Genomic DNA, 54,027 nt, shown 5'->3' with positions numbered 1-54,027 from the left:
CCGGTTGCAGTCATCTGCAGGTTCCGCCCCAAAGCAGACTGTCGAAGGCGTGTTCAGGCCCCGAACACAGTGCTTTCAATCCAAACCCGCACGCCGGGGTGATGCTCCTCGATAGTCGCAAGTGCCCCGTGAATCGTCGTCTGGTCGGCATCCGTGAGGGAGTAAGTGAAACGAGTGACATTGCCGCGCTCAAGCTTCTCAAATTCTGCTTCTGACAATGCATCCGCGCTGCACCATACAGGAGTCTTGGTCGCCTCTGAGTAGTCCAAAATTTCTCGCAAACCTCGTGGAGTTAGTGCTAGGTACACCATGTCGTCCTTGGTTTTGGGTCCATAAAAGCATAGCTGCCACAAGGTCTGCTTCTGGCCGGTTGCAGTCATCTGCAGGTTCCGCCCCGTTGCAGACATTGATCCCTATCGTCAAAAGTCGGCAAATTTTGCCCACATCATGCCTAAATACCCAAGCACAGCACCAATAAGGCTTGCGAGCGCAACGCCTTCAAGCGGCCAGCGCCACAAAGCGGACAATATTAACGAAGCTATGACTCCGAATGACATCCGACCGATTGCACTGGACTTGATCTTCAAGTCGGAATTCGGATCGAAAGCGTATATCCCCCCGAGTAAGAATCCGAGACAACCGAAGGAACCTGTCCAAAGCAACGCGTGCCGCCACGATATGTCCGTCCACGGTGCTGCATATGACATCGCTGCGCAAGCGCCTATCATCGCAAAAAAGATTGCCAAGATAATTGCTTTACGCAATGTGGTCATGATCGGACTGTGCGAAAAACTGATTTGAGGAGCTGGTCAATGTATGGAGTTGGCCGCCTGCGGCCTATGAGCATAACGAATTACCAAGCGAGAAAAGTCACGCATTGTCACATCAACGTGAACGTCTGCTTCTGGCCGACAGCTGCCGTTGCGGGTTGATTGTCTGCATTTTGCCAGCAAAACCTTCAAGATGCCTAAAAAATCTAAGTTTACGGTAGGTTCGATTCCCGCCGTCTCCACCACCGAACAAATAAAAAGGGCTTCCCCGTTTCGACGGGGAGGCCCTTTTTATTTGTTCCATGCATGCAGAACGCGGGCAGCGAATCCGCGTCCGGCACGGACGCGGGGGGGACGAGCACTGCTCGTCCGATAGCCGCAAAACCGGGTTGCGCTTGCAAGCGCAACCCCCTCCGATTCCTCTGACTAGGTTTTGCGCCGCAGGCGGTTTTTCCGAACGACAAGATCAGCCGTTCAGGCAGTGTCCGAATGGCAGACCTGGCCCTCGCTAGCTCGCCCGGCTGACTGCAACATTAGGACCCAATGATATAGTGGCGGAATGTATACACTGAAGAAAACTGCCATGAAAAACGACACAACCGCTCGCCCGCAAACCACCCAGGCACCTGCAAGACTCAGCAAAGGGGACTTCGTCACCGCACTGCGCAAGCTGCTGCAAGAAGAAGAAAAGGCGGGCAAGACCAGCGTGGACGTACGCGCTGCGGCCCTGCACACCGACGTAGGCATTTATCCCGCGCGCGGCCACTCGATGCCGACTTGTTGCACGGTGATGTATGAGGAAATGAAGCCGGGTGACGAGATACTGCTGACTCCCCCAGGCGGCAAAGGACCTTCGTTGCTGGTACGGTATAAATTCCCGCGCTGAGAATCCCGGTCTCAAGCTACGGGTGGCGATTCAGAGTGCTAATCGGCTCCGTCCAATCCCCCGAAGCAGCCCTTCATGGCTCCCGATTCGAAAGACCGCTGCAGCCCGGATAAAGGCTATCGTGAGCGAAACAAGGAGAATATCTCCTGCAGCCTCGATCGAGACGGGTACGTGTGCCACTTCGGTTTTAACCTGCACAGCGGCAAAAGCATGGCGGGAGCGATTTGTCAGGTCGCCGTTCTCTGGCGCCGTCAAACAGCGCCAGCCTCTGCATCCTATCGCCGGTTCAACGGCACATACTCGCCCGGCTGCCCCGCCGCTTCCAGCGCATCGGCAAATGCCAGCAAGAACTTGGCCGGGCCATGTTCGGAGACCAGCAGGGAGGCGCCCTTGTGGCGCAGCAGTTTCAAGACTTCCTGCTGGTGCGCTTGGTATTCGCTGGAGTTACCGTAAAACGTTTGATACATCTCAAGGGTTTCCATGGCCTTGGCGGCCAGGATGAATTCGGGTTTGTCCATGATGTCTCCTCGTCGTTGGTGCTGCCAAAGTGCTGCCAAAACCACGAAAAATCCGGCAAGACATCCCGCCGGCACGGCGTTCCCATGCCGGTCGCACTGCCTTGCGGCAACCACATCCGTGCTTCCATCATACGCTTCAACCCGGCCATTGCGCCGTCCTGTCGTGCTTTTTTCCTGCCCTGCCGTCCCACATCGCTTGCCGCAGGTCCACCTTGCAGCGTGGCCAGCACGCTTCCCCGCGTGCGCGCTAGCCACGGGATTTCACGCATGGCATCATGCGCGCTCCCCATTCACTCTGGCGACACATGGACCAATATCACTTCCTGGTAGGCGAATTCAAGAAAAATACCCCCTTCATTGCCGCCGCGGCCAGCGCCCAGCTGTTCGCCTGGTTCGCGCACATCGGCGAATCCGTCGAGCGCTACGGCAACAAGCGCGGCAAGATCGTCAAGTTCTCACAGCGACATTACGAGAAGATGCTGTTCGCGCCAGAGACCGACGGCATCGGACTGCTTTCGCCCCGTCTCGTGCCGCCCGACGAAGCTGACGAGGCCGTCAACTGCGACGCGCAGGCCATGTATTCATCGGGCTCGGAGCTGGTTCTGTCCATACGCGCCAGCAAGCTTGCGCTGATGCCGTTGTTCGACGGTGCCCGGGCCATACCCGGCCTGTTTGAGCATTGCGAATATGTGTACTGCTACGCTGAAACGCAGGGCTATGGCACCGGCTACGCACTCGGCTACCGGCAGATCGATGAGGCCCATCCGATGACCTTTGGCACTCCTTGCCCCGCAAATAACTGGTCCGCCATCAAGCGGCGCGGGCTGCTAGATTCGCACCTGCGCGATGTATATCCCATCAATGGTTTCACGCAAGCCAGACTGGATGCGCTGCCGCCCGAGCGCCGGCAAGCGCTGCGCGACGCGATGCACGCGTATGGCCACTGCGAAGACCATGCCGGCTTGACCTTCTGGTACCTGCCTGCCGAAGAACTGGACGCCGCCCGCGCGGCACTGAACACCCACGCCATGCTGGGCGCCTATATCAACAACCGACATCCATGAGCACACATTTATCGTTGCACTGCTATCTGCAGGACGAGGCCGCCGAACGTCCCCTGCCCTGCTCCGACGTGACCATCCACGCCGACCCGGCCACCCTGCGCGCCATCGCCCATTTTCTGCTGGCCAGCGCGGACACGTTTGAGCAGGCGCAAGACCGGGCCGGCATGCACGCGCATCTGCAGGATGCATGGCCAGGCTGGCAAGACGACTTTCCCGACCTGGTGCTTGTGTCCACCTGAAACGTTTTACAGCGCCAGCTTGTAGCCTTCATGGCTGGCGACAAAGCCCAGCTTTTCATAGAAACGGTGCGCGTCGGGACGGCCCTTGTCCGTCGTCAGCTGCAGCAGCTGGCAGCCGCGCGCGCGGCAGGCTGCTATGGCCCACTCGAACAGGCGCTGGCCCAGGCCCGCGCTGCGGTGCGAGGCGGCGATGCGCACGGCTTCGACCTGGCCGCGCCAGGCGCCGCGGCGGGCAATGCCGGGGATAAATGACAGTTGCAGCGTACCTACGATGATGTCGCCATCGGCGGCCACCACCAGGCGCTGGTTGGCATCGGCGGCAATCGCCTGGAAAGCGCTGACATAGCAGGCGGCGGGGGGCGAGGCGACGGTTTCGCGCAGGGCGCCCAGCGCATCGTCGGCCAGCAGGCTGACGATGGCTTCCAGGTCGGCCAGGGTGGCGGTACGAAAAATGATGGTATCCATGGTGGCTCCAGTGAATCGGCAGCACGATTGTACGGGCGTGCGGTCCGCCCGGCCAGTCAGGTAACATACGCCACCGTCGCTTTACAGAGAACACCCGATGCCCGATTCCCGAACCACCCTGCCCTGGCTGCGCACTGCCGTGCTGGCCGCCGCGCTGGCCAACCTGTCCGCCTGCGCCAGCCCGCCCGCACACGAAGCACTGTTCCTCGCCACTACCCTCACGCCCGCGCACTCGTTCACCAAGGGCATCGAAGGCCCGGCCGTCGATGCGGATGGCAATATCTATGCCGTCAACTTTGCGCGCCAGCAAACCATCGGCAAGGTCAGTCCTGGCGGCATGGGCGAGGTGTACCTGACCCTGCCCGGCACCAGCATCGCCAACGGCATCCGCTTCGGCAGCCGCGGCCAGATGTATCTGGCCGACTACATGGAGCACACGATTTACCTGGTGGACCCGGTCACGCGCGCGCTCACCATCCACGCGCGCGAACCGCGCATGACGCAGCCGAACGATATCGCCATCACGGCCGATGACGTGCTGTATGCGAGCGACCCGAACTGGAAGGAAAACACGGGCCGCGTGTGGCGCATCGCGCAGGACGGCACGGTGACCCTGGCGCTCGACACCATGGGCACGGCCAACGGCATCGAGGTCAGTCCCGACGGCAAGATTTTGTACGTGAATGAAAGCGTGCAGCGCAATATCTGGATGTATGACATCGCCGCCGATGGCAGCCTGAGCGGCAAGCGCCTGCTGATCAGGTTCGACGATTTCGGCATGGACGGCATGCGCGTGGACGTCGACGGCAACCTGTACGTGACGCGCTACGGCAAGGGCAGCGTCGTCAAACTGTCGCCGCAGGGACGCATCCTGCGCGAGATCAGCGTGCCCGGCGCCAAGCCCAGCAACATCACCTTCGGCGGCCCCGATGGCCGCACGGCCTACGTGACGGAAGTGGTGCAGGGCCGGCTGCTGCAGTTCCGCGTCGACCGTCCGGGCCTGGAGTGGCAGCGCGCGCGGCAGCACAGGGCGAATGCAGCGGCGGCAGCAGCAGCAGCAGCGCCGCCTGCCGCCGCCGAACACGTCAGCGCGGAATGATGCGTTGCGCCTTCAACTGCTCGAACAGATGGAAGAAGGCGTCCGGCGTATCCTGGTAGTCGAGGAAGCCCGCCTTGCGGCTCTTGCCCATGTCCGTCATCACTTCCATCGGCCGCCCCAGGTCGGCATCCGTATGCCACCACGAAGCGAGGCGGCCAATGTCAGGCTCCGCCAGGCCATGCTGCTGCGCGATGGCGCGCCATTGGGCGGGCGCGTCCTGCATGCGGCCGGCCAGCGGCGCCATCGTCTCGGGCAAGTCCGCCGCATCGATACCGAAATACGCGGCCAGGCGGGGCCACAGCCACTTCCAGCGGAACACGTCGCCATTGACGATATTGAAGTCCTCGTTGCGCGCGGCGGGGCTGTCCGCCGCCCACGCCAGGTGGCGCGCGATCTGGCCCGCGTCCGTCATGTCGGACAGGCCGTGCCACTGCGCGGGCGAACCGGGAAAGACGAAGGGCTGGCCGCTGGCCTTGCACAGGTGCGCATACACGGCCAAAGTTAATCCCATGTTCATGGCATTGCCCAGCGCATAGCCGATGATGGTGTGCGGGCGGTGCACGCTCCACGTAAAGCCGTACTGCGCGGCCGCTTCAAACAGCCGGTCTTCCTGTTCATAGTAGAAATTGTCCACGTCCTGGCGGCCCTGCTCTTCGCGGAACGGCGTGACGGGCACGGCGCCCTGGCCATACGCGTCGAACGGTCCCAGATAATGCTTGAGGCCCGTCACCAGCGCCGCGTGGCGCAAGTGGCCAGCAGGTCCCAGCGCGGCCAGCACATTGGCCACCATGGCGCCATTGACGCGGATGTTGTCCTGCTCGCTTTCCTGCCGCGCCCAGGCCGTAAAAAAGACGTGGCTGGCATCGAGGCCCGCCAGGCCGGCGGCGACGGCCGCGCCATCGGTCGCATCGAGCTGCAGGGACGCGCAGCCGGCGGGCACGGGCGTGCGGCCCCGCGAGACACCCGTGACCTGCCAGCCTTGCGCCAGCAAATGGCTGGCCAGCTTGCTGCCGATGACGCCGCTGGCGCCGATGATGAGGGCGTGTTTTTGCATGGGATACAAGCTCCAAAGGAAAAAAAACCATCATATCTGCGACATCAATTCTTATCCGCGATACTATTTCACTCTATTCATGAATAAAATTCGCGGATCATGTTTTCATCGGAACATTTAAAGGGCCTCACGCCCTTCCTCGCCACAGCCGACGCGGGCAGTTTTACCAAGGCGGCCGAGCGCCTGCACCTGAGCAGCTCGGCCGTCAGCAAGAGCGTGGCGCGGCTGGAAGAGCGGCTGGGCGTGCTGCTGTTCGAGCGCAGCACGCGCCGCTTGAAACTGAGCGACGCGGGCCGCGCCTACTACGCCACCTGCAAGCGCGTGCTGCAGGAACTGGCGGACGCGGAAGACGTGCTGGGCGAGCACGCGACGGCACTGGCGGGCAAGGTGCGCATCGGCGTGCCCGCCTCGTATGGCCGCCTGCGCGTGATGCCGGCGCTGCTGGAGCTGTGCGCGCAGTATCCGCGCCTGCAGCCGTCGATCGCCTTCAGCGACCGCTTCGTCGACCTGTTCGAGGAGCGCATCGACATCGCCGTGCGCATCGGCGCGCCCTCGCACTGGCCCGCCGCGCTGGGCCAGATGCACCTGGGCGACGAACAGCTGATCCTGTGCGCGGCGCCCGCCTACCTGGCGCGGCGCGGCACGCCCGCGTCCATCGCGCAGCTCGATGAGCACGACTGCATCGCCTACGGACGCGGCGATGGTTCGCCCATGCCGTGGCTGTTCCACGACGAGGACAGCGGCGGACAGGTCGAGTACCGCCTGGCCTCTCCCCGCATGACGGTGGGCGACGCGGAAGCGCGCACGGCCGCCGTGCTCGCCGGCCTGGGCGTGGCGCAGCTGGCCACCTGGCTGGTGCACGAGCACCTGGCCACGGGCGCCATCGTGGCGGTGCTGCCGGCACTGGCCACGCAAGGCTTGCCCCTGTACCTGGCGTGGCCGCTGGCGCGCCAGCTGACGCCGAAAACAGGCACCCTGCTGCAGGAACTGCGGCAGCGGCTGACGATCAGTTGATGCAGTTGAAAATACCGCTTGACCCTGACGCGACGTCAGGCGCGATTCTGCTTGCACGCACCCGGAAAGGAGTACCCCATGCTGTTGAAAATCGGTGAACTGGCCAGGCTCACGGGCCTGACCATCCGCACCCTGCACCACTACGACAGCATCGGTCTGCTCTCGCCCTCGGCGCGCACGCAAGCTGGCTACCGCCTGTACCAGCACAGCGACATGGACCGGCTGCACCGGATCATGGCGCTGCGCAAGTTCGGGTTGTCGCTGGCCGATATCGCCAACGCACTCGCCGGCCCGGATCTGCCCTTGAGCGCCATCGTGGCGCAGCAGATCGCCATGCTGGAACGCCAGATTGCGCAGGCTTCCACCCTGCGCGAACGCCTGCGCAGCCTGCAGGCACAACTGGCGCAAGGGCAGGCACCGGAACTGGCCGAGTGGCTCACCACTATGGAGTTGATGACCATGTACGACAAATACTTTACCCCCGAAGAACTGCAACAGATACCGCTGCTGTCCGATGCGGCCGTGGAACAGGAATGGAAAGCACTGGTAGCGAGAGTGCGCGCCGTCAAGGACGCCGGCGCCGGCCCCGGCGATGCACGCGCGCAAGCCCTGGCCACAGAATGGATGGTCAAGCTGGTGCGCGACACGGGCGCCCACCCGGGCCTGTTCGCCCGCCTGAACAACATGCATGCGCAGGAACCATCGATGCAAGCCACGACCAGCATCGATGGGGACTTGATGCAGTTCATCATCGCCGCCTTCAATGCCTCGCGCATCGCGCTGTACCAGCCTTTCCTCAATGAACAGGAATACGCGCACCTGGTGGCCAACTACGGCAAGCGCTCGGGCGAGTGGCCAGCCCTGATCGCGGCTGTGCGCGCCGCCATCGATGCGCGCACGCCGCCCACCGACCCGGCCGTGCTGCAGCTGGCGCGGCAGTGGCTGGACCTGTTCCGCTCGTATGCCGGCACGGACCCGGCCACGCAGCTGAAGTTCCGCCAGGCGCACCAGCAGGAACCGCGCTTGATGGAGGGCAGCTTTGTCGATGCCGCCATGCTGCAGTACCTGAGCGCGGCGATGGCCGTGGTGGCGCAGGAGCGCCCCGGCGCATAAGTTGACGTGTGGCATCTCGTGGGCGGGGCCATGTAGAATCGGCCTTCGCCCACGAGAGGAAAAACCGATGCGCCGCTTTCTGTTTGCTTGCCTGACCCTGCCCGCCCTGCATGCCGCCACGGCGGCCGAGCCGCCCGTGCAAGGGGTGTGGCAGGGCACTGTGGGCAAGGCCAATATCGTGGCCTGCTTCAACCAGCCCAGCCCCACGCAGGGGGCAGACAGCAGCGGCAGCTATTACTACACGCGCTACAAGACGCCGATCATGCTGGCCAAGCCGAACGGCAAGGCCCTGTGGCAGGAGCAGGATGCCAAGGGCAACACGACGGGCACGTGGCGCCTGGATGCACCGCAAGGGGGCAAGCTGGCGGGCACCTGGACGGACCCGAAAAGCGGCAAGTCCCTGCCCCTGGCCTTGACCCTGCTGGAAGCGGCGGGCGATCGAGATCACCCATCGTGCGCCAGCGATGCCTACAACCTGGCGCTGGAAGACTTTCCCGGTACCAAGGTGAGCAAACCCATCGCCTTCGAAGGCAAGCAATACCGCAATCTTCAAGTGGGCGACACCATCACGGTAGAGCTGATCGCTCCCGGCGATGGCGTGGCGAAAATCAACGCGCAGCTGCGCGCCGTGCTGGCGAAGAACAAGAAAGACCTGGCCGACTTCTATGCCACGCGCCGCGAGTACCTGGGCCGCAACGGTTTCACGACGGAAGACGAAGTGTATGCGGAGCCAACCTACTGGTCGCCGCGCTGGGTGACGATCAAGTTCTACCGCTGGCCGGCCGGCTATGGCGCCAACGGCATCTCCATCAAGTTCCGCACCTGGGACGTGAAGACGGGCCAGGAGACGGACATGTGGAACTGGTTTGGCGCCAGCGCCAGCGATGGCGACGACAAGGCAGAATTGCCGGACCGCCTGCGCCAGGCCCTGTTCAAGGGCGTCACCATCGACGCCGAGTGCAAGGGCACGGATTACGACGGCCGTGGCCGCTTCCACCTGTCCCTGAAGCCGGAGGGCGTGTCGTTCTGGGAAGACTCCAACGGCAGCGGCTGCGAAAACGACTTCCTGCTGCCCTACAACAAGGTCGGCCCCTTCCTCACCGTCAAGGGCCGCGCCGCGCTCAGCGATCTATTGCCGAAGAACTAGGCGCTGCGTCAAACATAGTAGCTGTCGTCGAGCAGCATGTCCTCGAAAAACGCGCCATACGGCAAGGTCGGATGGCGCAGATGGATTTCCAGGATCCAGCGCATGGGCGATGGCGAAAAATCCGCGTCGGCCAGCGCGCCCGCGTAAATCGTGGCGTGCGGGAAATCGGAAACGCGATGCCCGCCCAGGTCAAAGTTCAATTCCCAGCCCAGCTTGCGCGCTTCCTGCTCTGCGTAGGCGTACAGGGCCTGGCCCGTCAGCCGCTCGCGCAGCCACACGGCCCGTACCTGGTGAAACAGGCATTCCGCATCGCGCGCGCAGCGCGCATAGTCCGCCTGTTGCGCGCTGTCGCCCACCGTGAACGTGGCGCCGCCATCGCCTTCCCATACCTGCACGCGGGGCGCGATATCGAGGAAGAAAATATCGTGCTCTTGCAAGACCACGCCCGGCTCGGACGCGCGCTTCATCGGTTTGAGCGTGTTGCGGCCAAAGCGCACGCGCGTGGGGTGCCAGCTCAGCGCCAGCCCCATGTCCAGCAGCACTTGTTTCGCCATCGCCACGGCGTCTTCTTCCAGCATGCCGGGCCGGATGCGCGCGGCAATGGCGGCAAGTGCTTCGCGCGTCTTGCGTCGCGCCAGCAGCATGCCGTCTTCAGTATAGGCGGGGCCGACCCGCTCGGCGTCCAGAGTGGTGTGCATGTTTGACTTTCCTCAAGGGCGCGGCCGAAGTGGCGCGCCTGCAGCAAAGTATAGATTTGCGGATGCGGCGGCAGGGGCCTGGCCTGCCGCGTATTCCGGACAGCGTGGCAGGCATTCCTGCCATGCGTGCCCGTCAAGCGCCGGGGTGGCTGGAAAAATGCTGCCGGTACTGCCTGGCCGACACGCCCAGCCGCCGCAGGAACACGGCGCGCAGCTGGTCGGCCGTGCCGAAGCCGCAGCGCCAGGCGATGGTTTTCAGCGGTGCATCGCTGGCGGCCAGCAAGGCGCGCGCCGCATCGAGCCGGGCGCTTTCAATAAAGCGGGCCGGCGTCACGCCCAGCTCGCGCGCGAAGACGCGGGCAAAGTTGCGCGGGCTCATGGCGACCAACTGCGCCAGTGTGTCCACGTCCAGCGCCTCGCCCAGATGTGCAAGCACGTATTGCTGCGCCTGCGCCACGGGCGAAGCCACGTCCAGCACGGGCGTCAGGTGCGGGCTGAACTGCGACTGCCCGCCCTGGCGCTGCGTGTACACCACCAGGCGGCGCGCCACCTGCAGCGCCAGCTGCGCGCCGCCCACGCCACCCGCCTCGGCCAGCAGCGATAGCGCCAGGTCGATGCCGGCCGTCACGCCGGCCGAGCTGACCAGCTTGCCGTCGTGCACATAAATGCTGTCCGCGTCCACCTGGGCCAGCGGAAAACGGGCAGCCAGCGCCGCCGCATCGTTCCAGTGCGTGGCAACTTTTTTACCATCGAGCAAGCCCGCGTGCCCCAGCAAGAACGCGCCATTGCAGATGGAGCCGTAGCGCCCCGCCCTGCCCGCCGCCTGCGCCAGCCAGGCGCTCAGGGCCGCATCGCGGGGCTGCGCCGGCAAGCCGGGGCCGCCCGCCACCAGCAGCAAGTCGTAGACGTCGCTGGCCTGCGCGTAGTGGCGGTGGGCGGCCAGGCATAGACCGTTCGAGCAGCGCAGCAAGCCCTCCTGCGTGCCCAGCACCTCGATCGCGTAGTGCCGCTCCGGCGGCAAGAAACCGTTCGCTTCGGCAAACACGTCCAGGGGACCGCTGACGTCGAGCGCCTGCACGCCGGGAAAGATGAGGATGGCGATGCTGGGCATGGCTCAGTCCCGCGCCGCGGCCGCCACCTGCTGCGCCACCAGTTCGGCCGTCGCGGCCGCCAGGGTCCAGCCCAGGTGGCCATGGCCCGTGTTGTAGTACACGCCGGGTGCCTTGCCCGGCCCCACTTTCGGCAGCATGGCCGGCAGCATGGGACGCAAGCCCGCCCACGGGATCGCCTGGCGCGTATTAACGCCAGGAAAGCACTGCTCCACCCAGCGCACGAGCGGACGGATGCGGTCGGCGCGGATGTCGTAATCGATGCCATTGAATTCCGCCGTGCCCGCCACCCGCAGCCTGTCCTCGCCCAGACGGCTGCTGACCAGCTTGGTCGCGTCGTCGAGCAGACTGACGGACGGTGCCGCGGCGCGGCTGGCTGCATCATCGAGCTGCACGGTAATCGAATACCCTTTCACGGGATACACATTCACATGGTCGCCCAACGATGCAGCCAGGGCGCGGCTGGCCGTGCCCGCGCACACGACGACGGCGTCGAACACCGTGCTGTCTTCGTCCGTGGCGACGCGCACCTTGCCGTGTTCGCGCGCCAGCGCCGTCACCTGCGCGCCATAGCGGCACGCCACGCCCAGACGCATGCAGGCATCGGCCAGGCCGCTGGTGAATTTGTGGATGTCGCCCGTGGAATCGCTGTCCGTGTAGTAGCCGCCGTAAAAATCGCCCTGCAAGGCCGGTTCGATGGCGCGCATTTCCGTAAACGTCACGGGGCGCCGCTGCAAGCCGCCCTGCGCCAGCAGGCGCGACACGCGGGCGGCACGCTCGAAGCCGGCACGCTCGCGATACACGTGCAGGATGCCGGCACGGCGGTGATCGAAGGCTATGTTTTCTGCTTGCGCCCACGCAAACAGGTGGTCGCGCGCGGCAATCGCCATGCGCGCCGTGGCGATGGTGTTGCGCTCGTAGTCGGGCATGGCGGCGAGAAATTCCGCAAACCAGCTCAGCTTGTGCCAGCTGGGCCAGGGATGGAGCAGCAGGGGCGCGTCGCGCCGCGTCATCCATTTCAGCGCGTTCAATATCGTCGCCTTGTGGTTCCACACTTCCGCATGCGAAGCCGACAATTGCCCGCCATTCGCATACGACGTTTCCATGGCGGCATAACGGTGCCGCTCGATCAGGGTCACGTCCACACCCCGTTTCGCCAGCGCATACGCCGTCGTCACGCCCGTGATGCCCCCGCCCAGCACGGCCACGCGCTTCATTGCGGCGACACCTTGTGCACGACGGTATCGCCCGCCTGCAGCACGCTGCCATCGGGCGCCAGCACATCCATGCGGCGCACGGGCAAGCCGGAACCGCGCTGCCGCAGGGTGGAATGGGCCTCGCCTGGCGCGAACAGCTGCGCCTCGCTCCACTGGCGCAAGCCCACCACGACGGGAAACAGCGCCAGCCCCTTGGCCGTCAGCACGTATTCCTGGTAGGCCGTGCCGTCCGAGGCGGGCGCGACCTCGAAAATGGCCTCCTCCACCAGGGTGTGCAGGCGGTCGGCCAGGATGTTCTTCGCCACGCCCAGGCTTTTCTGGAACTCGCCGAACCTGCGCATGCCGTCGAAGGCGTCGCGCACGATCAGCAGCGACCAGCGCTCGCCGATCGCGTCGAGCGCGCGCGCCACGGGACAGGGGTCGGTCTTCAGGCTCTTGCGTTTGGCCACGGGCATTCTCCAGGATTGACTGGTTGCATTTTAAAACTTCTCCGCGTAGACTCCAACTAGTTTTAATTTGAAACCAGATAAATGACCATGCGCGACACGACTCCCCTCCCCAACCAAGCGACGCTTGCCCCCTCCCTCGTCTGGCTGTTCGCCACGGCGGCCGGCCTCAGCGTGGCCAATGTGTATTACGCCCAGCCCTTGCTCGCCACCCTGGCGCACGAATTCGGCATGACGGAGGCGGCCAGCGGCATGGTCGTCACGGCCACGCAGATCGGCTGCGCGCTGGCCCTGCTGCTGCTGGTTCCCTTGGGCGACATGCTGAACCGGCGCCGCCTGACCTTGATCCAGCTGGGCTTGCTTGCCCTCACCCTGGCGGCGCTGGGATGCGCCCGCTCCACGGCCGCCTTGCTGGGCGGCATGCTCCTGGTCGGCTTGCTGGGCACGGCCATGACGCAGGGCTTGATCGCCTACGCGGCCAGCGCGGCAGCCAGCCACGAGCGGGGAAGAGTCGTCGGCATGGCGCAGGGTGGCGTGGTGATCGGCTTGCTGCTGGCGCGCACCCTGTCCGGCGTGGTGGCCGATGTGGCCGACTGGCGCGCCGTGTATTTTGTCTCGGCGGCCATGGCGTGCGCCCTGCTGTTGCTGCTGTGGCGCAAGCTGCCGCCCGCGCAAGCGGCCAGCCGGCAGCTGGCTTACGGCGCCCTGCTCGCTTCGATGCTGGCCATGCTGAGGCACAACAAGGTGCTGCGCGTGCGCGGCATGCTGGCCCTGCTGATGTTTGCCGTGTTCAATATTTTCTGGAGCGCCCTCGTGCTGCCCTTGACGGCGCAAGGCTACAGCCACGCGGCCATCGGCGCCTTCGGCCTCGTGGGCGTGGTGGGGGCGCTGGGCGCGGCGCGCGCCGGGGCGCTGGCCGACGGTGGACGCGCGCAATGGACGACGGGCGCGGCCCTGCTATTGCTGCTGGCCGCGTGGCTGCCGCTCAGCTTTGCCGGTACGGACCTGTGGCCCTTGATCGTCGGCATCATCGCGCTGGACCTGGCGGGCCAGGCCGTCCACGTAACCAACCAGAGCCTGATTTTCAAACAGGACAGCGATGCGCACAGCCGCCTGGTGGCGAGCTACATGCTGTTTTATGCGGTGGGAAGCGGACTCGGTGCGATTGCCGCCACCAGCGTGTATGCGCTGGCGGGCTGGCATGGGGTATGCGCGCTGGGCGCGGCGGTCAGCTTGCTCGCCCTGCTGTTCTGGCGGCTGACCTTGCCTGCTGAAAAATCTTAGTTCAGCATGGCCGTGGCGGAACCATGACGATACGTCTTCAGCGCATCGGGCTGGATCTGGATCAGCGAACCGCTGACTTTAATCAAATGCAAGTCCGTCAGCTGGTGCAGCACGCGCGACAGGGTGGCGGGCGCCAGGTTCAGGAACGAGGCCAGCAAGCTTTTCTTCAGGTCCAGCTTGACTTCGTTCGAACGCTGCTGGTCCGAAGCCTGCAGCAGATACTCGACCACGCGCTGGGTGGCGTTCTGCACGGAGCAGCGCTCCACGTTGCGGATAAAGCCCATCAGGTGGTGCGACAGGCTGTTCATCATCTGGCGCGCGATACGGGGCGACTGGTCCAGCAGGCGCAGCAGCGCGTGCGGCGGGATGCGCAGCAGCAGGCAGTGCTCGAGCGCTTCGGCGCAGAATGGATACGGTTCATCGAGGAAAATCATGGCTTCGCCGAAGCTCTGGCCCGGACGGATCAATTCCAGTACCTTGTCCGTGCCTTCCATGGAAAAGACGCTCAGCTTGACGAGGCCGAAGACCACCACGTAGGCGCCTTCCGCCACTTCGCCCTTGCGGAACAGCACTTTGCCTTTTTCCACTTCAACACGCACGACATCCTGGCGCAATTGCTCTAATTGCGAAGGGGAAATATGGCGGAACAGAGCCTGGCTCGATAGCAAGCCATCGACGTTGACCTTATGCATGACACTCTCTTATTAGATTAGCGAATGACTAAGAGTGTAATGCGCAGGCACGGTCAAGGCCATACGTCAAAGGAACTAGGGTTGTCTAGGCCGGAACGCCATGCAGATCAAACAATCGCGCATTCCTTGTGGCTTTTCAACCGGGTATTTGCGCTTTGCTTGATCTTTATTTGCCTAACTCACGCTCGACGGCATACACGGCAATCTGCACGCGGCTGCTGAGCTTAAGCTTTTTGAGGATGTTTTGCACGTGGATCTTCACCGTGCTTTCCGCCACGTCCAGCTGGCGCGCAATTTCCTTGTTGCTCTGGCCCCGTGCCAGGCAAGCCATGGCTTCGCGCTCGCGCGGCGTCAGTTTGTCGTAGTCGGCCTGTGGTGCGTTCTGCCCCGCGCGGAACTGCGACACCAGCTTGGCCGTCATGGCGTCGGCGATCACGGATTCGCCGGCGGCGGCGCGGCAAATGGCCTGGCCCAGCTGTTCGGCTTCGATATTCTTCAGCAGATAGCCGCGCGCGCCTGCGCGCAGGGCCGCGCCCAGGTCGGCCGCGTTTTCCGACACGGTCAGCATCAGCACCACCATCTGCGGCATGTCCTGCAAGATCAGCTGCAGCGCCTCGACGCCGGATACGCCGGGCATGTTCAAGTCCATCAGCACCACGTCGGGCCGCAGTTCGGCCGTCAGGCGCACGCCGTCGAGGCCGTTCGATGCCTCGCCCACCACCTGGAACAGAGGATTGCGCTGCAACAGCAGCTTGACGCCGCTGCGCAGCAAGGTGTGGTCGTCGACCAGCAGGATTTTGATTGGAGCGTTCACGTGTTTGTTTCTTCTGCCTGATAGGAATAATTCACTGTTACGCGGCCTGGCGCCGCGCTGCCGGCAAGGCCAGCGAGATCGTCGTGCCGCCGCCGGGCGTGCTGTCGATGGCAAATTGCGCACCGAGCCGCTCGGCTCTTTCTTGCATGATACGCAAGCCGATCTGCAATTCCGTTTTCTTGTCGCGCAGGTTGGCGGCAAAGCCTTCGCCATCGTCGCGCACCTGCAGCGCGAAATCGCGCCCGTTTTCCACGCGCAGCGCCACGTTGCTCGCTTGCGCATGCTTGCGGATATTCGACAGCGCTTCCTGCACGATGAACAGGATCTGCAACTGCTGCTCGGGCGCCAGCGGCGCGCCATTGCCGCTCATGTCCAGGGTGCCGACGACGCCCGTCTGCAGCTCGAACTTGGCCAGCACTTCCGACAGCTTGCTTTCCAGGTCGCTGCCATGCCAGCGCGTGCGGAAATTGACCAGCAATTCGCGCACGTCCTGGTAGCTTTGCTCGACGCCCATGCGCATCAGCGGCAGCACTTCGGCCGCTTCGTCGAGCTGGCCCCGGCGCACGGAATCGTCGAGCATCTGCACTTGCAGGCTGATGAAATTGAGGCTTTGCGCGATGCTGTCATGCAAGCCTTCCGCCAGCAGGCTGCGTTCGCGCGCCACGGCAAATTCCTTCTCGCGCGCGATCAGGCGCTGGTTTTCAATGGCGATGCCCAGGCTCTGGCCCAGGGTTTCCAGCCAGCCCTGCTGCTGCGCATGGGCCGCTTGCGGGCGCGCAAAGTGCAGCGAAAAACTGCCCACCACCTGTTCGCGCGCGAGGATGGGAAAGACGGCGATGGCGATGAACCCTTCGTCCTGGCAGCGGTAGCGCTGCAAGGCATCGGCCTGGCGGAAATCGCGGATCTGGATCACGCCTTGCGCCACGGCCGCGCCGCACAGGCAATCGTTGTTGCGGATGCAGTGTTCCTCTTCCACCATGGCGTCGGAAATGCCTTCATGCACGATGATGTGCACGGTGTCCTGCTGCGGATCGAGGATGCGCACGGTGCCCCCTTCCGCCTGCGCGAACTGCATCACGTGGCGCAGGAAGCCGCGGCACAGCGCATCGATGGCGTGCTGTCCCGCCAGCAGGGTGGAAATGTCATGCAGGGTGGCCAGCTGGCGTTCCTGCGCGGCGCTCAGGCCCGATGCGGCTTGCGCCAGGCGGCGCTGGCGCCAGCGCGATGCTGGAAGTTGTTTGCGGGAAGGTTGACTGCGCGGCGCATGCATGAAGAACTCGAATCTGAAAAGTGGTGCGCCCGGCAAGCGCTGCGGCCTGCCGGGCTGGTAAAGGTTACAAATGGATCTCGGTGCCCAGCAGCTTGACGAACTGCGCCAGCCAGGCCGGATGCGCGGGCCAGGCGGGCGCCGTGACGAACTGGCCATCCGTGACGGCGTCCGTGACGGCGATGTCGGCATACGTGCCGCCCGCCAGTTTCACTTCCGGCGCGCAGGCGGGATAGGCGGAAATGCGCTTGCCGCGAATGACATCGGCGGCGGCCAGCAATTGCGCGCCATGGCAGACGGCCGCGACGGGCTTGCCCGCCTCGGCGAAATGGCGCACGGCGGCAATGACTTTCTCGTTCAGGCGCAGGTATTCGGGCGCGCGGCCGCCGGCGATCATCACGGCGTCATAGTGGGCCGGGTCGATCTCGTCGAAGCTGGCGTTCAGGGTGAACAAATGGCCCGGCTTTTCCGTGTAGGTCTGGTCGCCCTCGAAATCGTGGATGGCCGTCTTGATCGTCTCGCCGCTTTTCTTGCCGGGGCACACGGCATGCACGGTATGGCCCAGCATCAGCAGGGCCTGGAAAGGCACCATCGTTTCATAATCTTCTGCAAAATCGCCGGTCAAAAACAGAATTTTCTTCGCTGCCATTTAGTTCTCCTATGAAAGATTGATCCCGCGCCCCTGCCAGCAAGACGCACCGCAAGGCGTATCTTAGCGCGACTTGGCAGCCATACTGGATATTTATCAAACTTTTGCGCCTTGATCGAGGATTTTACAGGCTGAGGCAGAATTTTTTATAGGCTCACAGGTCCAACTCGGATGCCCCACTTGAAAGCTTGGCCATGAGCCCTTCCACCAGCCCCCTCGCTGCGCCTGCCCTGATCCGTATCTTCGACCATTTTGCCTATGCGCAGCAGGCCCGCAGCGCCCTGCTGGACGACGGTTTTTCCCCGCAGGCCGTGCAGCTCGATACGGTCGACGATGAAGCCGTCCCCGTGCAGGGCAAGGCCGCGTGGCGCGGCATGTTCCGCCTCGTCGTCGCCATCGGCAATGCGCAGGAACGGGAACGCGCGCATGCCATCGTGCAGGCATGTCACGGCTGCGATATCGAACAGCGCACGGCCAGCCACGCGGGCAGCCGGCGCGCCGGCGCCGCCGCGCTCGCCGGCTGAGGCGCCCTCCCCCGCGCGGCCGAATTATGGCAAGATCAAGCTTCCTTCATTCCACAGTGGAACTTGCCATGATTTTTGAAATTGCCCATATCCAGATCAAATCGGCCACGCATGCTGCCTTCGAGGCGGCCGTGACGAAGGCCGTGCCCCTGTTCCAGCGCGCGCGCGGCTGCGAATCGATGCGCCTGGAACGCTCGATCGAAAACGGCGACGCCTACCGCCTTGTCGTGGGCTGGAGCACCCTGGAAGACCACACCGTGCATTTCCGCGGCAGCGACGACTTCCAGGCCTGGCGCGCCCTGGTGGGCGAATTCTTCGCCGCCCCGCCCCAGGTCGAGCACATGAACACGGTGGTGACGGGGTTTTAAGACGGCGGCTGCGGTGAACCCGGCACACATGGCGGGACGTGCCACGGTATTCCCGTCCGCCTTGCCAGCTACCAGGTGATGTGGTCCGCTCAGCTTGTCCGATTACGCGCGGCCTTGCCGCGCCAATCAGACCTGCCTAGACCGGTGCCTGGACGGCGGGATGGTGAAACACTTGCCGCAGATACGCGAGGAAGGTTTCATCCTTGCACAGGGTCTTGCCCGGCGAATCCGACAATTTCGCCACGGACTGGCCATTGCAGCGCACCAGTTTCATGACGATGTTGAGCGGCGTCAAACCGACGTCGTTGGTGAGATTGGTGCCGATGCCGAAGCCCGTCATGATGCGGTCGGCGAAGTGCTGGTACAGGGCGAACGCCTTGTCCAGGTCCAGCCCGTCCGAAAACACGAGACGCTTGGTATTGGCGTCGATGCGCAGGGCCGCGTAGTGGGCCAGCGCCTTCTCTCCCCACTCGACGGGGTCGCCCGAATCGTGGCGCAAGCCGTCGAACAGCTTGGCGAAATACAGGTCGAAGTCGGCCAGGAACGCATCCATGCCCACCACGTCCGTCAGGGCGATGCCTAGGTCGCCCCGGTATTCCTGCACCCAGTCCTCCAGTGCCGCCTTCTGGAAGTCGCGCAGGCGCACGCCAAACGACTGGAACGATTGCATGTATTCATGCGCCATGGTGCCGATCGGCACGATGCCCAGCTTTTTCGCCAGGTACACATTCGACGTACCCTTGAAATACTCGGGCACTTCGCGCGCCAGGCGCTGCACCACTTCGTCGTGCCAGGCGCCGGAAAAACGCCGACGCACGCCGAAATCGGAAAATTCAAATGGATGCTTGCGCCGCGGCAGCTTGCCGAATTCCTTGACGGCCGCCACTTTCAAGCCCAGGCGGTGGCGCCCTTCGCGCATGGCCGCATCGAGGTCGAAACGGCGGAAATACAGTTCATTGATGATGTACAACACGAAAATCTCAAAGCCCATCACATGCACCTGCGGCCCGGCCGCGTGCACGAGCAAGGTGTCGCCGTCCGTGCTGACTTCGATGAACTTGCGCTGGAAGCGGAACACCGTCAGAAAGTCGACGAAATCGCTCTTCATGAAGCGCAGGGTGCGCAAATAGGCCAGTTCGTCGTCGGCAAACGACATCGAGCATAAATGGTCGAGCTGCTCTTCCAGCTCTCCCTTCAGCTCGGCCAGGGGAAAGACCGTCGCGTTGCGGCAGACAAATTCGTATTCGGTATGGGTGTTCGGATGACCGTGCAGCAATGCTTGCCACATTGTAAATTTATACAGATCGGTTTCCAGCAAACTGCGCACTATCGGGGTCATGTGTGTTTTCTCCAACTTCCTGAAGCCAGAATAGTACGCCACCGCAAGCATTTCAGCAGGACACGATCGACAATGGCTCAGGCAATCGCATTGGCCTGCAGTTCGGGCAAGACGTCGGCGGACGTGGCCAGCCGCGCGCCGCGCTCTTTCATGGCAGCAAGAAAGTCGCGTTGCTGCGCTTCAAAGCCCGTGACGGGACTCATGCAATCCGTCAGCAGCACCAGCCGCGCCAGCGCCTGCCGTCCCTGCTGCGCTTCCAGGTAGTCGGCGATGTGCTCGGTGCTGGCTTTCACGCAATGGCTGCCCGCCTCGCCGGCCACATAAATCTGCTGCGCCGGCAGCAGGGTGGCAAGGAAGTCCAGGTTCAGCTGGGTGGCTGCGTCCTGCGGATCGGGCACTTCCGCCATGACGGCCGAGTAATGTTCGGTCCAGGGATTCGAACCCTTGCTCAGCTTGGCGACCACTTGCAGCCGCTCCACTTCCCAGCCGTTGTAGGCGGCGCGCACGGCCGCATGGATATTCTGCCCCCAGCTGCCGATTTCGCAGTGCACGGGCCACACCATCAGCTGGTAGCGTCCCGCTTGCTGCAAGGCATCCAGGTAGGCCAGCGCGCGCGGCAAGGCGCCGCTGGCGGCGGGCAGGAACAGGCGGTCGCGCACCTGCTGCGCAGCGATCTGCGTAAACGGTGCGACGGGGCCGCCATCGCCCGTGCGCCAGAACGCGGGGTGGGCGATGTCGTAACGGTGGTGGGCGTCGAGCGTCACGCTGATCTGCGTCAAGCCGCCGCCCCCTTCACGGATCAGCTGCGCCACGCGCAGCATGTCGGCGTGGGCGCCGGGCACGGCCAGCGCCGGCGCGGCATCTGGCGGCAGCCAGGCGGCAGGCAAGTCGCAAAAATCGTTTTGCGGGTCGATGACGAGCAGGTGCAACTGGCGTTTCATGGCGGTCCTCTGGCGTGGCGATATCGTGCATGATACGGGCAACTGCGCCGGTGCGCCTGCACCGGCTACGCCCGGACCGTGCTCATTCGTAATAACTCGCGCCGGAACAAGTCACGCGGCGCTTCAGGGATGAAAGACGTAGCGGCGCCGGCGCCGCTCGACCAGCTTGACGGCCACCTCGCCCGCTTCCGCCACGGCGTCCGCTTCCGTTGTAAACTGGTGATCGGCCGATACCCTGCGCTTCTTCACCAGGTTCACCCGGTGCATGGGGTTGCGCGAAGGGGCATAGATGGCGACGTAGGCGCCCCACAGCTTGCAGCCCCGCAAGGGTTCCGCCGTGTAATTCACCTCATAAAAATCAACATACTTTATCGGCACGATGTTCGCTCCAAAAATGACATGGCCGGACAGCTTGTCTCTACGGACTGACACGGTAAAAAGGTGAAACCATGCGCTCGCGCCTGCTCGGAATACTCGATGCGGCTCTCTGTTTTTATCACGCGGCACAGGAGAAAAAGGATGAATGACTACATCATCTTCATGCATGACGACACGCAAGTACCGATGGACATCGCCACGTCCGCCTGGGAAGACTACTTCGCCATGCTCAAGGCCAGTGGCCGCTTCTGCGGTGGCAGCTCCATCGGGCCCGGTATCTGCGTGCACCGGTCGGGCCAGGCCAGACCCGTCACGCCACACTTGTCAGGCTATATATGTGTGCTAGCTGAAAGTATAGACGATGCAAAAAAATTATTGGTGGGCAACCCCGTACTGAACGCAGGTGGCACGGTGGAAATCCGCGAGCTGCCGCGCGACTGACGCGGCATGGCTGGCCCCTATTTTCCCGCCTCGGACGCGGGATGCATGGACCAGACGACGCTGAGGATTTTCCATTCGCCGTCGCGCTTGACCATCTGCCAGGCTTCCACGCCATAGTTGGATAGTTTGTTATCGACGAGGAATTCGTAGTCGAAGTTGACCCACGCCACATGGCGGTCCTGGGTGATCTTGACGTTGTAGAATTTTTCTTCCGTGCGCAGCGGTTCGCGCTTGATGAAGTTGGCGAAAGCAATGTAGCCGGCCTGCGCGACGCCGTCGAAATGGACGTCCGTCGTATCGCGCATTTTCTTGATGAAACCGTCGTCGGCAGGCGAGGCGAACAGGATGTTCGTGTGCAGCATCAGCGACGACAGCAATTTGACATCCTTGGCGATCAGCGCCGCCTGGAAGTCGGCGACGACTTTTTCGATGGCGCGGATGTCTTCAGGCGTGGAGGCGTGGCGCCCCACGTGGGGCGGCGCCACGGGCGCAGTTTGCGCGTGCGCAATGCCTGCCGCCAACAGGGAACATCCGAACAATACTGCGCTTGCCAGCTTGTGCATGGGGGACTTTCATGGCGAACCGCTCGCCGGGCTGGCACGGGGCGCGCCGCCGGCAAGCTTATGTCAACCATGGCTGATTGACAATCCCCCATCCGAACTAGGCTTGAAGCAAACTCAGGCGGCCAAGGCCTCGATCGAGGCGCGGCCCTTGGCGATCGCGCTGGCGACGGCATCGTCGCCCATGGCCACGCCTTCGGCCTGCACGAACTCGATCTCGGTGATGCCGATGAAGCCCAGCGCCGTGCGCAGATAGGTGCTCAGGTAGTCATACGCGGCACCGGGGCCTTCGCTGTACACGCCGCCGCTGGCCGTGAAAATGACGGCTTTCTTGCCCGTGGCCAGGCCAACGGGGCCCGTCGCCGTGTACTGGAAGGTGCGTCCCACGCGGGCCACGTGGTCGATCCACGCCTTCAGGGTCGAAGGCACGGAAAAGTTGTACATGGGCGCGGCCAGCACCAGCACGTCGGCCGCCAGCAATTCATCGACCAGGGTATCGGACACCTGCACGGCCGCAGCCGCCTGCGCGCTGCGCTGGTCGGCCGGCGTGAAGAAGGCGCCCATCATCTCTTCCGTCAAGTGCGGCACGGGCTGCGCGGCCAGGTCGCGTTCGATGACGCTGGCCCCTTGCGCCGCCAGTTTGGCGACGAATTCGCCGGACAATTGACGCGACAGGGAACCGCTGTTGCGCACGCTGCTATTAATGTATAAGACCTTGCTCATGAAGTGCTCCTGTGAAAACGGGGATGGGGATGGGCCGCATCGCAGCCCTTGCACACAGCATAGTTCGGGTCTACCATCGATGAAACCGTGTAAATATAAATGATTAGCATCGAATTTCTAGATATGGAGTCGCCATGAGAGAACCGGGCCAGCCTTCGCTCGACCAGTTGCGCGTGTTTGTCGCCGTCATCGACGCGGGCGGTTTCGCCCATGCGGCACGCCAGCTGCACCGCACGCAATCGGTGATCAGCTACACCATCGCCAACCTGGAAGAACAGCTGAACGTGGTGCTGCTCGACCGCGGCAAGCGCAAGCCCACCTTGACGGACGCGGGCAAGGCCCTGCTGGCCGATGCGCGCGCCGTGGCCCTGAAAGTCGATGGCATGCGCGCGCGCGCCAAGGCGCTGGCCGGCGGGCTGGAGGCGGAAGTGTCGGTGGTGGTCGACGTGATGTTCCCCACCTGCGTGCTGGTGCGCGTGCTCGAGGCCTTCCAGGCGCAGTTTCCCACCGTCGCCCTGCGCCTGCGCATCGAAGCCATGGGCGCCGTGGCGCAGCTGGTGATGGATGGCAGCTGCCACATCGGCCTCGGTGGCTGGATGACGGCCACGGCCAGCGTCTTCGAGCGCCTGGCCGTGGGCCACGTGCGCCTGATTCCCGTGGCCGCCCCCAGCCACGCGCTGGCGCAGCTGGAAGGACCGATCGCATCGAACGTGGCGCGCGAACACGTGCAGCTGGTGCTCAGCGACCGTAGCGACCTGACGCAGGGCCAGGATTTCGGCGTGCTGGGATTGCGCAACTGGCGCCTGGGCGACCTCGGTTCCAAGCACGCGCTGCTGCGCGCGGGCCTGGGCTGGGGCAACATGCCCGAAGCGATGGTGCGCGACGACCTGCAGGCCGGACGCCTGGTGCACCTGCCGCTGGCCGTCGACAAGGGCGAGAATTACCCGATTTACCTGATCCAGCGCGCCGACACGCCGCCGGGCCAGGCGGGCAAGTGGCTGACGGAGCGTTTTGCGGAGCAGCTGCCGCTGCTGGTGCAAATCTTCTAGAATCGCGCGCGGGCGGGTATCATGCCTCAACAAACCCCAAACAAATGCTGGGGTCAGACCCTCAACACCGCCAACGCAAAGCTTAATGCCAACGTGTCCGGGGGTCTGACCCCAATTTCACCGGCCTTTACTTGGGTCAACTTTCAATGACAAGGATTTCCCATGGCCGGCATCGACGACTTCGTCAACAAACAAAAACCTGGCGCGCGCTTCGTCATCACGGCGCAGATGCTGCGCATGACGCCGCAGCAATTCGATTCGCTGGCGCAGGAATGGATGGAAGACGGCGGCCCCGGCTTCGACGTGGCCGGCATCCCGCACCGGGTGGTCGTCGACGGACAGTTCTATATTGCCCGGCTCACCGTGGCGCGCCACGGCGAGCCGGCATAAGGCCTAGTCGACGCCCAGCACGTGCAGGCGGCGGCGCAGGCGCGCCACTTCTTCCGACAGATCGACCACCAGCGCGGCCAGTTCCGCATTCGCGTCGAACACGGATTCGATTTCGTGCAGGCGGCGCGCGCGCACCAGGTCCAGGCTCGTGAAGCGCCAGGCCGTCAGCTGTCCCGCCGGCGGACCATTTTGCAGCAGCACGCCCGTCTGCACATGCTGCACCACCCAGTCCGGCTCCACGGCGCAGGCGCGCGCCAGTTCTTCCAGGCTCAGGGCACGGTCTTCGAGCAATTCGCCAATTACCTTGTTTGTCATGATTTACCCTCCCAGCTTCTGGCGCGGATTGAAAGCCATCTCGCGCGCCATGGTTGCATACAGTTCGCGCGCCTTGTCGTCGTTCGCCGGCGGCAGCACCACTTCCAGCAGCAGGTACAGGTCGCCCGGCTGGGCGGCGGGAATGCCGCGCCCCTTCAGGCGCAGCTTGCGCCCCGTCTGCGAATTGGGCGGCACGGTGACGGCCACCGTGCCCGATGGCGTGGGCACGTCGATCTCGCCGCCCAGCGCCGCCTCCCATGGCGTGACGGGCACCGTCTCGAACACGTCGCGCCCTTCCACCTTGTAGCGCGCATCGGGCTGGAAGCGGATTTCCAGGTACAGGTCGCCGGCCGGCGCGCCGCCGCTGCCCGGATGGCCCTGGCCCTTCATGCGCAGCTGCTGGCCTTCCGTGACGCCCTTCGGTATCGTCACTTCCAGCGTGCGCTCGCGCGTCACCACGTGGCCCTGCGCATCCGCCTCGGGCACGCGCATGACGATGTGGCGCTTGGCGCCCTGGTAGCTGTCGTGCAGGTCGATGGTGATGGCGGCGTGGCTGTCCTCGCCCTGCATCTGGAAACTGCTGTTGGCGCGACGGCGTCCGCCCACGTGGGCGAACAGGTCGGCAAAGAAATCGCTGTCGTCGGCGCCCGACGATTCGTAGCCCGAACCCCAGTCCGGCGGCGGCCGGAAGGGCTGGCCCTGCGCCCCCTGGTTGCGGCCCAGTTCATCGTAGGCGGCGCGCTTTTCCGCGTCGCCCAGCACGCCGTAGGCTTCGTTGAGGGCCTTGGTGCGCTTGTCGGCGTCCGGCTCCTTGCTCACGTCGGGATGGTATTTGCGTACCAGCTTGCGGTACGCCTTCTTGATCTCGGCCTCGGTCGCCGTCTTCTCGACGCCAAGTTCCTTGTAGTAGTCCTTGTATTCCACCGTGCTTGCTCCCCATGGTTGAACCGCCTGTGGGAAGAGTACACGAATTGGCCGTGACATAGCGTGCGCACAATACAACAGCGCCCGCGGAACATCGGTTACGCGGGCGCTGGAAAGGAAGCCTAAAAACGCCTAGCGCACGCGGCGCAGCGAGGAAATGCGGCGGTCGAAGCCGCCGTGCAGGCGGCCGTAGCTGCCTGGCCCCATCACCATGCAGCGGCCACGGAAGTTCGCGTCGACGCAGAATTCCCAGCGGCCGTAATTGACGACGATCGATTCGGCGCGGTCGTTGAAGCCATAGCGGCTCAAGTCGCGCACTTCGCGGTCCAGGCGCACGGGCCGGCCACGCATGCCCGCATCGGGGAACATCAGCACGGCGCCGTTCATGTCGGGACGGTGGCCGCCGCCATGGCCTGGATAGCCGGGATAGGGACGATCGGGCTCCGGACGCGGAGGACGGGGCGGATAGGGACGGTGATCGCCGCCGCCATGGCCCGGACGGCCCACTTCGCGCACGGAAGACACGGCGTCGTTCATGCCCGGCATGGTGTCGTAGCGGCCAGGCTGCAGCACGCGGCAGTTGCCACGGTAATTGGCGTCCTTGCACACTTCCCAGGTGCCCGAGCGCACGATGATGCTGGAGGTCTTGTCGTTAAAGCCCATGCGCGACAGGTCGCCCGTGTCGGAACGCAGGGTGACCGGGCGGCCGCGGAAACCGGCATCCTCGAACAGGGTGATTTCGCCCGCGGATGCGGCAAGGGGGGCGAGGAAGGTGGCGGCGCACAGCAGCGCGGGCCGGAAAGATCGAACCATGACAACTCCAATACTGATTACATTTTCGCCAGTGTAGTCCAGGCGGCAGGCGGCGAGTGTAACAAAGGGAAAGCAAATGTCAGCACACGGCAGGGAATGTAAAAACCGCCTGGCGGGATCAACCCGGCAGGCGGCCTGTCAGTACCGCGTCAAGGCGGCATCAGCGCACGCGGCGCAGCGAGGAAATCTGGTTTTCCATGCCGTTCAGGCGCCCGTATTCGCCCGGCCCGATCACTTCGCAGCGGCCGCGGAAGTTCGAATCGCTGCACACTTCCCACTGGCCCTCGTTGACGACGATGGACGAGGCGCGGTCATTGAAGTTGTAGCGCACCAGGTCTTCCGCATTGCGGTCCAGCGCCAGCGGTTCGCCGCGCATGCCCGCTTCGGGGAACAGCAGGACGGCGCCGCGCTGCTGGTACTGCGGATATTGCGGCTGCTCGTACTGCGGCCGGTCGTATTGCTGCTGGCGGCGCGCTTCGCGCTCGTCCACCATGCGCGCCGACGAGACGCGTCCATCGAGGCCGCGTCCCAGGTCGTCGTGGCGGCCGGGACCAAAGATGCGGCACACGCCGTCGTAGTTCGCGTCGCTGCACAGCTGCCAGTAACCGTTGTAGATGACGATGCTGGTGGTGCGGTCGTTGAAACCGATGCTGACGAAATCGTTCGTGTCGCGGTTCAGGCGCGCCGAGCCGCCATTCTGGCCCGCGCCCGAATACACTTCCAGGACGCCGCCGCGGCCATAGCCGCCGTTGCCCCGGTCCGGGTCGCGCCCCGGGCGTCCCGGGTTATAGCCGTCGCCGCGTCCCGATTCGCGCACCGAGCTGATGGCGTCGTTCATGCCCGGCATCGAGCGGTATTCGCCTGGTCCCAGGGTGCGGCAATTGCCGCGAAAGCCGGCATCCGTGCACACGTCCCAGGTGCCCGAACGCACCATGATGCTCGATGTCTTGTCGTTGAAGCCCATGCGCGACAGGTCGTCCGTCGTCTCGCGCAGGGTCACGGCGCGGCCGCGGAAATTATCATCCTCGAACAGGGTGATTTCGCCCGCATGGGCACCGGCGTGGGCCGCCAGTGACAGCAGCAGGGTCGCGGCGCATGCCAGCACGTGTTTGAAAGGGCCCTTCATGATTAACTCCATTCTTCATTCTTTGGTGATGATACGCCTGGCGATTGCGCCAGGGTGTTATTGTAACAAATACAAGGCCTCGGCGAAGGCCCGATCGCGCGCTCAGTACAGGCGGCGCAGCGAGGAAATGCGCTTTTCCAGCGTCGTGCCCAGGGTTTCATACTTGCCAGGTCCCCTGCGCTCGCAGGTGCCGTTGAACTGCGAGTCCGTGCACACTTCCCAGGTGCCTTCGTTGATGACCATGGAGGCAGCCTGGTCGTTGAAGTTCAGGCGCACCAGGTCGTTGACGTCGCGGTTCACCTGCAGCCCGGGCCCATTCAGGAACGCGCGGCCGTACAGCACCACCAGTCCCTCGTTGTTTTGCGGACGGTTCTCTTCGCGCGGATCGACCATGCGCGCGGACGACACGCGCCCGCTCAGGCTGCCCAGGTCGTCGTGGGTGCCAGGCCCGAACACGCGGCAGCTGCCGCGGTAGTTGGAATCGCTGCACAGCTGCCAGTAGCCATATTCGATGCGCGCGCTGCTGGCGCGGTCGTTGAAGCTGATGTCGACCAGGTCGTCCCGGTCCGCGTTGATGCCGGCCGACGCGCCGCGCTGGCCGCCGTCCGCATACAGCTCCAGCGCCGCGCGCCGACCGCCGCTGCTGCTGCCGCCAATTTCGCGCACGGATGAAATCTTGTCGTTCATGCCCGGCATCGAGCGGTAGTCGCCGCGTTCCAGCGTCTTGCAATCGCCCTTGAAATCGGCATTCGTGCACACTTCCCAGCTGCCCGATTCGACCTGGATGCTCGACGCGGTGTCGTTGAAATTGACGCGCGACAGATCATCGGTCGTATCGCGCAAGACCACTACCCTGCCCTTGAAATTATCGTCGGTGTACAGGCGGATCTCGCCGGCCTGCGCCGCGAGGTGGACAAACAGCGAACTGGCGCACAGCAGGGCAAAAGCGAACGGGCGATTCATGGGGCGGTCTCCGGTGGCGGCAAAAGTAAGTGATCGACATGACAACTGATGCCAGTGTAGCCATCCGCAGAAAAAACGGTGTAACAAAGTATGAGAAAAGGACAACAAATTGTTACCAAAAGCAATAACCAGCCCTGCAGGGGCCGGTTATTGCCATTTGGCTGACGCGCTGCCCCGCGTCAGCGCACTTCGCGCACCGAGGAGATGCGGTTGCTCAGGCGTTCCAGGTTCGCGTATTCGCCGGGACCCAGAGTGCGGCAACGGCCGCGGAAGTCCACGTCCTCGCACACTTCCCAGTACCCGGCGCGCACGCGCACGCTCTGCGCCGTGTCGTTGAAGTCGCGTTCGCGCAGATCGGGCGCGCCATTGCGCACGGTCAGGCTGCGGCCGACAAAGTCATCGCGCGTGTACAGGGTCAGTTCGCCGCCCAGCGCGCGGCCCGGCAGATAGCCGCGCTCGCGGTCACGTTCCCGGTGCCCGTCCCACTCGCGTTCGCGGCCCCAATCCCGGTCGCGTCCAGGGTAGCCGCCGCCCCAGCCGCGCACTTCGCGCAACGACGTGATCTTGTTGGCGCGGCCATCGAGCGACGGGTAGTCGCCCGCCTCGAGCAGGAAGCAGGCGCCGCGGAAATCGGCGTCCTCGCACGCCTCCCAGCGCCCCGAGCGCACGCGGATGCTTTGCGTCGTGTCGTTGAAACGGAGGGCTTCGAGGTCGGGGACGGCATCGCGCACGGTCTGCGAGCGGCCCAGATAATCGTCGCGCGAATACAGGGTCAGTTCGCCGGCGCCGGCCAGTTCGGCCGTCATGGCGGCGCCCAGCAGCAGGGCACAGTTCAAGGCTTTCTTCAACATGGTCTTACTCCATAGTCAGGATAGTACGGTGTGACTATTTGGTCATCTTGCCAAATAGAGCGCGCAGTCTATCCGCGACTGGCATTCTTAGCTGTAACAAATGATTACCGCGGCCAGGCCCCCGGGGCCTGCGGCGGACAAGCACGGCGAATGCCGGTAGAATCTTGTGTTTAGTCAAGCTTTCCGTCCATGCCACACACTACCTCGTTCACCCTGCCCGCCATCCGCACTGAAGTGTCCTCGCTATGGAAGCTGGCCTGGCCCATCCTGATCGGCCAGCTGGCCACCGTCGGCATGGGCGCGGCCGACGTGGCGATGACGGGCCACACGAATCCCGAGGAACTGGCGGCCGTGTCGCTGGGCGCGGCCATCTGGTCCATCGTGCTGGTCACCGTGAGCGGCATCATGATGGCGATCAATACGCTGGTCGCGCATGAAATCGGCGCCGCGCGCCATGACCGGGTGCCGCACATCGTGCGCCAGTCGCTGTGGAAGGCGCTGCTCGTCGGCCTGGTGGCCTGCCTGCTGACGAACATGGCGGCGCTGGTGTTCGACCACCTGATGCTGGAACCCGCCGTGGCAGCCAAGGCCAAGCTGTTCGTGCACATCATCAGCTGCGCGCTGCCGCCGTTCGCCGCCTACCGCGCGCTGTACGGCTACAGCACCAGCATCAACCAGACCAAGCCCGTGATGGTCATCGCGCTGGCCGCGCTGGGCCTCAATATCCTCGTCAACTACCTGCTGATCTACGGCCACTGGGGCATGCCGAAGATGGGCGGCGTGGGCTGCGCCGTGGCCACCACCTGCTGCGTGTGGATGATGCTGCTGGCCATGCTGGCCTGGATCAAGATCGCCCCCGCCTACCGCGCCACGTATCCGTTCACGCACTGGGAATGGCCGCAGCTGTCGTCCATCGGCCCCATGCTGCGCCTGGGCCTGCCCATCGGCGTGACCTACTTTGCCGAAGTGAGCGCCTTTGGCGTCATCAGCCTGCTGGTGGCGCGCTTCGGCGTGATCCAGGTGTCGGCGCACCAGATCGCCCTCAATTTCTCGTCCGTCGTCTTCATGGTGCCCCTCACTTTCGGCATCGCGCTGGTCACGCGCGTGGGCCATGCCGTGGGCGAAGCCAACCTGCGCAAGGCCCGCTTCATTTCGTGGGTGGGCGTGGCCATGTCGCTGACGGCGGCCATCGTCTCGGCCACCGTCATCACCGTCTTCCGCCACCAGATTGCGCAAGCCTACACGTCCGACCCGCAGGTGCAGGCGCTGTGCGCGCAGCTGCTGCTGTTTGCCGCCCTGTTCCAGCTGTCCGACGCCACGCAGGTGGCGACGTCGTGCGCGATCCGCGGCTACAAGGTGACGCGCCAGCCGATGCTGATCCAGCTGCTGGCCTTCTGGGGCTTCTCGCTGCCGATCGGCTATGTACTGGGACTGGCGCCGGCCGGCTTCCCCTGGTCGCCGGCCGAGCCCATGGCCGCCGCCGGTTTCTGGATCGGCCTCGTCACGGGCCTGACGGTGGCCGCCGTGCTGCTGACCTGGTACCTGAACCGCCTGTCGCTGCGCCGCATGCGCGAAGCCTGATACCCCAACGAGGAGCCGCCATGCCGCAAGTACGCCCATTCAGGCAAGTCGATGTCTTCAGCAAGGTGCCATTCATGGGCAACCCGCTGGCCGTGGTGCTCGACGCAAATGGCCTGGACGACGCGCAGATGCTGGCCATCGCGCGCTGGACGGGCCTGTCGGAAACCACCTTCGTGCTGGCGCCGCGCGACCCGGCAGCCGACTACCGCGTGCGGATCTTTTCGCCCGAGATGGAGTTCCCGTTTGCCGGCCACCCGACCCTGGGCACGGCGCACGCCCTGCTCGACGCGGGCATGCAGCCCAAGGGCGCGCGCATCGTGCAGGAATGCGGCGTCGGCCTGGTGCAGATCGAGCGCAGCGCTGACGGCGTGCTGGCGTTCCAGGCGCCGCCCTGCACCACGCGCGCGCTCGCCCCCGCGCTGCTGCCGCTGCTGCAAGCGGCGCTGGGCGGCGGCGCAGCCGCTTGCGGCACCGTCGTCGAGATGGGCATCCGCTGGCTGTGCGTGCCATTGGCAAGCGCGGCGGACTGCCTGGCCGTGCGCGCCGACATCGCCGCGCTGACGGCCTTGCTGGCTGCCGCCCGGGCGGACGGCCTGGCGCTGTATGGTCCGCACGACGCGGGCGGTCCGGCCGACTACGAAGTGCGCGCGCTGCTCAGCGAACACGGCGCGCTCGTGGAAGACCCCGTCACGGGCAGCGCCAACGCCTGTATCGCGCAGCTGCTGGCGGGCGCCGGCTACCGCGTGCGCCAGGGCACCTGTTTGCAGCGCGACGGCCGCGTAGCCGTCAGTTTCCGCGCTGGCCACGCATGGATAGGCGGCGCATGCCTGACCGTGATCGCAGGTACGATATTGGCCTGATCACGGAAAAGCGCCATGGAATGGGCGGCTGTTGGATATTTTTGACGAAGGAAATACGGCCAGGACCGTCTTATTCCGTGGCCCGGGCTATCGCATAAACAGGCACGCTCTGGTATCGTCTTACGCTTAGGCAACGCTCAAGCTCGCCTCTACATGCAGTGCCATTCATTCCTCCAACTACCGAGACATCCATGCGTTTTATTCTTTGTTTTCTGGCCGCGATGGCCAGCGTTCCCGCATCGGCTGAAAAGCTGACCCTGGAACGCATCCACGCCGATCCGGCGCTGGCCGGCCCCGGCGTGCGCAACCTGAAGGTTTCGCCCGACGGCGAGCGCGTCACGTTCCTGCGCGGCCGCGCCGACAACCAGTTCCAGCTCGACCTGTGGGAATTCAAGCTGAAGGACAAGAGCACGCACCGCCTGGTCGACTCGAAGGCGCTGGTGCCGAATGAAACGATCTCGCCCGAAGAACAGGCGCGCCGCGAACGCGAACGCACGGCCAGCCTGAACGGCATTCTCAGCTACAGCTGGTCGCCGGACGGCAAGCAGCTGCTGGTGCCGCTGGCCGGCAATCTGTACCTGGTCGATGCGGCCCACCCGGACAAGGCGCGCCTGGTCGCCAAGGGCAATGTGCTGGACCCGAAAATCTCGCCGAAAGGCCGCTATGTGTCGTTTGTGCGCGATCAGAACATCTATGTGATCGACCTCAAGTCGGGCAAGGAACGCCAGCTGACCACCGACGGCAAGGGCACCATCCGCAACGGCGAAGCTGAATTCGTGGCGCAGGAAGAAATGGGCCAGCGCACCGGCTACTACTGGGCTCCCGACGATTCCGCCATCGCGTATAAACGCTATGACGAAGCGCCCGTGCCCGTCGTGCGCCGCTTTGAAATCTTCGCCGACCGCACCGACGTCGTGGAACAGCGCTACCCTGCCGCCGGCGATCCGAACGTGCTGGTGCAGCTGCTGATCGTCTCGCCGGAAACGGGCGCGCAGCGCCAGGTGGATTTGGGCACGAACCCGGACATCTACCTGGTGCGCGCCGACTGGAGCGCGGACAGCAAGTCGCTCGTGTACCAGCGCCAGTCGCGCGACCAGAAGACCTTGGACCTGGTAGCCGTCGATGCGGCCACCCTGGCGCAGCGCACCCTGCTGACGGAAACGTCGAAGACCTGGGTCAGCATCCATGACGACCTGCACTTCCTGTCGAACGGCACCTTCCTCTGGTCGTCCGAGCGCACGGGCCGCAACCACCTGTACCTGTACGACATGGGCGGCAAGCTGCTGCGCCCGGTCACTTCGGGCGAATGGGGCATCGACAGCGTGCTGGCCGTGAATGAAAAAACCGGCAAGGTGTATGTGTCGTCGAACCGCGATGCCGTGATCGACAAGCAGACCTACGCGCTGGCGCTGGACGGCAGCATGGCCGACAAGCCGCAGCGCGTGACGAAAGCCGACGGCTGGCACGACACGAAATTCTCGAGCAATGGCGAAGTCTTCGTCGACACGTATTCCGACCCGGCCACGCCGCCGCAAGTGAGCATCCGCCGCCCGGACGGCGCCATGGTGGGCTGGCTGGAAGAAAACGCGCTCAATGCCAGCCACCCGTACGCCAAGTACAAGGCCGACCACCTGCCGACGGAATACGGCACCCTGAAGGCCAACGATGGCCAGACGCTGTACTACTCCATCGTCAAGCCATCGAACTTCGACGCGGGCAAGCGCTATCCCGTCTACCTGTCGACGTATGGCGGCCCGCATTCGCAGCACGTGGCTCGCCGCTGGGGCAACAACTTCGACCAGTACATGGCGCAGCAGGGCTTTGTCGTCTTCCGCCTCGATAACCGCGGTTCGTCGCGCCGCGAGCGCGCGTTCACGGACGCCATCTATCACAACCTGGGCGCGGCGGAAGTGGCCGACCAGCTGGTGGGCATCGACTGGCTGGGCAAGCAAAGCTTCGTGGACGCGAAACGCATCGGCGTGTTCGGCTGGAGCTACGGCGGTTTCATGACCCTGCGCTTGCTGTCGGCCGCGTCCGACAAGATCGCCATGGGCGTCTCCGTGGCACCCGTCACCGACTGGTCGCTGTACGACACCCACTACACGGAGCAATTCCTCGGCATGCCGAAGGAAAACGTCGACGGCTACAAGGCCAGCACCGTGTTCGCCCACCTGGACGGCCTGAAGTCGCCGCTGCTGCTGGTGCACGGCATGGCCGACGATAACGTCCTGTTCAGCAACAGCACGCGCCTGATCGACGCGCTGGTGAACCGCGGCGTGCAGTTCGACCTGATGACGTATCCGGGCGCCAAGCACGGCATTTCGTCGCGCGCGGGCCAGCGCCACGTGTACAAGAAAATCGAGATGTTCTTCAAGCAAAACCTGGGCGTCGCGAAGTAAGGCGCGCCCCAATAAAAAACCGCCGCCTGTCTCGCGACAGGCGGCGGTTTTTTTATGCGTGCGCCAGATTACGGTTTGCGCGTAACGGTTTCCACCGCATCTTTCACGTCGCCGACTTTCTTCTGCACTTTGCCTTCGACCTGGTTTGCCAGGCCCTTGGCTTGCTGTTCTTCGCTGCCGACGATCTTGCCAGCGGCTTCCTGGATTTTACCGCCGACTTCCTTCAGTTTACCTTCGACTTGATCTTTGTTCATGATGGATCCTCACTGTAGTTGGTACATCTGTTGTCCCGCCCGCAAGGGCCGGTACTGCGGCTCACACGCTGTTGCAAACTGCTTGCTGCGTGTCGATGTGTCCATACTACGGGGTGGGGGATCAATGCTCTGTACGGTTCCTAACACATGGTCAATATGCGCGAATGTCGGCGATCACGCGGGCTTGCGCCACACGGTGGCCAGCCACGGCTGCTGGTCGCGCGGCAAGCCCGGCGGGCGGTAGTACTGCTCGACCAGGCTGAAGCCGGCCGCCTGCACATACGCGGCCCACGTTTCCTCGTCGTGATAACTGCCGTAGCGCGCGCCATTCCAGCCTTCCTGGTTCTGTCCGCGCGGGTTCGAGCTGAACAGCACGCCGCCCGGCTTCAAACAGGCGTACAGGGCGCGCAGCACGGAGGGCAGGACGGCGCTGGGCACGTGGAACAACACGGCATTGGCGAACACGCCGTCGAAGTGCGCGGCCGGCAAATCGAGGTCGACGAAATCCTGCTGCCACACGGTACAGCCGCTGTAGGCGCGCGCCATCTCGACGAAGCTGGGGCAGCCATCGACGCCCGTGGCATGGTGGCCCATGGCCGTGAACGCCTTCAGATCGCGGCCAGGGCCGCAGCCCAGGTCGAGGATCGCCAGGGGCGCGGGCTTGCCGATCGCCTGCAGCAGCGCGGCGATGTTCTGGCTGACGTCGTGGTCGCGCGTGCCTTCGAAAAACTGCGCGGCGCTGGCATCGTAATGGGCCAGGGTGCGGCCCGTGATGGCGTGGATGGGATCTTGCGGTGGGGTTGGCTTCATGGCGATCCTGTCGGTATATGCCGCCATTTTACGGTGCCGGCGCGCTGCGCGCCGGCACCCCTTTATAACTACCAGACGCGCACGCGCTGTTCCGGCGCCAGGTACAGCTGCTGCCCCGGCTGGACGTCGAAGGCCGGATACCAGGCGTCGAGGTTGCGCACGGTAGCGGCGCGGTATTGCGCCGGCGCATGCCCATCCGTGAGGATTTGCTGGCGCGCCGCCGCTTCGCGCGCCTTGCTGCGCCAGCTCACGCCATAGCCCGTGAAGAAATCGCGGTCCGCGCCCGCCTGCGCCGGCTTGCCCTGCTGCGACAGGGTGAACGCGTCATGCGCGGCCGCCACGCCGGCCAGGTCGGCCAGGTTTTCGCTCAGGGTCAGCTGGCCATTTACGGCCAGGTCGGGAAACGGCTTGTAGGCCGCGAACTGCGCCACCAATTGCTTGGACGCGGCCTGGAAATGCGCCAGATCCGCTGGCGTCCACCAGTCGCGCAGCTTGCCCTGGGCGTCGAACTGCGCGCCCTGGTCATCGAAACTGTGGCTGATCTCGTGGCCGATGGTAGCGCCGATGCCCCCATAGTTGGCCGCATCGGACGCAGCCGGATCGAAGAACGGCGGCTGCAGGATGGCGGCGGGGAAATTCAATGCATTTTGCAGCGGCAGGTTGACGGCGTTGACCAGCTGCGCCGGCATGGCCCAGGCCTTGCGGTCCGGAGACTGGCTCAGCTTGGCCAACTCCTGCCGGTAATGAAACTGTTCCGCCCGCTGCACATTGCCCAGCGCATCGCCGCGCACCACGCGCAAGCCCGCATAGTCGTCCCAGCGTTCCGGATAGCCCACGCCCACGTACAGGGTCTTGAGCTTTTCCTGCGCCTGCGCCTTGGTGGCCGGCGCCATCCAGTCCAGCTTGTCGATGCGGCGCGAGAAGGCGGCAACGATATTCGTCACCATGTCTTGCACGCGGGCTTTCGATTCCGGTGGGAAATAGCGCTCCACGTACAGCTTGCCGACGGCATCGCTGAGGGCGGCATTCGTCGCGGCCAGCGCCCGCTTGCTGCGCAGCGACTGCTGCGGCGTACCGCTCAGGGCGCTGCCATAGAAGGCAAAGCGCTGGTCGGCGGCCGCCTTCGGCAAAATGGTGCTGAAATGGTTGATCGTATGGAAGGCCAGGAAATCCTTCCAGGTAGCCAGCGGCACGCTTGCCACCAGCGCCGCGCTGCCCGTCATGGCCGTCGGGTGCCAGACGATGAAATCCGTCTGCGCGCCCAGGCCGGCCGCCTGGAAGAAAGCCTTCCAGTCCAGGCCCGGCGCCTTGCTGGCGAAGTCGGCGGCGCGCCACGCATTGTTGCCCTTGGCGACATCGGCCGAATCTTCACGGCTGGCGTGGCTCGCGGCAATTTGCTGCTCGAGCGCAAACACGCGCGCGGCACGGGCCGGCGCATCACTGTAGCCGGCCTGCTTGAGCATGGCGGCGATATGCGCCTGGTAGCCTGCGCGCAAGCCCTGCATGCGCGCGCTGTCGCCCTGGTAGAAGGCGCGGTCGGGCAAACCCAGTCCGCCTTGCAGCAGATAGGCCACGTTGCGCGTGGTGTCGTTCAAGTCTTGCGCCACCCACAGGCCAAACAGGTTTTCCGTATAAAAATTCGTGGCATTGAGGGGGTCCACGTCGGCGCGCAGGCTCTCGCCCAGCGCGCGGGCCAGTCCGGCCCGGTCGTGCACGGCGTCGATCTTCTTCAGCAGCGGCTTGATCGGCGCCCAGCCTTTCGCTTCGATAGCCGATTCATCCATCCAGGAACGGTAAAAATCGCTGACCTGGCGCGCTGCCGCGTCCGTCTGTGGCGCCGCCGCCAGGCCTTCGACGAGGCCGATGATGCGCTCGTTGGTCGAGTTGGCGAGCATGGCGAACGAGCCCCAGCTGCTGCGGTCGGCGGGGATCTGCGTGCTGCGCAGCCAGTCGCCGTTCACGTAGTCATAGAAGTCGTCGCCGGGCAAGACTTTCACGGGGGCGGCGGCCGTGTCGCCGGCGGCCTGGCCGTGCGCCTGGGCCGGCAAACCGGCCAGCGAGACGCCGGCCAGGGCGAGGACAATGGCAGCCTGGACTGGCGTCCGGGACCAGGAAAAACGCAAACCGTGCATGGCGATCCTTTCGATCAAATAGCTGAAAATGAGCTGACAATGTGCTGACAATAAGCTGTAACCAGGGCTGAAATCATAGCGTGTTTCCCGCCCAAAAACCGCTGCTGAACTTTTTTGCCCGAGCATAAAAAATCAGCCTATAGTTTCACGACCCCCGTGCCGCGTGTACGCCAAGGAGATTGCCATGCAACTGGAAGCGCTGTTCCAGCATCCCCACGCCCTGCCTGCCGCCCCGAAGATCGTCGATGAACTGGTGCGCAGTTTCGACAACCCCGCCATTGCCACGGAAGACATCGCGCGCCAGCTGGGAGCGGACCCCGTGCTGAGCGCCAAGCTGCTGCGGCTGGCCAACTCGGCCTATTACCACGTCTCGCGCAGCATCGGCACGGTGGAAGACGCCGTGCTGATGCTGGGCTTTGTAACCGTGCGCACGCTCGTCATCAGCTCGGGCCTCGTCAGCGGCTTCAAGACCGTGCCCGGCCTGAACCTGCAGCAATTCTGGCGCTACAGCCTGCACAGCGCCGTGTCGGCCCGCTGGATCGCGAGGCAGACGGGCGACAACCAGGACCTGGCGTTCACCATCGGCATGATGCATGCGATCGGACAACTGGTGATCCATGCCGCCATGCCCGAGCAAGCCATGCAGCTCGACAAGATCGCGCCCCCGCTCGATGCGCGCCGGCTGGACGCGGAACGGGTGTCGCTGGGCTATGACTATGCGCAGGTGGGCGCCGAACTGACGCGCCGCTGGAAGTTCCCCGCCGCCTTTGCCGAAGCCATCGCCGCCTTCCCCGATCCGCTGGCCAAGCCGCCGTTGAACCGCCTGGCCGCCATCGTGCATCTGGCCGCCTGGCGCGCGCGCATCGATGAAAACCAGTTGAGCAATGAGGAAATCATCGCCTGCTACCCCAGCGACGTGGCTGAAGCGCTGGGCTTGCCGCCCTCGGTGCTGGTGGACAAGATGCCGCCGCCGGCCGAACTGAGCGCGGGACTGGAAGAACTCGTCAAATAAATCTGCCGCCGCCGGACTCGCCACCCCAGCATCCATGCGGCTTGGCGGGCGATTCCGGCGCTTCGCCGGAAATCATGCAAATTATTTTCACTTTTTTTTCAAAAATACCCTCAAGTTCCCGATCAGCACGCCGTTAATCTAGACAAGCGGTAATCCATTCACTAGTTACGGGTGTGCTCATGACCTCCAACGACGTTCTCTCGATGTATGAAAATATTGCAGGAATGACCAATAAAATGGTCGTGGCCGCACGTTCGAGCGACTGGGATGGCCTCGACACCCTGGAAAACCAGTGCGCCAGCGCCGCCAGCACGGCCATGACGGGCAAGGTGCCTGCCCTGGCCGGCGCCTCGCGCCTGCGCAAGATCGACTTGCTCAAGCAAATCCTGGCCAATGACCGCGAAATCCGCACCATCACGGAACCGTGGATGACGCAGTTGTCGAATGCAATGCCGGGCTCGCGCGCCCGCATGTAAATAAGCAAGTAAGCAAGCAAGCGCCAGAAACAGCAAAAGCACCCGCGGGTGCTTTTTTTACGTCTGCCGCCTTGCCGGGAGCGTGGCATCGGCGGCGCGCGGGAAACAAGGAGGGGAATTTGGAAGGCGAGCCCCAGGTATCTCCTGGCGTCGCCTCGCTGCCGGTTGCATCCGGCGTTCGCGAGCACATCGTCGGCATCGCAAACCGCTTCCAGACCCAGGCGTTTATGCAACGCTACACCTGTTTGCCGCGCCACACTATCGTTGGTGACTGCGCCAGGCTGGGGCTGTTTTGTCGTAGAGCAAGTCCACTGAATTAATCATATCACCATATTTAAGAAACAGGCAACACGCGATACAAGCATTTTTCTGTCTTTTTTCAATATCTTTTTTTATATCAAATTCCAGCCCCGCCTTGCCCTGCCCTTAACGAGAGAACGGCTCCGCTTCCGGCTCGGCCGCCTCTTCCTCCACCGCTTCCGTCAGCACGGGCACATCCTTCTTCTTGCGGCCGAATGGCTTGCGCAGCAAGACCCAGTATTTCGATGGCGCACCCGGCCCCGCCGCCTGTTTGCGCTTGCGCACGACATACGCGACGAGCGCCGTCAACAGCAGGAAGGCCAGTGTGCCGATACCGAGCCACAGCAAGCCATTGCCGCCTGCCTTCTTTTCCTTGTCCGCCGGGGGCGCCGCGTGCAAAGGCTTGGGCTTGGCATGGGGCGCGTCCGCCACGGCCGGCGCGGCGACGGGCGCAACGGAGCCAACGGTGGCGGCCGGCAGCGCCAGCGCCTTTTGCAGGGCGCCGATCTTGCCCTCCAATTCACCGAGCTTCTCATTCAGGGCCGTATTTTTTTCATCCAGCGCCACGCACGCTTGCGCCTCCCCCATATTGGCCTGCGGCGCGCACGCGGCCGCGGGCGCCGTGGCGCGGCGCGCTGCCAGCGGATGCAGTGGCGTGGAAACCGGCGCAGGCACGGCCGGTGGCGGCACGAACATGCGCGCCGGCCGCACCAGGCCTTCGGCGCGCGCGCGGGCTGCCAGCGCGGCGGCATCGGGCGCCAACGCGGCGGAAGCGGTGCGCGGCAATGGCAACGGCACGGGCACAGGCGCGGGCGCGGGCGCGGGCGCCGGAACGGCGGGCCTGGCTGGCGCGCTGGCGGCGGGCGGCGCCGGCGTCAGCCACAAGGTGCCCAGGCGCACGATGGCCCCACTCCCATTGCCCAGCAATAAATACAGGTGCACATGGCCTGCCTGGATCGCTTGCCGCGTGCTCACGCGCACATAGTGGCGCCCAGCGCGCTCCAGCGGACTGATCGTCAAGGTCTGCAGGGCCGGATCCATGCCGATGCCGCCGCCCCGGTACACATCGGGCGACGCCAGGCGCACGGCCACGCCGCTGGCTTCCTCGGGCGCCAGGGCCGTCAGTTCGATCTCGGCCAGCAAGGGCTGGCCCACATGCGACAGCACGACCATGTCACCCAGTTCGGCCGCCATGACGGGCGGCAAGGCCAGGCTGGCGGCGGCGCACGCGATCAGGGACCAACGGGGAAGGATGCTGCTCTGCATGGACTGATCGCTTTGATAACAGGATAAATAAGGGCTACTCGCCTCTCTTTAACGGCAGGAAATCGCAAAAATATAGATGGGCCAGGGCAAAAATGATGCAATACAGCATCATCCTGTGCCTTTTTGACGTCTGGAGTACACTCGATCCACCTCCATCGATGAAAGGGATGCCATGAGTAGCAGAATCGAACGCGACAGTTTCGGCCCGATCGACGTACCCGCCGACCGGCTTTGGGGAGCGCAAACGCAGCGCTCGCTCGAGCACTTCCATATCTCCACGGAAAAGATGCCGCCCGAACTGATCGCCGCCCTGGCCACCGTCAAGCGCGCGGCCGCCCACGTCAACCTGGACCTGGGCCTGTTGGATGGCAAGAAAGCCATTGCCATCACGCAGGCAGCCGACGAAGTACTGGCCGGCAAGCATGACGCGGAATTCCCGCTGGCCGTCTGGCAGACGGGGTCTGGCACGCAAAGCAATATGAACATGAACGAAGTGCTGGCCAACCGCGGCTCCGAGCTGATCGGCGGCTTGCGGGGCGCCGAGCGCCTGCTGCACCCGAACGACGACGTCAACCTGGGCCAGTCCTCGAACGATATCTTCCCCACCGCCATCCACGTGGCGGCCGCGCTGGCCGTCGCCAACACCGTCTTGCCGCCCTTGCGCCAGCTGCGCGCCACCCTGGACGCGAAAGCGACGGAATTTGCCGACATCGTCAAGATCGGCCGCACCCATTTGCAGGATGCGACCCCGCTGACCCTGGGCCAGGAATTTTCCGGCTACGTGGCGCAGCTGGACTTTGCCGAGCACATCATCACTGCATCGCTGCCGCCGCTGCTGCAGCTGGCCGCCGGCGGCACGGCCGTGGGCACGGGCTTGAATGCCCATGTGGAATTTGCCGGCCGCATCGCGGCAGAACTGGCGCGCCTGACGGGGCAGCCGTTCGAGACGGCCAGCAACAAGTTTGCCGCGCTGGCCGCCCACGATGCCCTGGTCGCCGCCCATGGCGCGCTGAAAACCCTGGCCACGGCCCTGATGAAGATCGCCAACGACGTGCGCTGGATGGCGTCCGGGCCCCGTTCCGGCCTCGGCGAAATCACCATTCCCGAGAACGAGCCGGGCAGCTCCATCATGCCGGGCAAGGTCAACCCCACGCAGTGCGAAGCGCTGACCATGCTGTGCTGCCAGGTGTTCGGCAACGACGTGGCCATCACGGTGGGCGGCGCCTCGGGCAATTTCGAGCTGAACGTCTTCAAGCCCTTGATTGCGCACAACTTCCTGCAAAGCGCGCGCCTGCTGGGCGACGGCATGCGCAGCTTCGACGAGCATTGCGCCCACGGCATCGCACCGAACCGTGACCGCATCGCCGAACTGATGGAGCGTTCCCTGATGCTGGTCACGGCCCTGGCGCCCCACATCGGCTACGACAAGGCGGCGCAAATCGCCAAGCAGGCCCAGCACGAAGGCACGACCTTGAAGGAAGCGGCGCTGACCCTGGGCTTTGTGACGGAAGAGCAATTCGGTGCGTGGATCGTGCCATTGGAAATGACGCGCCCCAACAAAAGCTGACTTCCACCCTGCATTGCTGGCGGCTTCAGGTAAACTATGACTTAGTTGAGGTCGTCATCAAGTGTTTAAAACACATCATTGCAATAAGGGATACAATGCAAAAAGTAAGCTTTGATTTAACATCCGAGTTCGTCGAGCTGAACCAGCTGCTGAAGCTGGTCGGCCTGTGCGACAGTGGTGGCGCAGGCAAGGTCATGGTCGATAGCGGCGTGGTGAAGGTCGATGGCAAGAAGGAATTGCGCAAGACCGCCAAGATCCGCGCCGGCCAGGTCGTCAGCGTGGGCGATATCCGTATCACGGTCGTCGCTCCTGTCTGACCCCGGCATGGGGCGCGAAAGCAGCCCCATGCATCGAGCCTGCACCGCTGCCAGCCCGGTTGCCTGGATCAAGCTGCAACACGTCGCTATTGTCAGACAAATATCGATTGCAGAGGGGAAGCGCCATGGACCATCCCGAACAAGGTACGCGCAGCCAGGAACGCCTGATCGGCGACTTGCGCCAGGTAATAGAAAACGCGGAAGAATTGCTGCGTAACACAGACAAATACACCAGCAGCCTGTACCAGAGCGCCCGCGCCAGGCTGGAACTGGCTCTCGTCGCAGCCACTGCCGAGCTTGCCCGCTTCGAAGAGGAGCAAGTCACGCGCATGATGGACGCCACCCTGGCCGCGAATGCCCTGTACCGCGATCAGACGGGCGAAGCGCGCCTGCTGCGGGCCTTCGAATAAAACTTCACGCCATCAACACCGCATGCGCCAGCCACTGGCGCAAGTGCGCCGCCAGATCGAATGCGGGATCCAGTTCAAACGCCGCATCGAGCGCGGCGCCAAACGTCTGCCCCTGCTGCAAGGCCTGCAAGGCGGCATGCGCAGCCCCATCCAGTAGCAGCACCTGCGCCTTCCAGCGTGTCCGGCAGACCAGTGCATGGCTGGCCGCCTGCATCTCTTGCGGAAACATTCCCTGACCTTCCCCTTCCTGATGGGCCTGCCACAAGGCCCCCACTTGCCAGTCCGATTCCAGCAAGGCGCAGGCGGGATGCAAGGCAAGACGGCGCGCTTCCAGCTGATCGGGAGGCATGGCGGCCAAGGCTTCGGGCGCCAGTGCCGGCGCAGCGGGCGCGTAATGGGCCCGGTGCACGGCCCATTCCAGGCGCGCCATGTCGGGCAGATACGGCAAGGCGGCCACATGCGGGAAAGTGGCCAGGAAATCGGCGAAACGGGCGCCAAACTGGTTCAAATCCGCGCTATCGGATGGCATCTGCCGGCCATACGCGCGCGCCAGACCGCCAAGGAATTCCTCGCCCACCAGCGCCAGCACGACGGGATAGGCGTGCGCCAGGGTGCGGCGCCAGGTGGCGCTCATATTGCCGCGATACAGTGCGAAGCGCTGCGGCACCGCCTCGCCCGCGAACGGTGGCAGGGTTGCCGCCGTATCGAGCAAGGCCGTGGCAAACGCTTGCTGGCCGGCCGCCAGCGCATCGCCCTCCGACACGGGCGGCGGCGGTACCAGCACAGCTCCCTGCCATGGCGCCTGCGGTGCATGGCGCGCCAGCATGGCCTGCGCCTTGCCCGCTTCGCCCAGCAGCATATCGAGGGCGGGCAAGTCCGTATCCCATTCGACCAGGGTGGGCACGGCGCCAAAACGCAGCAGTGCTGCCGCATACAAGTCCCAGACGGGAGCGGCCACGGCAGCGCCATGGTGGTCGATCACGGCATGCGGTGTTACCAGATGGCCGCCCAGGTGCAGCTCGCCCACACTGCCGGGCGCGATGGACTGCATGGCCGTCAAGGCATCTTCGCCGTGATTGCACTGATTCACATACAGATTATTGATATCGAGCAGCAGCCCGCAGCCGCTGCGGCGCGCCAGCTCCGCCAGGAATTGCGCTTCGCTCATGGCATCGTCGGCAAAGCGCAGGTAAGTGGAGACATTCTCCAGCAAGATCGGCCTTTTCAGCACATCCTGCACGCGCCCCACCCTGGCGCACAGCAAATCGAGGGCGGCGCCATTCAAGGCCAGCGGCAACAAATCATTGAGTTGCTGCTGCGCCACGGCGCCCCAGCACAGGTGTTCCGACACGAGGACCGGCTCGACGCGCTCCACCACGGCGCGCACGCGCTGCAAATGGCTGTCGGAAAAGCCGCGCGCGGAGCCCAGCCCCAGCCCCACGCCATGCAGGCTGAGCGGGTAGTCCTGGCGCAGGGTATCCAATACATGACTATCCCAGCCCGACGGCTGCAGATAATTTTCGGTATGCACTTCCAGCCAGCCCACGGGGGGCCGGCGTTCCAGGAAATCGCGGTAGTGCGCGGCGCGCAGGCCGACGCCGGCAAGCGCCTGGATGGGCTGCGGCATGGAAGGCTGGCGGGCGCTTTAGGGTTGCGTGGCCGGCTTGGCAGCCTTGCTGGCCTTGATGGGCTTGACGGAGCCGCCCGCCTGTTCGCACGTGCCCTTGGCAACATACGTCCATTCCGTGGGCAGGTTGTCCGCCTCCGCCTGGCCCGCGCAGGAATGCGCGCCATCGGACGAGGCGCAATCGTTCTGCCCGGCCTTGGCCACGCCGTAGCATTTTTCCTTGTCGCCGGGGGCGGGACCATCGTGCGCAGCCGCGTTGACGGTGGTGCCGGCACAGATGCCCGCGAGGGCGGCGGCGATGAGAGCTTGACGTTTGTTCATGGGGAATCCTCTTGCATGGGTCAAAGTAATCGGTAAGCGGTAAGCGATAAACAAGCGCTACGCCATGGCGCGCCTCGGGCTACGCCATGGGCAAGGCGCGGCCGTGGACGTCATTCTACTGAATCGGCCGTGCCATGGCGAACCATGGTCAATTAGTCAACAAGGCAGGGGCAGGCAGGCAGGGGCGGCGATGCCGGATACGGAATAGAAAAAACAGGGAAGAAAAAACAAACACGCCCACGCGCCACCGTCGGCGACGGTGGTGTGGGCATGGGTACGGCGAGCGCCAGGCTGGCGCCGCGTGACTACGCTCAGGCGGTCGTGTTGATGCGGTTACCGAGGTGAGCCGGCAGATTCGGCGCCGACTGTATCGGTGGCAACGCTTCCAGCAAGGCCGTGGCAGTCGAACTTTGAATATCCTGGGCTTTTTTCAGGACAGTCAAGCCGACGGCTTGCCGCGTGCCTGTCTCCGCCATCGTGGTTGACAGTTGAGCAATGCTTCCGACGTCCATACGTTTCTCCAATGAGGTTCTACCCCTGTTAACGGATGCCGCCGGCAAACCTTTAGCTTATTTTTCCAGTCTGTGCAGCAGCCAGGCCAGCACGTGCTCGCGCGCATTCAAGTCCAGCCATTGCACGCCGTCGCGCAAGTCCGCTGGCGCGGGGCTGTCCGACGCCACGGCGATCACATGCGGGTCATGCGGATACAGGGGCGCCTGCCCCACTTCCGGACGGAACACTTCCAGCTTGGGAATGGGGTCCGTCTTGAACCCCTCCACCAGGGTAAGGTCTGCCGGCCCCATGCGGGCCAGCTGCTGCGCCAGGCTGGGCTCGGGCGCACCGCGCAGCTCGTGCACGATGGCAAAACGGTACGGCGAGGCCACCAACACTTCCGCCGCGCCGGCCAGGCGCAGGCGGGCGCTGTCCTTTTGCGGCGGTTCCAGCGCCAGGTCATGGTGGCTGTGCTTGACCAGGTTGACGCGCAAGCCGCGCGCCGCCAGTTCCTTCACCACAAATTCCAGCAGGGTCGTCTTGCCGCTACCGGAACGGCCGATCACCCCGAGTACCGGGTGTGCGGGCATCGCATCGTGCATGGTCACTCCTTGATTGAGAAGGAATGATTATACGCAGCCCCACCCGCGCCGCCGCGTGGCGCAAGCGCCCTGCCTCGCCCAGGTCAAGCGCCGCAACAATTTCTGCAGGGCATAGCGCCTGCGGACGGCGTCCGGGCTCAGCGGCCGCCGCCATCCACCGTGCCCTTCGCGCGTCTCGCGCCGGCGGGCGTCCCCTTGCCGCGCCGCCCCTCGCGGGACTCGCCCTGCTGCGGCGTGCCGGCCTCGTCCGCCGGCCGCCGGCGCCGGCCTGCCGACTTCGGCGCTGTCTTGCCATTCGCCGCCTGCGCATTCCTGGCCGTGCGCGCCAATTGCCGATGCGCAGCGATTGCGCCCGCCTCGGCATCGGATTGCGCGGGCACGGGGCGCGCGGCGGCCCGCTCGCCAGCGGGCGCCAGGTCCGTCTCCAGCTGGCCGGCGGATGCGGGCGAAGCGAAATCCTGCGCCCGCACATCCGCTTCCCAGGCGGCGCGCTGCGCCGGCACCGTGGCGGGCACGGCAGGCGCCGCGCGGGGCTGCGCCAGGTCCAGCACGGCACCCAAGCCGCTGGCGGCCGCCACGCGCGCGCCCATCTGGGGCAAGGCACCGTCGGCGGCGCGGCAAAAGCGCTGCAAGATGGTTTTGATAATCGACGTGTGGTCGTACACCTGGTGGCTGACGCTGCCCGATGCGATCAGCGGCGACACGAGCAGCATGGGCACGCGCACGCCGTACTGGCGAAACGCCGGGTCGTCGTCCACGGCGGCGGGCGGCGGCACATGGTCGAAAAAGCCGCCGTGTTCGTCATAGCTGAGGATCAGCAAGGTCCGCGGCCAGGCCGGGCCGCGCGACAGGGCCTGGTAGACCTGCGCCACCAGCGCCTGGCCGGCGCGGATATCGGCCGGCGGGTGATCGTCATTGTCGAAGAAATGGGGATCGATCCAGCTGACCGACGGCAAGGTGCCCGCCAGCGCATCGCCGATGAAGCCATAGCGGCGCGCGCTGGAGCCGAAGGGCTCGTAGCATTCGGACGAGCGGTAGTGGTCGTCGCTAAAAGCCAGGCTCCAGGGTTTCCAGGCAGAATAAAACTTCCAGCTGACCTGGGCCCGGTCCAGGTGGCGCACGAAGGACTTGTTCACGTACAGGGGCACGCGCTTGCTGTCCTTGCTGCCGGCCGCCTTGCCGCTGATCGCATACAGGCGGTTGGGCCAGGTGGCGCCCGGCACGGAACTGTAGCAGCGGTCGCAGACGCAGAACTGCTGCGCCAGGAAATCGTACATGGGCAAGTCGGCTCCATTGTAATAGCCCATCACCAGGTCGATGTCGGGATCGCCCGGATGCGTTTGCGCATAGTCGTCGACGAAGCCGCCGTTATTGTTTTGCAATTGCTGCGCTACCGACGTGCCCGTATGCGACGGGTCTTGCTGCGGGCCGAAGGCCGTGCGCTGCAAATGGTGCACGCGATACGTCTTGCCAGCATGCAGGTTGGCATGGCCGGCCTGCAAGCCGTCGATGTCGGCGCGCTCGCCTTCCAGGCTCAGGTAGCCGAGCATGTGGTCGAACGAGCGGTTTTCCATCATCAGCACGACGATGTGGTCGATGCGCGCCAGGTTTCCCGGCGCATCCGCATCCAACGCACCCTCGGCAGCAGCTACGGCAGCGATCATCGGAACTCCCCGGCCACGCGCACGGGCGCAGCAATTCTGGTTCGACCAGGCCAGGCCAGTATCGTTCAGCTGCTACAGCCCGGCCTTGATGCGCAACAACTCAATACGGCACGCGGTAGCGGTAGCCCTTGAAACTGAAGATGGCTGCCTTCGGCTGCAGCTTTTCCAGCACCAGGCCGGGCGCCAGTTCCTCGCCCTCGTGGCGCAGGACTTTGTCGATCAACAACAGGCGGTCGGCCGGATTCTTCGAATAGATATAGCCGCCGATGGTGACGGGCGGGATCTGCCGCTGTATCGGCTCGGGCAAGTCGCGCATGCCGGGCACGTTGTCCTCGGCGCCAGGCGCAGGCGCAGGCGCAGGCACGGCGGGCACGGGAGCGGGAGCAGGAACGGAAACGGGCGGCGCGGCCTGTCCCGGCGTCTCCTGCTGCGGTTCCGGCACGGGCCTGGCGTGGTGCACGGGCGCAGCGGTGGCTGCCAGTGGCGCGGATGGGGCCGGCGTGACGACGGGCGCCGGAGCCGGAGCCGGCACTGTCGCCGCAGCTGGCTGAGCGGCTGGCACGGCTATGGGTGCGGGCGCTGGCGCGGGCGCGGCCTGGGCCAGCACGGCTGCAGCGGGCGCGGCCGCAGGCGCCGCCGCACCCGCCTGCCAGGGTTGCCACAGCAGCAGTGCGGCAGCCACGGCCACGCTCACGCCGCCCAGCGCCAGCCAGACGGGCGTGCGCCGCGCAGAAGCGGACGCTGCAGTATCGTGCAGCTGCACCTGCGGTGCGTGAATCGATGGCAACTCGCCCAATTGGCGCTCGGCCTGCGATTTTTTCAGTGCTTCAAGTATGTAGGACATCTTATTTCCCCGCCACCATCGCCGTCGCAGCGGGCGCTGCCACGGCAGGAGCTACGCTGCTCAGGCGCGGCTCCGAATTGTCACCCAGTTGCATCAGGCGTATGAACGTTTTCGGGCCCGCCAGGCCATCGGCCCGCAGGTTCTGGCTCTGCTGGAACACGCGCAGCAGGCGCTGCATCTCAGCATCGAGCGGCAGATTGGCGGCCGGTGCCGGCAAGCCCTGCTGTTGCGCCAGGCGCTGCGCCAGCCAGTCCACGTCGGCGCCGCGGGCGCCCGCTGGCACCTCGTCGCGCCAGTTGCGCGGGGCGCGCCAGAAAGTGGTGAAACTGCCATCGCTGCGCTGCGCCAGCTGGGCCAGCGGCACGCTTTGCGGCTTGCCATCGAGCAGCACGGTGGCCGTCTCGTCCTGCAGCCGCGTCAGCAGCGCCAGCTGTTCCATCCCCTCCCCGTCGCGCAAGGTCAGCATGGCGGGACGGTCCAGCACGCGCAACTCGGCGATGCCGCCCCGGCTGTGCAGGCAGCGCAAGCCGGCGCGCGCGCCCGCCTGGCAAGCGTCGCCGGCCGGCAACTGCTCGCCCCACAGGGCGGCCAGCTGGCGCAGCACGGCGTTGCGGTCCGGCACGCTGGCGGATGCGGGCGCGGCAGCGGCGGCAGGCGCCGCAGCGGAGGCGGCCGGCACGGAAGCGGCCAGGGCAGGCACAGGGGGCACGGCGGACGGACGCGGCATGAAATGCCAGGCCAGCGCGGCAGTGACCACGGCGCCGGCCAGCACGCCGCCCGCCACATGCGGCCAGCGCAAGCCGGCAACGCGTGGCGCGCCGGCGCCCGCCTCGGCAAACACTTCCTCGGCGGCACGGCGCAGTATCTGGCGCGTCACCTGCGGCTGGTTTTCCACGTAGGCGCCCAGCAGCGCGCGGTCGCACAGCAGGTTGATGCGGCGCGGCACGCCATGGCTCAAGCCATGGATCTGCGCCATCAGGCGCGGCCCGAACGGCGTCTGCGCCGTGCCGCCCGCCACGGCCAGGCGGTGGCGGACATAGCTGGCCGTTTCCTCGGCCGTCAGCGAACCGAGGTGATAGCGGGCAATCACGCGCTGCGCCAGCTGCTCGAGTTCCGGCCGCGCCAGCATGGCGCGCAATTCCGGCTGGCCGATGAGGATGATCTGCAGCAGCTTGCGCTCGCTCGTCTCCAGGTTGGTCAGCAAACGCAGCTGCTCCAGCACGGCGGCGGACAGGTTTTGCGCTTCGTCAATGATCAGCACATTATTCTTGCCCTGCGCATGGCTGGCCAGCAGGTGCGCATTGATGGCGTCGACATAGCCTTTCACGCTGGCCACGCCGGGCGCCAGGGCGATATGGAATTCTTCGCAGATCGAATGCAGCAATTCCTCGACGGACAGTTTCGGATTGAAGATATAGGCGAGCTGGCAGTTTTCCGGAATCTGTTCCATGAAGCAACGGCACACGGTGGTCTTGCCGGCGCCGATTTCTCCCGTCAGCAGCACGAAGCCGCCGCCGCTGCCCACGCCATACAGCAAATGCGCCAGCGCTTCGCGGTGGCGCTCGCTCATGAACAGGTAGCGGGGATCGGGGGCGATCGAGAACGGCGATTGCTTGAGCTGGAAATAATGCGTGTACATGGAGACCCTGCGGATGAAACGATCAAAATGCGCGGCGGCAAGCCGAACCCCTCATCGGGTGCGGGCGGGCGGCAACGGCTTGTATTTGGCGCAATAGACTTTCGCCTTGCTACGGAAGTAGACGATTTTACTGCCAGGCACGGAACCGCGGACGGGAAAGGCAGAATTGTCGAGTTTATTGAAACGCAGGCCGGAAGCGCCGCGAATGGCCGGCTCCAGCTTTTCCGGCGTCGAGTCCGCCACCACGCCCATGAAGACGAGGGGACTGGTGTCGTCGCTGACGATCACGTCGGTAATGGGCGCGCCCCACAGGGTAGCGTCCGTGCGGAACCAGTAGGCGCCCCCTTCATGCTTGTAGGCAGGACCGAAGGCCGTCAGCAGATAGGCATAGAAAGCCTTGTTGTCGATCTGGTCGATGCACAGCACGGCATTGCCCACCACTTGCCCGAAGGTGGATGGCGGCGCCTTTTGCTGCGCCAGCACGCCGGACACAGGCGTGCCCAAGGCCAGTACGGCGAACGCCGCCAGCAGGGCCGGCGAACGCCACGGGCGCGTCAATGAACGGCGCACGCGCATGGTCAGCGCTTGCGCTCTTCTTTCTTGACCTTCTTGGCTTCCTTCTTTTCCTTCATGGTCTTGGCCGGTTCCTTCTTGGCTTCCTTCTTGCTGTCCTGTGCCTTGCTCATTATCAACTCCATGCCTGGGCGGAAATGCCTGGGCCATTATGACACTCCCCCATGAAAATGCCACCCGAAAAGCAAAACGGCCGCACAAGGCGGCCGTTCCAGTCACGCGTCAGCGCACTCTCAGTGCAGGCACAGGCGGCGGCGCGTCTTTTCGATCAGCGCCGCATCGTAGGGATACAGGTTCTCGATAAAGAACAATTCCGTTTCCGCCTCGTCTTCCAGGCACATTTCGATCATGACCGGGCCATCGCTTTCGCGGCCCAGGAAATCCTTCGGCCAGCGGTTCTTGCGGTGCGTGCGCATCAGTTCCATGCCCAGCGCCGCCAGCGGCGCCGACACGCCGGCGGCCAGCGCCTCTTGCTGCCAGTCGTCCCAATATGCGCTCTTTGCTGCCTTGTCGTTCATCATGCTCTTCCAACTCAGGTGTAAAAGGCGGACTTTACTCTTCATGGCGCCCCTTGCCAAGCATGCGCGGAAGCAACACTACAGCGCACGGCACAGACCAGTCAGGAAAAATTGGCATTAAACAAGGCCAATTTCAATACCATTCTCAACAGGAAAAATATCCTTTATTAACAATCACTTGCAACCACACCCTCGGGCGTGGCGCGGTATGCCGCCGGGCATTTATTAATACCACTTAAATACCTGTTGACAAGCCATCGAGGCGACAATATAGTGCCTTCAGCTTTTTCGCCGCCCGAGAAATAAAAGAACCGAGACAGGCGCAATCAACCAAACGCGGGGCTGCATAACATGATCGAATACATAATCGGCGTCGACGGCGGGGGCAGCGGCACCCGCGTACGCCTGGCGCGCCTCGATGGCCACGAACTGGCGCAAGGACAAAGCGGCCCTTCCGGCCTGGGCCTGGGCATCGAGCGGGCCTGGACGTCCGTGGCGCATGCCGTCACCCTGGCCTTCCGCGCCGCCGGCCTGGAACAGCCGCCCCTGCAGCGCATGGCCATCGGCCTGGGCCTGGCCGGCGTGCACAATAAACAGTGGGCCGCCAGCTTCATCGAACACAATCCCGGCTATGCCGCCGTCGCGCTCGAATCGGATGCCCTGACCACCCTGCTGGGCGCGCACGCGGGCCAGCCTGGCGCCATCGTGGCCATCGGCACGGGCAGCGTGGGCGAAGTGCTGCATGCGGACGGCAGCCGTCACGAAGTGGGCGGCTGGGGCTTCCCCTCCGGCGACGAAGCGGGCGGCGCCTGGATCGGCATGCGCGCCATCAACCACGTGCAGCAGGTGGTCGACGGACGCGTGCCCGGCAGCGCCTTCGCCACGGCCGTCATCGACGCCTGCGGCGGCCAGCGCGACGCCATGCAGGTGTGGCTGGCCGCCGCCAGCCAGACCACCTTCGCGCAACTGGCACGGCTGGTGCTCGAACACGCGGCCACCAATGCAGTGGCGCGCACCATCCTGGTCGATGCGGGCCAGCAGATCGCCCTGATCGCCAGGGCCCTCGACCCGGCCGGCACCTTGCCCGTGGCCCTGTGCGGCGGCCTGGCGGCCCCCTTGTCGGCCTACCTGCCGGCGGAACTGTTGCAACTGGTCGTGCCGGCACAGGGCGACTCGGCGGCAGGCGGCCTGCGCCTGATACGCAAGCACTTGCAGGAGCAATGACCATGCTGGCCAAACTGTCCTCCTTCAAACCCAATCCCGCCAGCGACACGCCGCTCTACATGCAGCTGGCGAACATGCTGTCGGACGGCATCGCCAGCGGCGACTGGCGCGCCAACCAGGCCTTGCCCTCGGAGCGCGTGCTGTCGGAAATCCTGGAAATCTCGCGCGTCACGGCGCGCAAGGCCATCGACATGCTGTGCGACCGGGGCATGCTGACGCGCAAGCGCGGCTCGGGCACCTACATCACGCCCAAGCTGGAACAGCCGCTGTCGCGCCTGACGAGCTTTTCGGAAGAATTGCGCCAGCGGGGATTCACGGCCGGCTCGCGCTGGCTGCAGCGCGATATCGGCGCGGCCGCGCCGCTGGAACTGCTGTCGCTGGGCCTGTCGCCGCACATGCCGGTGGCGCGCCTGCGCCGCCTGCGCACGGCCGACGAAGTGGTGATGGCGATCGAGACCACCACCATCCCCGCGCTGTACATGCCGGACCCGCAGCAGGTCACCGATTCGCTGTACGGCTACCTGGAGTCGCGCGGCACCATCCCGATGCGCGCACTGCAGCATATCCGCGCCGTCAACGCCACGGCGGAACAGGCCAAGCTGGCCAATATCAAGACGGGTGAAGCCATGCTGCACATCACCCGTGTCAGTTATCTCGACAACGGCGCGGCGGTGGAACTGACCCACTCGTATTGCCGCAGTGATTATTATGAATTCGTAGCGGAGTCGCGCAGATGAGCAGCACTATCAAAGGCAATATCCTTACCCCAGGCGGCTGGATCCACGGCGCCATCGCCTTCGGCGAGCGGGTCGACAGCATCACGGGCGATTCCCTCCACCCGTCGAACAACGGCGACGATTACATCCTGCCCGGCTTTATCGACCTGCACGTGCATGGCGGCGCCGGCAAGGACATCATGGAAGGCGGCGAAGCCGTGTACACGATCGCCGGCATCCATGCGCGCCACGGCACCACCAGCCTGCTGGCCACCACCATGACGGCGCCGCCGGAAGACATCGACATGGCCCTGACGGCCATCGGCATCGCGGCCAACAACCGCCGCCCGAACACGGCACGCGTGCTGGGCGCCCACCTGGAAGGCCCGTACATCAATTCCGGCAAGCTGGGGGCGCAGCCCAACTACGCGCGCGCCGCCACCCTGGCCGAAATCGAACGCCTGCAAACGCTGGCCAGGCTGCGCGTCATCACCGTGGCGCCGGAAATCGCCGGCCACCTGGAGCTGGTGCGCTCGCTGGCCGACGCCGGCGTGCGCGTGCAGATCGGCCACACGCTCGGTTCGTATGAAGACGGCGTGGCCGCGCTGGAGCATGGCGCCGTGGGCTTCACGCACCTGTTCAACGCCATGAGCGGCCTGCACCACCGCGAGCCCGGCATGGTCGGCGCCGCCCTGGCGCACGCCGAATACGCCGAACTGATACCGGACCTGCTGCACGTGCATCCGGGCGCCATCAAGGTGGCCCTGCGCGCCATCCCGCGCCTGTACTGCGTCACCGATTCCACCGCCGCCACCGGCATGCCGGACGGCGAATACATGCTGGGCCGCCACGCCGTGCAGAAATGCATGGGCGGCGTGCGCCTGCCCGACGGCACCCTGGCGGGCAGCACCCTGACCCTGGACCAGGCGCTGCGCAACCTGGTGGGACTGGGACTGGACCTGGCCGACGCGTCCAAGCGCGTGTCGACCAACGCCGCCGATTATCTGGGCCTGGAAGAACGTGGCCGGCTGGCCCCCGGCACTTACGCCGATCTGGTGGTACTCGATCGCGATCTCAAACTCAAAGCTGTGTATATAGAAGGAGAAATCTGTGACCTCAATGATGCTTAAAGAAGCCGTTTCCGCCGCCGAATGCGTCGCCCTGCAACTGGCC

General features: G+C 64.7%; 61 protein-coding genes (1 of these 61 running past the window's edge). 25 read left to right on the top strand and 36 right to left on the bottom strand.

Annotated elements, in window-relative coordinates:
- Positions 1-53: 53 nt before the first annotated feature.
- The gene (locus VPH41_RS25075) at positions 54-380 is read right to left on the bottom strand and encodes a hypothetical protein (protein WP_328571876.1); all 327 of its coding nucleotides are present in this window, start codon (positions 378-380) and stop codon (positions 54-56) included.
- 973 nt (positions 381-1,353) lie between these two features.
- On the opposite strand from VPH41_RS25075, the gene VPH41_RS25070 reads away from it, so the two are divergent.
- Complete coding sequence (locus VPH41_RS25070; protein ID WP_152284769.1) at positions 1,354-1,656, top strand: HNH endonuclease; 303 nt, start codon at positions 1,354-1,356, stop codon at positions 1,654-1,656.
- A 275-nt stretch (positions 1,657-1,931) separates the two neighbouring features.
- On the opposite strand, the gene VPH41_RS25065 is transcribed toward VPH41_RS25070, so the two are convergent.
- Positions 1,932-2,174, bottom strand: coding sequence for a hypothetical protein (locus VPH41_RS25065; RefSeq protein WP_328571875.1), 243 nt, complete (start codon positions 2,172-2,174; stop codon positions 1,932-1,934).
- A gap of 305 nt (positions 2,175-2,479) precedes the next feature.
- Here VPH41_RS25065 and VPH41_RS25060 point away from each other — a divergent pair, with 305 nt between their 5' ends.
- Together VPH41_RS25060 and VPH41_RS25055 are read left to right on the top strand one after the other, a co-directional pair.
- Positions 2,480-3,238, top strand: a complete 759-nt coding sequence (locus tag VPH41_RS25060; RefSeq protein WP_328571874.1) for a hypothetical protein — start codon at positions 2,480-2,482, stop codon at positions 3,236-3,238.
- The gene (locus tag VPH41_RS25055) at positions 3,235-3,477 is read left to right on the top strand and encodes an Imm32 family immunity protein (RefSeq protein ID WP_328571873.1); all 243 of its coding nucleotides are present in this window, start codon (positions 3,235-3,237) and stop codon (positions 3,475-3,477) included. The genes VPH41_RS25060 and VPH41_RS25055 overlap by 4 nt, the downstream gene beginning before the upstream one ends.
- A gap of 6 nt (positions 3,478-3,483) precedes the next feature.
- Here the strand turns inward: VPH41_RS25055 and VPH41_RS25050 are convergent, their stop codons facing one another.
- On the bottom strand, positions 3,484-3,942 hold the full coding sequence (locus VPH41_RS25050; RefSeq protein WP_328571872.1) for a GNAT family N-acetyltransferase: 459 nt from the start codon (positions 3,940-3,942) through the stop codon (positions 3,484-3,486).
- Between the two features lie 97 nt (positions 3,943-4,039).
- On the opposite strand from VPH41_RS25050, the gene VPH41_RS25045 reads away from it, so the two are divergent.
- Complete coding sequence (locus VPH41_RS25045; RefSeq protein ID WP_328571871.1) at positions 4,040-5,041, top strand: SMP-30/gluconolactonase/LRE family protein; 1,002 nt, start codon at positions 4,040-4,042, stop codon at positions 5,039-5,041.
- Here VPH41_RS25045 and VPH41_RS25040 read toward each other — a convergent pair.
- A complete protein-coding gene (locus tag VPH41_RS25040) occupies positions 5,028-6,095 on the bottom strand; it encodes an SDR family oxidoreductase (protein ID WP_328571870.1) in 1,068 nt (355 codons plus the stop codon). The two genes, VPH41_RS25045 and VPH41_RS25040, sit on opposite strands and share 14 nt — an antisense overlap.
- A gap of 99 nt (positions 6,096-6,194) precedes the next feature.
- On the opposite strand from VPH41_RS25040, the gene VPH41_RS25035 reads away from it, so the two are divergent.
- The 3 genes from VPH41_RS25035 to VPH41_RS25025 all read left to right on the top strand — a co-directional run bounded on the left by VPH41_RS25035 (position 6,195) and on the right by VPH41_RS25025 (position 9,369).
- The gene (locus VPH41_RS25035) at positions 6,195-7,109 is read left to right on the top strand and encodes a LysR family transcriptional regulator (RefSeq protein WP_328571869.1); all 915 of its coding nucleotides are present in this window, start codon (positions 6,195-6,197) and stop codon (positions 7,107-7,109) included.
- Between the two features lie 78 nt (positions 7,110-7,187).
- A complete protein-coding gene (locus VPH41_RS25030) occupies positions 7,188-8,222 on the top strand; it encodes a MerR family transcriptional regulator (RefSeq protein WP_328571868.1) in 1,035 nt (344 codons plus the stop codon).
- 67 nt (positions 8,223-8,289) lie between these two features.
- Positions 8,290-9,369 (top strand): hypothetical protein, encoded by a 1,080-nt coding sequence (locus VPH41_RS25025; RefSeq protein WP_328571867.1) that lies wholly within the window; start codon positions 8,290-8,292, stop codon positions 9,367-9,369.
- Between the two features lie 8 nt (positions 9,370-9,377).
- Here the strand turns inward: VPH41_RS25025 and VPH41_RS25020 are convergent, their stop codons facing one another.
- From VPH41_RS25020 to VPH41_RS25005, 4 genes are all read right to left on the bottom strand, one after another.
- Entirely contained in the window at positions 9,378-10,067 is a 690-nt protein-coding gene (locus VPH41_RS25020) for a M24 family metallopeptidase (protein WP_328571866.1), read from the bottom strand.
- A gap of 133 nt (positions 10,068-10,200) precedes the next feature.
- Entirely contained in the window at positions 10,201-11,178 is a 978-nt protein-coding gene (locus VPH41_RS25015; protein ID WP_328571865.1) for a GlxA family transcriptional regulator, read from the bottom strand.
- Positions 11,179-11,181: 3 nt separating this feature from the next.
- The gene (locus VPH41_RS25010) at positions 11,182-12,393 is read right to left on the bottom strand and encodes a D-amino acid dehydrogenase (protein ID WP_328571864.1); all 1,212 of its coding nucleotides are present in this window, start codon (positions 12,391-12,393) and stop codon (positions 11,182-11,184) included.
- The gene (locus VPH41_RS25005) at positions 12,390-12,842 is read right to left on the bottom strand and encodes a winged helix-turn-helix transcriptional regulator (protein WP_328571863.1); all 453 of its coding nucleotides are present in this window, start codon (positions 12,840-12,842) and stop codon (positions 12,390-12,392) included. The genes VPH41_RS25010 and VPH41_RS25005 overlap by 4 nt, the downstream gene beginning before the upstream one ends.
- Positions 12,843-12,929: 87 nt before the next feature.
- On the opposite strand from VPH41_RS25005, the gene VPH41_RS25000 reads away from it, so the two are divergent.
- Positions 12,930-14,123 (top strand): MFS transporter, encoded by a 1,194-nt coding sequence (locus VPH41_RS25000; RefSeq protein ID WP_328571862.1) that lies wholly within the window; start codon positions 12,930-12,932, stop codon positions 14,121-14,123.
- Here VPH41_RS25000 and VPH41_RS24995 read toward each other — a convergent pair.
- From VPH41_RS24995 to VPH41_RS24980, 4 genes are all read right to left on the bottom strand, one after another.
- Complete coding sequence (locus VPH41_RS24995; RefSeq protein ID WP_034759676.1) at positions 14,120-14,815, bottom strand: Crp/Fnr family transcriptional regulator; 696 nt, start codon at positions 14,813-14,815, stop codon at positions 14,120-14,122. The genes VPH41_RS25000 and VPH41_RS24995 overlap by 4 nt on opposite strands.
- A 166-nt stretch (positions 14,816-14,981) precedes the next feature.
- Complete coding sequence (locus tag VPH41_RS24990) at positions 14,982-15,629, bottom strand: response regulator (RefSeq protein ID WP_152258090.1); 648 nt, start codon at positions 15,627-15,629, stop codon at positions 14,982-14,984.
- Positions 15,630-15,666: 37 nt separating this feature from the next.
- Positions 15,667-16,899 (bottom strand): GAF domain-containing sensor histidine kinase, encoded by a 1,233-nt coding sequence (locus VPH41_RS24985; RefSeq protein ID WP_152284783.1) that lies wholly within the window; start codon positions 16,897-16,899, stop codon positions 15,667-15,669.
- A 64-nt stretch (positions 16,900-16,963) separates the two neighbouring features.
- Complete coding sequence (locus VPH41_RS24980) at positions 16,964-17,545, bottom strand: DJ-1/PfpI family protein (protein ID WP_287777691.1); 582 nt, start codon at positions 17,543-17,545, stop codon at positions 16,964-16,966.
- A gap of 194 nt (positions 17,546-17,739) precedes the next feature.
- Here VPH41_RS24980 and VPH41_RS24975 point away from each other — a divergent pair, with 194 nt between their 5' ends.
- Positions 17,740-18,069 carry a hypothetical protein gene (locus VPH41_RS24975; protein WP_328571861.1) on the top strand — a complete coding sequence of 110 codons (330 nt, stop codon included), beginning with the start codon at positions 17,740-17,742 and terminating at the stop codon, positions 18,067-18,069.
- Positions 18,070-18,137: 68 nt separating this feature from the next.
- Entirely contained in the window at positions 18,138-18,437 is a 300-nt protein-coding gene (locus VPH41_RS24970) for an antibiotic biosynthesis monooxygenase family protein (RefSeq protein WP_328571860.1), read from the top strand.
- Positions 18,438-18,573: 136 nt separating this feature from the next.
- Here the strand turns inward: VPH41_RS24970 and pncB are convergent, their stop codons facing one another.
- The 3 genes from pncB to VPH41_RS24955 form a co-directional block, all read right to left on the bottom strand.
- Positions 18,574-19,776, bottom strand: coding sequence for a nicotinate phosphoribosyltransferase (gene pncB, locus VPH41_RS24965; RefSeq protein WP_328571859.1), 1,203 nt, complete (start codon positions 19,774-19,776; stop codon positions 18,574-18,576).
- 77 nt (positions 19,777-19,853) lie between these two features.
- A complete protein-coding gene (locus VPH41_RS24960; RefSeq protein WP_328571858.1) occupies positions 19,854-20,717 on the bottom strand; it encodes a cysteine hydrolase in 864 nt (287 codons plus the stop codon).
- A 123-nt stretch (positions 20,718-20,840) separates the two neighbouring features.
- Entirely contained in the window at positions 20,841-21,095 is a 255-nt protein-coding gene (locus tag VPH41_RS24955) for a hypothetical protein (RefSeq protein ID WP_152284788.1), read from the bottom strand.
- A gap of 141 nt (positions 21,096-21,236) precedes the next feature.
- On the opposite strand from VPH41_RS24955, the gene VPH41_RS24950 reads away from it, so the two are divergent.
- Positions 21,237-21,536 carry a hypothetical protein gene (locus VPH41_RS24950; protein ID WP_328571857.1) on the top strand — a complete coding sequence of 100 codons (300 nt, stop codon included), beginning with the start codon at positions 21,237-21,239 and terminating at the stop codon, positions 21,534-21,536.
- Positions 21,537-21,553: 17 nt separating this feature from the next.
- Here the strand turns inward: VPH41_RS24950 and VPH41_RS24945 are convergent, their stop codons facing one another.
- A complete protein-coding gene (locus VPH41_RS24945) occupies positions 21,554-22,099 on the bottom strand; it encodes a hypothetical protein (RefSeq protein ID WP_328571856.1) in 546 nt (181 codons plus the stop codon).
- Between the two features lie 114 nt (positions 22,100-22,213).
- Positions 22,214-22,819 (bottom strand): FMN-dependent NADH-azoreductase, encoded by a 606-nt coding sequence (locus tag VPH41_RS24940; RefSeq protein ID WP_152258080.1) that lies wholly within the window; start codon positions 22,817-22,819, stop codon positions 22,214-22,216.
- A gap of 134 nt (positions 22,820-22,953) precedes the next feature.
- Here VPH41_RS24940 and VPH41_RS24935 point away from each other — a divergent pair, with 134 nt between their 5' ends.
- Positions 22,954-23,868 (top strand): LysR family transcriptional regulator, encoded by a 915-nt coding sequence (locus VPH41_RS24935; RefSeq protein WP_152284792.1) that lies wholly within the window; start codon positions 22,954-22,956, stop codon positions 23,866-23,868.
- A 162-nt stretch (positions 23,869-24,030) separates the two neighbouring features.
- Positions 24,031-24,258 (top strand): hypothetical protein, encoded by a 228-nt coding sequence (locus VPH41_RS24930; RefSeq protein WP_086146325.1) that lies wholly within the window; start codon positions 24,031-24,033, stop codon positions 24,256-24,258.
- A gap of 3 nt (positions 24,259-24,261) precedes the next feature.
- Here VPH41_RS24930 and VPH41_RS24925 read toward each other — a convergent pair whose 3' ends face one another.
- The 6 genes from VPH41_RS24925 to VPH41_RS24900 form a co-directional block, all read right to left on the bottom strand.
- Entirely contained in the window at positions 24,262-24,573 is a 312-nt protein-coding gene (locus VPH41_RS24925; protein WP_099665182.1) for a MerR family transcriptional regulator, read from the bottom strand.
- A 3-nt stretch (positions 24,574-24,576) separates the two neighbouring features.
- Positions 24,577-25,497, bottom strand: coding sequence for a DnaJ C-terminal domain-containing protein (locus VPH41_RS24920; RefSeq protein WP_152284793.1), 921 nt, complete (start codon positions 25,495-25,497; stop codon positions 24,577-24,579).
- 132 nt (positions 25,498-25,629) lie between these two features.
- Positions 25,630-26,310, bottom strand: coding sequence for a beta/gamma crystallin-related protein (locus VPH41_RS24915; RefSeq protein WP_152258076.1), 681 nt, complete (start codon positions 26,308-26,310; stop codon positions 25,630-25,632).
- A 160-nt stretch (positions 26,311-26,470) separates the two neighbouring features.
- On the bottom strand, positions 26,471-27,436 hold the full coding sequence (locus VPH41_RS24910; protein WP_193317648.1) for a beta/gamma crystallin-related protein: 966 nt from the start codon (positions 27,434-27,436) through the stop codon (positions 26,471-26,473).
- Between the two features lie 102 nt (positions 27,437-27,538).
- Positions 27,539-28,399, bottom strand: a complete 861-nt coding sequence (locus VPH41_RS24905; protein ID WP_328571855.1) for a beta/gamma crystallin-related protein — start codon at positions 28,397-28,399, stop codon at positions 27,539-27,541.
- Between the two features lie 179 nt (positions 28,400-28,578).
- Complete coding sequence (locus tag VPH41_RS24900; protein ID WP_328571854.1) at positions 28,579-29,250, bottom strand: beta/gamma crystallin-related protein; 672 nt, start codon at positions 29,248-29,250, stop codon at positions 28,579-28,581.
- 189 nt (positions 29,251-29,439) lie between these two features.
- On the opposite strand from VPH41_RS24900, the gene VPH41_RS24895 reads away from it, so the two are divergent.
- The 3 genes from VPH41_RS24895 to VPH41_RS24885 all read left to right on the top strand — a co-directional run bounded on the left by VPH41_RS24895 (position 29,440) and on the right by VPH41_RS24885 (position 34,090).
- Positions 29,440-30,831, top strand: coding sequence for an MATE family efflux transporter (locus VPH41_RS24895; protein WP_328571853.1), 1,392 nt, complete (start codon positions 29,440-29,442; stop codon positions 30,829-30,831).
- Positions 30,832-30,851: 20 nt separating this feature from the next.
- Entirely contained in the window at positions 30,852-31,691 is an 840-nt protein-coding gene (locus tag VPH41_RS24890; protein WP_328571852.1) for a PhzF family phenazine biosynthesis protein, read from the top strand.
- A gap of 191 nt (positions 31,692-31,882) precedes the next feature.
- Positions 31,883-34,090 (top strand): S9 family peptidase, encoded by a 2,208-nt coding sequence (locus VPH41_RS24885; protein WP_328571851.1) that lies wholly within the window; start codon positions 31,883-31,885, stop codon positions 34,088-34,090.
- Between the two features lie 68 nt (positions 34,091-34,158).
- On the opposite strand, the gene VPH41_RS24880 is transcribed toward VPH41_RS24885, so the two are convergent.
- The 3 genes from VPH41_RS24880 to VPH41_RS24870 all read right to left on the bottom strand — a co-directional run bounded on the left by VPH41_RS24880 (position 34,159) and on the right by VPH41_RS24870 (position 37,286).
- Positions 34,159-34,344: a CsbD family protein gene (locus VPH41_RS24880; protein WP_077400637.1), complete on the bottom strand. Its 186-nt coding sequence runs from the start codon at positions 34,342-34,344 to the stop codon at positions 34,159-34,161.
- A gap of 174 nt (positions 34,345-34,518) precedes the next feature.
- Complete coding sequence (locus VPH41_RS24875) at positions 34,519-35,154, bottom strand: class I SAM-dependent methyltransferase (RefSeq protein ID WP_328571850.1); 636 nt, start codon at positions 35,152-35,154, stop codon at positions 34,519-34,521.
- A gap of 68 nt (positions 35,155-35,222) precedes the next feature.
- Positions 35,223-37,286, bottom strand: coding sequence for a M13 family metallopeptidase (locus VPH41_RS24870; protein WP_328571849.1), 2,064 nt, complete (start codon positions 37,284-37,286; stop codon positions 35,223-35,225).
- Between the two features lie 184 nt (positions 37,287-37,470).
- Here VPH41_RS24870 and VPH41_RS24865 point away from each other — a divergent pair, with 184 nt between their 5' ends.
- Together VPH41_RS24865 and VPH41_RS24860 are read left to right on the top strand one after the other, a co-directional pair.
- Positions 37,471-38,298, top strand: a complete 828-nt coding sequence (locus tag VPH41_RS24865) for an HDOD domain-containing protein (RefSeq protein ID WP_152284802.1) — start codon at positions 37,471-37,473, stop codon at positions 38,296-38,298.
- Positions 38,299-38,477: 179 nt separating this feature from the next.
- On the top strand, positions 38,478-38,774 hold the full coding sequence (locus VPH41_RS24860) for a flagellar protein FliT (RefSeq protein WP_152259626.1): 297 nt from the start codon (positions 38,478-38,480) through the stop codon (positions 38,772-38,774).
- A gap of 426 nt (positions 38,775-39,200) precedes the next feature.
- Here the strand turns inward: VPH41_RS24860 and VPH41_RS24855 are convergent, their stop codons facing one another.
- The gene (locus tag VPH41_RS24855) at positions 39,201-40,340 is read right to left on the bottom strand and encodes a type IV pilus assembly protein FimV (RefSeq protein WP_328571848.1); all 1,140 of its coding nucleotides are present in this window, start codon (positions 40,338-40,340) and stop codon (positions 39,201-39,203) included.
- 172 nt (positions 40,341-40,512) lie between these two features.
- Here VPH41_RS24855 and fumC point away from each other — a divergent pair, with 172 nt between their 5' ends.
- The 3 genes from fumC (at position 40,513) to VPH41_RS24840 (ending at position 42,634) form a co-directional block, all read left to right on the top strand.
- Positions 40,513-41,907, top strand: coding sequence for a class II fumarate hydratase (gene fumC, locus VPH41_RS24850; RefSeq protein WP_328571847.1), 1,395 nt, complete (start codon positions 40,513-40,515; stop codon positions 41,905-41,907).
- A 95-nt stretch (positions 41,908-42,002) separates the two neighbouring features.
- Positions 42,003-42,224 (top strand): RNA-binding S4 domain-containing protein, encoded by a 222-nt coding sequence (locus VPH41_RS24845; protein ID WP_035825476.1) that lies wholly within the window; start codon positions 42,003-42,005, stop codon positions 42,222-42,224.
- A 125-nt stretch (positions 42,225-42,349) separates the two neighbouring features.
- A complete protein-coding gene (locus VPH41_RS24840) occupies positions 42,350-42,634 on the top strand; it encodes a hypothetical protein (protein WP_034759786.1) in 285 nt (94 codons plus the stop codon).
- 4 nt (positions 42,635-42,638) lie between these two features.
- Here VPH41_RS24840 and bufB read toward each other — a convergent pair whose 3' ends face one another.
- From bufB to VPH41_RS24795, 9 genes are all read right to left on the bottom strand, one after another.
- Positions 42,639-44,261, bottom strand: a complete 1,623-nt coding sequence (gene bufB, locus VPH41_RS24835; protein ID WP_328571846.1) for an MNIO family bufferin maturase — start codon at positions 44,259-44,261, stop codon at positions 42,639-42,641.
- A gap of 18 nt (positions 44,262-44,279) precedes the next feature.
- Positions 44,280-44,582, bottom strand: coding sequence for a BufA1 family periplasmic bufferin-type metallophore (locus tag VPH41_RS24830; protein WP_152285328.1), 303 nt, complete (start codon positions 44,580-44,582; stop codon positions 44,280-44,282).
- Positions 44,583-44,893: 311 nt separating this feature from the next.
- Complete coding sequence (locus VPH41_RS24825) at positions 44,894-45,094, bottom strand: YjfB family protein (protein ID WP_152259671.1); 201 nt, start codon at positions 45,092-45,094, stop codon at positions 44,894-44,896.
- A gap of 57 nt (positions 45,095-45,151) precedes the next feature.
- Complete coding sequence (gene mobB / locus VPH41_RS24820) at positions 45,152-45,676, bottom strand: molybdopterin-guanine dinucleotide biosynthesis protein B (RefSeq protein ID WP_328571845.1); 525 nt, start codon at positions 45,674-45,676, stop codon at positions 45,152-45,154.
- 137 nt (positions 45,677-45,813) lie between these two features.
- Positions 45,814-47,340: an alkaline phosphatase family protein gene (locus tag VPH41_RS24815; protein WP_328571844.1), complete on the bottom strand. Its 1,527-nt coding sequence runs from the start codon at positions 47,338-47,340 to the stop codon at positions 45,814-45,816.
- 100 nt (positions 47,341-47,440) lie between these two features.
- On the bottom strand, positions 47,441-48,184 hold the full coding sequence (locus VPH41_RS24810) for a general secretion pathway protein GspB (RefSeq protein WP_328571843.1): 744 nt from the start codon (positions 48,182-48,184) through the stop codon (positions 47,441-47,443).
- A gap of 1 nt (position 48,185) precedes the next feature.
- Positions 48,186-49,823, bottom strand: a complete 1,638-nt coding sequence (locus VPH41_RS24805; protein ID WP_328571842.1) for an AAA family ATPase — start codon at positions 49,821-49,823, stop codon at positions 48,186-48,188.
- A gap of 51 nt (positions 49,824-49,874) precedes the next feature.
- Positions 49,875-50,399: a hypothetical protein gene (locus tag VPH41_RS24800; RefSeq protein ID WP_152285312.1), complete on the bottom strand. Its 525-nt coding sequence runs from the start codon at positions 50,397-50,399 to the stop codon at positions 49,875-49,877.
- 230 nt (positions 50,400-50,629) lie between these two features.
- Positions 50,630-50,917 carry a hypothetical protein gene (locus tag VPH41_RS24795; protein WP_102296300.1) on the bottom strand — a complete coding sequence of 96 codons (288 nt, stop codon included), beginning with the start codon at positions 50,915-50,917 and terminating at the stop codon, positions 50,630-50,632.
- 348 nt (positions 50,918-51,265) lie between these two features.
- On the opposite strand from VPH41_RS24795, the gene VPH41_RS24790 reads away from it, so the two are divergent.
- The 4 genes in view from VPH41_RS24790 to VPH41_RS24775 are tightly spaced (at most 2 nt apart) and all read left to right on the top strand, a layout consistent with a single transcriptional unit that may run on beyond the window.
- Positions 51,266-52,138 (top strand): BadF/BadG/BcrA/BcrD ATPase family protein, encoded by an 873-nt coding sequence (locus tag VPH41_RS24790; RefSeq protein ID WP_328571841.1) that lies wholly within the window; start codon positions 51,266-51,268, stop codon positions 52,136-52,138.
- Positions 52,139-52,140: 2 nt separating this feature from the next.
- Positions 52,141-52,875: a GntR family transcriptional regulator gene (locus VPH41_RS24785; protein ID WP_152285309.1), complete on the top strand. Its 735-nt coding sequence runs from the start codon at positions 52,141-52,143 to the stop codon at positions 52,873-52,875.
- On the top strand, positions 52,872-53,984 hold the full coding sequence (gene nagA, locus VPH41_RS24780; RefSeq protein ID WP_287777619.1) for an N-acetylglucosamine-6-phosphate deacetylase: 1,113 nt from the start codon (positions 52,872-52,874) through the stop codon (positions 53,982-53,984). The genes VPH41_RS24785 and nagA overlap by 4 nt, the downstream gene beginning before the upstream one ends.
- A protein-coding gene (locus VPH41_RS24775) for an SIS domain-containing protein (protein WP_328571925.1) crosses the window boundary here: on the top strand, positions 53,974-54,027 show its 5' end (the start). Its footprint extends 960 nt past the window's final position; 54 of the gene's 1,014 nt are visible here — the first part of the coding sequence; its start codon is at positions 53,974-53,976; the stop codon falls past the right edge of the window. Before nagA ends, VPH41_RS24775 begins: the two co-directional genes overlap by 11 nt.

Origin of the sequence: Janthinobacterium sp. P210006 (assembly GCF_036231885.1) — a bacterium.
GTDB lineage: Bacteria > Pseudomonadota > Gammaproteobacteria > Burkholderiales > Burkholderiaceae_D > Janthinobacterium > Janthinobacterium violaceinigrum.
The sequence above is the reverse complement of the archived record's forward strand: the minus strand, read 5'-3'. Positions and strand labels throughout refer to the sequence as shown.

Coding starts and splice junctions, on each gene's coding strand:
- VPH41_RS25075 (WP_328571876.1), bottom strand. CDS start 380: ATGACTGCAACCGGCCAGAAGCAGACCTTGTGGCAGCTATGCTTTTAT.
- VPH41_RS25070 (WP_152284769.1), top strand. CDS start 1,354: ATGAAAAACGACACAACCGCTCGCCCGCAAACCACCCAGGCACCTGCA.
- VPH41_RS25065 (WP_328571875.1), bottom strand. CDS start 2,174: ATGGACAAACCCGAATTCATCCTGGCCGCCAAGGCCATGGAAACCCTT.
- VPH41_RS25060 (WP_328571874.1), top strand. CDS start 2,480: ATGGACCAATATCACTTCCTGGTAGGCGAATTCAAGAAAAATACCCCC.
- VPH41_RS25055 (WP_328571873.1), top strand. CDS start 3,235: ATGAGCACACATTTATCGTTGCACTGCTATCTGCAGGACGAGGCCGCC.
- VPH41_RS25050 (WP_328571872.1), bottom strand. CDS start 3,942: ATGGATACCATCATTTTTCGTACCGCCACCCTGGCCGACCTGGAAGCC.
- VPH41_RS25045 (WP_328571871.1), top strand. CDS start 4,040: ATGCCCGATTCCCGAACCACCCTGCCCTGGCTGCGCACTGCCGTGCTG.
- VPH41_RS25040 (WP_328571870.1), bottom strand. CDS start 6,095: ATGCAAAAACACGCCCTCATCATCGGCGCCAGCGGCGTCATCGGCAGC.
- VPH41_RS25035 (WP_328571869.1), top strand. CDS start 6,195: ATGTTTTCATCGGAACATTTAAAGGGCCTCACGCCCTTCCTCGCCACA.
- VPH41_RS25030 (WP_328571868.1), top strand. CDS start 7,188: ATGCTGTTGAAAATCGGTGAACTGGCCAGGCTCACGGGCCTGACCATC.
- VPH41_RS25025 (WP_328571867.1), top strand. CDS start 8,290: ATGCGCCGCTTTCTGTTTGCTTGCCTGACCCTGCCCGCCCTGCATGCC.
- VPH41_RS25020 (WP_328571866.1), bottom strand. CDS start 10,067: ATGCACACCACTCTGGACGCCGAGCGGGTCGGCCCCGCCTATACTGAA.
- VPH41_RS25015 (WP_328571865.1), bottom strand. CDS start 11,178: ATGCCCAGCATCGCCATCCTCATCTTTCCCGGCGTGCAGGCGCTCGAC.
- VPH41_RS25010 (WP_328571864.1), bottom strand. CDS start 12,393: ATGAAGCGCGTGGCCGTGCTGGGCGGGGGCATCACGGGCGTGACGACG.
- VPH41_RS25000 (WP_328571862.1), top strand. CDS start 12,930: ATGCGCGACACGACTCCCCTCCCCAACCAAGCGACGCTTGCCCCCTCC.
- VPH41_RS24995 (WP_034759676.1), bottom strand. CDS start 14,815: ATGCATAAGGTCAACGTCGATGGCTTGCTATCGAGCCAGGCTCTGTTC.
- VPH41_RS24985 (WP_152284783.1), bottom strand. CDS start 16,899: ATGCATGCGCCGCGCAGTCAACCTTCCCGCAAACAACTTCCAGCATCG.
- VPH41_RS24980 (WP_287777691.1), bottom strand. CDS start 17,545: ATGGCAGCGAAGAAAATTCTGTTTTTGACCGGCGATTTTGCAGAAGAT.
- VPH41_RS24975 (WP_328571861.1), top strand. CDS start 17,740: ATGAGCCCTTCCACCAGCCCCCTCGCTGCGCCTGCCCTGATCCGTATC.
- VPH41_RS24970 (WP_328571860.1), top strand. CDS start 18,138: ATGATTTTTGAAATTGCCCATATCCAGATCAAATCGGCCACGCATGCT.
- pncB (WP_328571859.1), bottom strand. CDS start 19,776: ATGACCCCGATAGTGCGCAGTTTGCTGGAAACCGATCTGTATAAATTT.
- VPH41_RS24960 (WP_328571858.1), bottom strand. CDS start 20,717: ATGAAACGCCAGTTGCACCTGCTCGTCATCGACCCGCAAAACGATTTT.
- VPH41_RS24950 (WP_328571857.1), top strand. CDS start 21,237: ATGAATGACTACATCATCTTCATGCATGACGACACGCAAGTACCGATG.
- VPH41_RS24945 (WP_328571856.1), bottom strand. CDS start 22,099: ATGCACAAGCTGGCAAGCGCAGTATTGTTCGGATGTTCCCTGTTGGCG.
- VPH41_RS24940 (WP_152258080.1), bottom strand. CDS start 22,819: ATGAGCAAGGTCTTATACATTAATAGCAGCGTGCGCAACAGCGGTTCC.
- VPH41_RS24935 (WP_152284792.1), top strand. CDS start 22,954: ATGAGAGAACCGGGCCAGCCTTCGCTCGACCAGTTGCGCGTGTTTGTC.
- VPH41_RS24930 (WP_086146325.1), top strand. CDS start 24,031: ATGGCCGGCATCGACGACTTCGTCAACAAACAAAAACCTGGCGCGCGC.
- VPH41_RS24925 (WP_099665182.1), bottom strand. CDS start 24,573: ATGACAAACAAGGTAATTGGCGAATTGCTCGAAGACCGTGCCCTGAGC.
- VPH41_RS24915 (WP_152258076.1), bottom strand. CDS start 26,310: ATGGTTCGATCTTTCCGGCCCGCGCTGCTGTGCGCCGCCACCTTCCTC.
- VPH41_RS24910 (WP_193317648.1), bottom strand. CDS start 27,436: ATGAAGGGCCCTTTCAAACACGTGCTGGCATGCGCCGCGACCCTGCTG.
- VPH41_RS24905 (WP_328571855.1), bottom strand. CDS start 28,399: ATGAATCGCCCGTTCGCTTTTGCCCTGCTGTGCGCCAGTTCGCTGTTT.
- VPH41_RS24900 (WP_328571854.1), bottom strand. CDS start 29,250: ATGTTGAAGAAAGCCTTGAACTGTGCCCTGCTGCTGGGCGCCGCCATG.
- VPH41_RS24895 (WP_328571853.1), top strand. CDS start 29,440: ATGCCACACACTACCTCGTTCACCCTGCCCGCCATCCGCACTGAAGTG.
- VPH41_RS24890 (WP_328571852.1), top strand. CDS start 30,852: ATGCCGCAAGTACGCCCATTCAGGCAAGTCGATGTCTTCAGCAAGGTG.
- VPH41_RS24885 (WP_328571851.1), top strand. CDS start 31,883: ATGCGTTTTATTCTTTGTTTTCTGGCCGCGATGGCCAGCGTTCCCGCA.
- VPH41_RS24880 (WP_077400637.1), bottom strand. CDS start 34,344: ATGAACAAAGATCAAGTCGAAGGTAAACTGAAGGAAGTCGGCGGTAAA.
- VPH41_RS24875 (WP_328571850.1), bottom strand. CDS start 35,154: ATGAAGCCAACCCCACCGCAAGATCCCATCCACGCCATCACGGGCCGC.
- VPH41_RS24870 (WP_328571849.1), bottom strand. CDS start 37,286: ATGCACGGTTTGCGTTTTTCCTGGTCCCGGACGCCAGTCCAGGCTGCC.
- VPH41_RS24865 (WP_152284802.1), top strand. CDS start 37,471: ATGCAACTGGAAGCGCTGTTCCAGCATCCCCACGCCCTGCCTGCCGCC.
- VPH41_RS24860 (WP_152259626.1), top strand. CDS start 38,478: ATGACCTCCAACGACGTTCTCTCGATGTATGAAAATATTGCAGGAATG.
- VPH41_RS24855 (WP_328571848.1), bottom strand. CDS start 40,340: ATGCAGAGCAGCATCCTTCCCCGTTGGTCCCTGATCGCGTGCGCCGCC.
- fumC (WP_328571847.1), top strand. CDS start 40,513: ATGAGTAGCAGAATCGAACGCGACAGTTTCGGCCCGATCGACGTACCC.
- VPH41_RS24845 (WP_035825476.1), top strand. CDS start 42,003: ATGCAAAAAGTAAGCTTTGATTTAACATCCGAGTTCGTCGAGCTGAAC.
- VPH41_RS24840 (WP_034759786.1), top strand. CDS start 42,350: ATGGACCATCCCGAACAAGGTACGCGCAGCCAGGAACGCCTGATCGGC.
- bufB (WP_328571846.1), bottom strand. CDS start 44,261: ATGCCGCAGCCCATCCAGGCGCTTGCCGGCGTCGGCCTGCGCGCCGCG.
- VPH41_RS24830 (WP_152285328.1), bottom strand. CDS start 44,582: ATGAACAAACGTCAAGCTCTCATCGCCGCCGCCCTCGCGGGCATCTGT.
- VPH41_RS24825 (WP_152259671.1), bottom strand. CDS start 45,094: ATGGACGTCGGAAGCATTGCTCAACTGTCAACCACGATGGCGGAGACA.
- mobB (WP_328571845.1), bottom strand. CDS start 45,676: ATGCACGATGCGATGCCCGCACACCCGGTACTCGGGGTGATCGGCCGT.
- VPH41_RS24815 (WP_328571844.1), bottom strand. CDS start 47,340: ATGATCGCTGCCGTAGCTGCTGCCGAGGGTGCGTTGGATGCGGATGCG.
- VPH41_RS24810 (WP_328571843.1), bottom strand. CDS start 48,184: ATGTCCTACATACTTGAAGCACTGAAAAAATCGCAGGCCGAGCGCCAA.
- VPH41_RS24805 (WP_328571842.1), bottom strand. CDS start 49,823: ATGTACACGCATTATTTCCAGCTCAAGCAATCGCCGTTCTCGATCGCC.
- VPH41_RS24800 (WP_152285312.1), bottom strand. CDS start 50,399: ATGCGCGTGCGCCGTTCATTGACGCGCCCGTGGCGTTCGCCGGCCCTG.
- VPH41_RS24795 (WP_102296300.1), bottom strand. CDS start 50,917: ATGATGAACGACAAGGCAGCAAAGAGCGCATATTGGGACGACTGGCAG.
- VPH41_RS24790 (WP_328571841.1), top strand. CDS start 51,266: ATGATCGAATACATAATCGGCGTCGACGGCGGGGGCAGCGGCACCCGC.
- VPH41_RS24785 (WP_152285309.1), top strand. CDS start 52,141: ATGCTGGCCAAACTGTCCTCCTTCAAACCCAATCCCGCCAGCGACACG.
- nagA (WP_287777619.1), top strand. CDS start 52,872: ATGAGCAGCACTATCAAAGGCAATATCCTTACCCCAGGCGGCTGGATC.